48 protein-coding genes (2 of these 48 running past the window's edge) are annotated in these 57,247 nt (G+C 68.4%); 27 read left to right on the top strand and 21 right to left on the bottom strand.

Annotation, left to right across the window (positions count from 1 at the left end; translation table 11 throughout):
- Positions 1 to 164 carry the 5' portion of an Hsp20 family protein gene (locus tag QPK32_RS06655; RefSeq protein WP_290411997.1) on the bottom strand. 310 nt of this gene lie to the left of the window's left edge, so only the first 164 of its 474 coding nucleotides appear in the window; the start codon lies at positions 162 to 164; its stop codon lies beyond the left edge, outside the window.
- A gap of 237 nt (positions 165 to 401) precedes the next feature.
- Between QPK32_RS06655 and QPK32_RS06650 the strand changes: the two genes are divergently transcribed.
- From QPK32_RS06650 to QPK32_RS06640, 3 genes are read left to right on the top strand one after another with little or no spacing between them, the layout of a single operon-like run.
- On the top strand, positions 402 to 2,321 hold the full coding sequence (locus tag QPK32_RS06650; protein WP_290411996.1) for a M61 family metallopeptidase: 1,920 nt from the start codon (positions 402 to 404) through the stop codon (positions 2,319 to 2,321).
- 19 nt (positions 2,322 to 2,340) lie between these two features.
- Complete coding sequence (locus tag QPK32_RS06645) at positions 2,341 to 2,940, top strand: YdcF family protein (protein ID WP_290411995.1); 600 nt, start codon at positions 2,341 to 2,343, stop codon at positions 2,938 to 2,940.
- Between the two features lie 9 nt (positions 2,941 to 2,949).
- Positions 2,950 to 3,813 carry a hypothetical protein gene (locus tag QPK32_RS06640; protein ID WP_290411994.1) on the top strand — a complete coding sequence of 288 codons (864 nt, stop codon included), beginning with the start codon at positions 2,950 to 2,952 and terminating at the stop codon, positions 3,811 to 3,813.
- Here QPK32_RS06640 and QPK32_RS06635 read toward each other — a convergent pair.
- Entirely contained in the window at positions 3,810 to 4,460 is a 651-nt protein-coding gene (locus tag QPK32_RS06635) for a CatA-like O-acetyltransferase (RefSeq protein ID WP_290411993.1), read from the bottom strand. The genes QPK32_RS06640 and QPK32_RS06635 overlap by 4 nt on opposite strands.
- A 99-nt stretch (positions 4,461 to 4,559) precedes the next feature.
- Between QPK32_RS06635 and QPK32_RS06630 the strand changes: the two genes are divergently transcribed.
- Positions 4,560 to 5,039 carry a GNAT family N-acetyltransferase gene (locus tag QPK32_RS06630; protein ID WP_290411992.1) on the top strand — a complete coding sequence of 160 codons (480 nt, stop codon included), beginning with the start codon at positions 4,560 to 4,562 and terminating at the stop codon, positions 5,037 to 5,039.
- On the opposite strand, the gene QPK32_RS06625 is transcribed toward QPK32_RS06630, so the two are convergent.
- From QPK32_RS06625 to imuA, 3 genes are all read right to left on the bottom strand, one after another.
- Complete coding sequence (locus tag QPK32_RS06625) at positions 5,036 to 5,794, bottom strand: S9 family peptidase (protein WP_290411991.1); 759 nt, start codon at positions 5,792 to 5,794, stop codon at positions 5,036 to 5,038. The genes QPK32_RS06630 and QPK32_RS06625 overlap by 4 nt on opposite strands.
- A 120-nt stretch (positions 5,795 to 5,914) precedes the next feature.
- Positions 5,915 to 7,390, bottom strand: coding sequence for a DNA polymerase Y family protein (locus QPK32_RS06620; RefSeq protein WP_290411990.1), 1,476 nt, complete (start codon positions 7,388 to 7,390; stop codon positions 5,915 to 5,917).
- Positions 7,320 to 8,051: a translesion DNA synthesis-associated protein ImuA gene (imuA, locus tag QPK32_RS06615; protein ID WP_290411989.1), complete on the bottom strand. Its 732-nt coding sequence runs from the start codon at positions 8,049 to 8,051 to the stop codon at positions 7,320 to 7,322. The genes QPK32_RS06620 and imuA overlap by 71 nt, the downstream gene beginning before the upstream one ends.
- A gap of 182 nt (positions 8,052 to 8,233) precedes the next feature.
- Between imuA and QPK32_RS06610 the strand changes: the two genes are divergently transcribed.
- Complete coding sequence (locus QPK32_RS06610) at positions 8,234 to 9,193, top strand: GNAT family N-acetyltransferase (RefSeq protein WP_290411988.1); 960 nt, start codon at positions 8,234 to 8,236, stop codon at positions 9,191 to 9,193.
- Here QPK32_RS06610 and QPK32_RS06605 read toward each other — a convergent pair.
- Positions 9,169 to 10,077 carry a LysR family transcriptional regulator gene (locus QPK32_RS06605; RefSeq protein ID WP_290411987.1) on the bottom strand — a complete coding sequence of 303 codons (909 nt, stop codon included), beginning with the start codon at positions 10,075 to 10,077 and terminating at the stop codon, positions 9,169 to 9,171. The two genes, QPK32_RS06610 and QPK32_RS06605, sit on opposite strands and share 25 nt — an antisense overlap.
- An 84-nt stretch (positions 10,078 to 10,161) precedes the next feature.
- Between QPK32_RS06605 and QPK32_RS06600 the strand changes: the two genes are divergently transcribed.
- The 11 genes from QPK32_RS06600 to QPK32_RS06550 all read left to right on the top strand — a co-directional run bounded on the left by QPK32_RS06600 (position 10,162) and on the right by QPK32_RS06550 (position 25,498).
- Positions 10,162 to 10,941, top strand: coding sequence for an NAD(P)H-dependent oxidoreductase (locus QPK32_RS06600; protein ID WP_290411986.1), 780 nt, complete (start codon positions 10,162 to 10,164; stop codon positions 10,939 to 10,941).
- A 110-nt stretch (positions 10,942 to 11,051) separates the two neighbouring features.
- Complete coding sequence (locus QPK32_RS06595; protein WP_290411985.1) at positions 11,052 to 12,305, top strand: putative Na+/H+ antiporter; 1,254 nt, start codon at positions 11,052 to 11,054, stop codon at positions 12,303 to 12,305.
- Between the two features lie 24 nt (positions 12,306 to 12,329).
- Positions 12,330 to 12,779 carry a DUF86 domain-containing protein gene (locus tag QPK32_RS06590; protein WP_290411984.1) on the top strand — a complete coding sequence of 150 codons (450 nt, stop codon included), beginning with the start codon at positions 12,330 to 12,332 and terminating at the stop codon, positions 12,777 to 12,779.
- A gap of 155 nt (positions 12,780 to 12,934) precedes the next feature.
- Positions 12,935 to 15,421 (top strand): TonB-dependent receptor, encoded by a 2,487-nt coding sequence (locus tag QPK32_RS06585; protein ID WP_290411983.1) that lies wholly within the window; start codon positions 12,935 to 12,937, stop codon positions 15,419 to 15,421.
- Position 15,422: 1 nt separating this feature from the next.
- Positions 15,423 to 16,883: a CehA/McbA family metallohydrolase gene (locus QPK32_RS06580; protein ID WP_290411982.1), complete on the top strand. Its 1,461-nt coding sequence runs from the start codon at positions 15,423 to 15,425 to the stop codon at positions 16,881 to 16,883.
- Positions 16,884 to 17,098: 215 nt separating this feature from the next.
- Positions 17,099 to 17,680: a DUF2760 domain-containing protein gene (locus QPK32_RS06575; protein WP_290411981.1), complete on the top strand. Its 582-nt coding sequence runs from the start codon at positions 17,099 to 17,101 to the stop codon at positions 17,678 to 17,680.
- Complete coding sequence (locus QPK32_RS06570) at positions 17,677 to 19,533, top strand: Hsp70 family protein (RefSeq protein ID WP_290411980.1); 1,857 nt, start codon at positions 17,677 to 17,679, stop codon at positions 19,531 to 19,533. The genes QPK32_RS06575 and QPK32_RS06570 overlap by 4 nt, the downstream gene beginning before the upstream one ends.
- Positions 19,530 to 22,340, top strand: a complete 2,811-nt coding sequence (locus tag QPK32_RS06565) for an Hsp70 family protein (protein WP_290411979.1) — start codon at positions 19,530 to 19,532, stop codon at positions 22,338 to 22,340. Before QPK32_RS06570 ends, QPK32_RS06565 begins: the two co-directional genes overlap by 4 nt.
- Positions 22,341 to 22,439: 99 nt before the next feature.
- Positions 22,440 to 23,294, top strand: coding sequence for a glutathione-dependent disulfide-bond oxidoreductase (gene yghU, locus QPK32_RS06560; RefSeq protein WP_290411978.1), 855 nt, complete (start codon positions 22,440 to 22,442; stop codon positions 23,292 to 23,294).
- Between the two features lie 219 nt (positions 23,295 to 23,513).
- The gene (locus tag QPK32_RS06555; protein WP_290411977.1) at positions 23,514 to 24,542 is read left to right on the top strand and encodes an SDR family oxidoreductase; all 1,029 of its coding nucleotides are present in this window, start codon (positions 23,514 to 23,516) and stop codon (positions 24,540 to 24,542) included.
- A 323-nt stretch (positions 24,543 to 24,865) separates the two neighbouring features.
- Positions 24,866 to 25,498, top strand: coding sequence for a PRC-barrel domain-containing protein (locus tag QPK32_RS06550; protein WP_290411976.1), 633 nt, complete (start codon positions 24,866 to 24,868; stop codon positions 25,496 to 25,498).
- A gap of 13 nt (positions 25,499 to 25,511) precedes the next feature.
- Here QPK32_RS06550 and QPK32_RS06545 read toward each other — a convergent pair whose 3' ends face one another.
- Together QPK32_RS06545 and QPK32_RS06540 are read right to left on the bottom strand one after the other, a co-directional pair.
- Entirely contained in the window at positions 25,512 to 26,150 is a 639-nt protein-coding gene (locus tag QPK32_RS06545) for a hypothetical protein (protein WP_290411975.1), read from the bottom strand.
- 105 nt (positions 26,151 to 26,255) lie between these two features.
- Positions 26,256 to 26,693 carry an FKBP-type peptidyl-prolyl cis-trans isomerase gene (locus QPK32_RS06540; RefSeq protein WP_290411974.1) on the bottom strand — a complete coding sequence of 146 codons (438 nt, stop codon included), beginning with the start codon at positions 26,691 to 26,693 and terminating at the stop codon, positions 26,256 to 26,258.
- 168 nt (positions 26,694 to 26,861) lie between these two features.
- On the opposite strand from QPK32_RS06540, the gene QPK32_RS06535 reads away from it, so the two are divergent.
- Positions 26,862 to 27,278 (top strand): secondary thiamine-phosphate synthase enzyme YjbQ, encoded by a 417-nt coding sequence (locus QPK32_RS06535; RefSeq protein ID WP_290411973.1) that lies wholly within the window; start codon positions 26,862 to 26,864, stop codon positions 27,276 to 27,278.
- 113 nt (positions 27,279 to 27,391) lie between these two features.
- Here QPK32_RS06535 and hrpA read toward each other — a convergent pair whose 3' ends face one another.
- A complete protein-coding gene (gene hrpA, locus QPK32_RS06530; protein ID WP_290411972.1) occupies positions 27,392 to 31,576 on the bottom strand; it encodes an ATP-dependent RNA helicase HrpA in 4,185 nt (1,394 codons plus the stop codon).
- 55 nt (positions 31,577 to 31,631) lie between these two features.
- Here hrpA and argA point away from each other — a divergent pair, with 55 nt between their 5' ends.
- Entirely contained in the window at positions 31,632 to 32,945 is a 1,314-nt protein-coding gene (gene argA, locus QPK32_RS06525) for an amino-acid N-acetyltransferase (RefSeq protein WP_290411971.1), read from the top strand.
- Positions 32,946 to 33,141: 196 nt separating this feature from the next.
- Positions 33,142 to 33,414 carry an oxidative damage protection protein gene (locus QPK32_RS06520; protein ID WP_290411970.1) on the top strand — a complete coding sequence of 91 codons (273 nt, stop codon included), beginning with the start codon at positions 33,142 to 33,144 and terminating at the stop codon, positions 33,412 to 33,414.
- A gap of 9 nt (positions 33,415 to 33,423) precedes the next feature.
- Here the strand turns inward: QPK32_RS06520 and QPK32_RS06515 are convergent, their stop codons facing one another.
- Genes QPK32_RS06515 through rpiA form a run of 3 tightly spaced genes read right to left on the bottom strand, consistent with a single transcriptional unit; the run spans position 33,424 to position 36,019 of the window.
- On the bottom strand, positions 33,424 to 35,004 hold the full coding sequence (locus QPK32_RS06515; RefSeq protein ID WP_290411969.1) for a hypothetical protein: 1,581 nt from the start codon (positions 35,002 to 35,004) through the stop codon (positions 33,424 to 33,426).
- Complete coding sequence (locus QPK32_RS06510) at positions 35,004 to 35,330, bottom strand: hypothetical protein (RefSeq protein WP_290411968.1); 327 nt, start codon at positions 35,328 to 35,330, stop codon at positions 35,004 to 35,006. The genes QPK32_RS06515 and QPK32_RS06510 overlap by 1 nt, the downstream gene beginning before the upstream one ends.
- An 11-nt stretch (positions 35,331 to 35,341) precedes the next feature.
- Positions 35,342 to 36,019 (bottom strand): ribose-5-phosphate isomerase RpiA, encoded by a 678-nt coding sequence (gene rpiA / locus QPK32_RS06505; protein ID WP_290411967.1) that lies wholly within the window; start codon positions 36,017 to 36,019, stop codon positions 35,342 to 35,344.
- Positions 36,020 to 36,149: 130 nt separating this feature from the next.
- On the opposite strand from rpiA, the gene QPK32_RS06500 reads away from it, so the two are divergent.
- Both QPK32_RS06500 and QPK32_RS06495 read left to right on the top strand, forming a co-directional pair.
- A complete protein-coding gene (locus QPK32_RS06500; RefSeq protein WP_290411966.1) occupies positions 36,150 to 37,730 on the top strand; it encodes a dienelactone hydrolase family protein in 1,581 nt (526 codons plus the stop codon).
- 181 nt (positions 37,731 to 37,911) lie between these two features.
- Positions 37,912 to 38,874 (top strand): aldo/keto reductase, encoded by a 963-nt coding sequence (locus QPK32_RS06495; protein WP_308632468.1) that lies wholly within the window; start codon positions 37,912 to 37,914, stop codon positions 38,872 to 38,874.
- A 22-nt stretch (positions 38,875 to 38,896) separates the two neighbouring features.
- Here the strand turns inward: QPK32_RS06495 and QPK32_RS06490 are convergent, their stop codons facing one another.
- On the bottom strand, positions 38,897 to 39,691 hold the full coding sequence (locus QPK32_RS06490; RefSeq protein WP_290411964.1) for an SDR family NAD(P)-dependent oxidoreductase: 795 nt from the start codon (positions 39,689 to 39,691) through the stop codon (positions 38,897 to 38,899).
- A 99-nt stretch (positions 39,692 to 39,790) separates the two neighbouring features.
- Here QPK32_RS06490 and QPK32_RS06485 point away from each other — a divergent pair, with 99 nt between their 5' ends.
- Positions 39,791 to 40,696, top strand: a complete 906-nt coding sequence (locus QPK32_RS06485) for a LysR family transcriptional regulator (protein WP_290412185.1) — start codon at positions 39,791 to 39,793, stop codon at positions 40,694 to 40,696.
- 89 nt (positions 40,697 to 40,785) lie between these two features.
- Positions 40,786 to 41,874: a glycoside hydrolase family 43 protein gene (locus QPK32_RS06480; protein WP_290411963.1), complete on the top strand. Its 1,089-nt coding sequence runs from the start codon at positions 40,786 to 40,788 to the stop codon at positions 41,872 to 41,874.
- 15 nt (positions 41,875 to 41,889) lie between these two features.
- Here QPK32_RS06480 and QPK32_RS06475 read toward each other — a convergent pair whose 3' ends face one another.
- The 7 genes from QPK32_RS06475 to edd all read right to left on the bottom strand — a co-directional run bounded on the left by QPK32_RS06475 (position 41,890) and on the right by edd (position 51,205).
- The gene (locus tag QPK32_RS06475; RefSeq protein ID WP_290411962.1) at positions 41,890 to 42,537 is read right to left on the bottom strand and encodes a response regulator transcription factor; all 648 of its coding nucleotides are present in this window, start codon (positions 42,535 to 42,537) and stop codon (positions 41,890 to 41,892) included.
- Between the two features lie 104 nt (positions 42,538 to 42,641).
- Positions 42,642 to 43,913 carry an MFS transporter gene (locus QPK32_RS06470; RefSeq protein WP_290411961.1) on the bottom strand — a complete coding sequence of 424 codons (1,272 nt, stop codon included), beginning with the start codon at positions 43,911 to 43,913 and terminating at the stop codon, positions 42,642 to 42,644.
- Positions 43,910 to 46,741, bottom strand: a complete 2,832-nt coding sequence (locus QPK32_RS06465; protein WP_290411960.1) for a tetratricopeptide repeat protein — start codon at positions 46,739 to 46,741, stop codon at positions 43,910 to 43,912. Before QPK32_RS06465 ends, QPK32_RS06470 begins: the two co-directional genes overlap by 4 nt.
- A gap of 172 nt (positions 46,742 to 46,913) precedes the next feature.
- Positions 46,914 to 47,960, bottom strand: coding sequence for an SDR family oxidoreductase (locus tag QPK32_RS06460; RefSeq protein ID WP_290411959.1), 1,047 nt, complete (start codon positions 47,958 to 47,960; stop codon positions 46,914 to 46,916).
- A 121-nt stretch (positions 47,961 to 48,081) separates the two neighbouring features.
- Complete coding sequence (locus tag QPK32_RS06455) at positions 48,082 to 48,630, bottom strand: Rhs element Vgr protein (RefSeq protein WP_290411958.1); 549 nt, start codon at positions 48,628 to 48,630, stop codon at positions 48,082 to 48,084.
- A gap of 15 nt (positions 48,631 to 48,645) precedes the next feature.
- The gene (eda, locus tag QPK32_RS06450; RefSeq protein ID WP_290411957.1) at positions 48,646 to 49,281 is read right to left on the bottom strand and encodes a bifunctional 4-hydroxy-2-oxoglutarate aldolase/2-dehydro-3-deoxy-phosphogluconate aldolase; all 636 of its coding nucleotides are present in this window, start codon (positions 49,279 to 49,281) and stop codon (positions 48,646 to 48,648) included.
- A gap of 7 nt (positions 49,282 to 49,288) precedes the next feature.
- On the bottom strand, positions 49,289 to 51,205 hold the full coding sequence (gene edd, locus QPK32_RS06445; protein WP_290411956.1) for a phosphogluconate dehydratase: 1,917 nt from the start codon (positions 51,203 to 51,205) through the stop codon (positions 49,289 to 49,291).
- A gap of 287 nt (positions 51,206 to 51,492) precedes the next feature.
- On the opposite strand from edd, the gene pgi reads away from it, so the two are divergent.
- From pgi to QPK32_RS06425, 4 genes are all read left to right on the top strand, one after another.
- Positions 51,493 to 53,139 (top strand): glucose-6-phosphate isomerase, encoded by a 1,647-nt coding sequence (pgi, locus tag QPK32_RS06440; protein ID WP_290411955.1) that lies wholly within the window; start codon positions 51,493 to 51,495, stop codon positions 53,137 to 53,139.
- Between the two features lie 34 nt (positions 53,140 to 53,173).
- Positions 53,174 to 54,070: an SMP-30/gluconolactonase/LRE family protein gene (locus QPK32_RS06435; protein WP_290411954.1), complete on the top strand. Its 897-nt coding sequence runs from the start codon at positions 53,174 to 53,176 to the stop codon at positions 54,068 to 54,070.
- 208 nt (positions 54,071 to 54,278) lie between these two features.
- Positions 54,279 to 55,748 (top strand): glucose-6-phosphate dehydrogenase, encoded by a 1,470-nt coding sequence (gene zwf / locus QPK32_RS06430; RefSeq protein WP_290411953.1) that lies wholly within the window; start codon positions 54,279 to 54,281, stop codon positions 55,746 to 55,748.
- Positions 55,749 to 55,758: 10 nt separating this feature from the next.
- A complete protein-coding gene (locus QPK32_RS06425) occupies positions 55,759 to 56,613 on the top strand; it encodes an SIS domain-containing protein (RefSeq protein WP_290411952.1) in 855 nt (284 codons plus the stop codon).
- A gap of 50 nt (positions 56,614 to 56,663) precedes the next feature.
- Here QPK32_RS06425 and QPK32_RS06420 read toward each other — a convergent pair whose 3' ends face one another.
- Positions 56,664 to 57,247 carry the final stretch of an epoxide hydrolase family protein gene (locus QPK32_RS06420; protein ID WP_290411951.1) on the bottom strand. The gene runs 586 nt beyond the window's last position, so 584 of the gene's 1,170 nt are visible here — the last part of the coding sequence; its start codon lies off the right edge, out of view — the gene reads right to left on this strand; its stop codon occupies positions 56,664 to 56,666.

Below are 57,247 nucleotides of genomic sequence, written 5' to 3'. Positions count from 1 at the left end.
AAACCTGCGAGTGCCATCACGATGCGGTATTTGTCTTCCGAGACCAGCTCGATGTTGTACGGCGGGTAGCTCGGGGCCGATTCGGCGCGCTGCTCGAGCATGTTGACCAGGCGGTCGAAGCCGATGGCGGAACGGTACAGGGGGGTCAGATCGAAAGTACGCATGGTAAGTATCCTTTAAAAAATCAAGCGATAAGTTTCCGGACCTCATCGTGAGCATCCGTTGAGTCCAATCTAATGTCCCGCCAAGGCGTTTTCAAGGCATACGAAATATGGTTTTTATGCCTTAGTAATGAATTTTATTTGCATCGCTGCGTGCCAGAAATTCCATGTCTTTTTGTCCAATACTGCGTGCTACACTGGCCCGTTTCACCGTTTCCCTCGTCCCCCACAGGTACCGCCATGACCGACCGTACTCCACAGCGCCTCAAGACGCTGGCCACGCGTTCCGCCTCCACCGTTGCCCTTGCCATTGCACTGGCCTTCCCTGCCCATGCCGACGTCCCGGCACCCGTCGACCAGCCCTACCCCGGCACCATCGTGCTGAACGTCGATGCGACCAACCTGTCGCAGCAGATCTTCCGCATGCACATGACGATTCCCGTCAAGCCGGGTCCGCTGACGCTGCTGTATCCGCAGTGGCTGCCGGCCAACCACGGTCCGAACGGCCCGATCACCCAGCTGGCCGGCCTGAAGTTCACGGCGAACGGCAAGCCGGTCGAGTGGACGCGCGACCCGGTGCAGGTGTTCGCCTTCCACGTCACCGTGCCGGAAGGCGCGACCACGCTGGAAGCCGAGTACCAGTACCTGTCGCCGCTGGACACGGCCCAGGGCCGCATCACGATGACCGACGACATCCTCGGCGTGCAGTGGCCGTCCGTGACGCTGTACCCGGCCGGCTACGTCGCGCGCCGCATCACCGTACAGCCGAACCTGAAGCTGCCCGCCGGCTGGAAGTACGCCAGCGCGCTGGAGACGCAGGACCGCCAGGGCGACGACGTGCATTTCAAGCCGCACGACCTGGAAACGCTGATCGACTCGCCGCTGTTCGCGGGACGCTATGCGAAAACGTTCGACCTCGACCCGGGCGGCAAGGTGCCGGTGCGCCTGAACGTCTTCGCCGACACCCCGGAAAGCCTGGACGCCAAGCCGGAACAGATCGCCGCCCACCGCGCGCTGGTCCAGCAAGCGTATAAACTGTTTGGCTCGCACCACTACGACCACTACGACTTCCTGTTCGCGCTGTCGGACGAATTCGGCGGCATCGGCCGCGAGCACCACCAGTCGAGCGAGAACGGCGTCAAGCCGGGCTACTTCACCGACTGGGCCAAGAGCGAAGCGGGCCGCGACCTGCTGCCGCACGAGTACACCCACTCGTGGGACGGCAAGTTCCGCCGCCCGGCCGGCCAGAACGTCCCCAACTTCAACACCCCGCTGCAGAACGAGCTGCTGTGGGTCTACGAAGGCCAGACCCAGTACTGGGGCAACGTGCTGGCCGCGCGCTCGGGCCTGGTCTCGATGAGCGGCGCGCGCGACGCGCTGGCCGCCACCGCCGCGCGCTACGACAACGTCGCCGGCCGCGCATGGCGCGCCATGCAGGACACGGTCAACGACCCGATCCTGAACGCACGCCGCCCGCTGGGCTGGTCCAACTGGCAGCGCAGCGAGGACTATTATTCGGAAGGCCAGCTGATCTGGCTGGACGTGGACACCCGTATCCGCGAACTGTCCGGCGACAAGCGCTCGCTGAACGACTTCGCGCGCGCCTTCTACGGCATCAAGGACGGCAGCTTCCTGCCCGAGTTCTACACCTTCGAGGACGTGGTCGCGGCCCTGAACAAGGTCCAGCCCTACGACTGGGCCGCGTTCCTGCGTTCGAAACTGGACGGCCACGGCCCGGGCGCCCCGCTCGACGGCCTGGCGCGCGCCGGCTGGAAGCTCGTCTACACGGACACCCCGACGGACCTGATCAAGGGTGCCGACGAGCGCAACAAGACGACGGACCTGAGCTACTCGCTGGGCTTCACCGTGACCGCCGACGGCGGCATCCGCAACGTGATCTGGGACGGCGTCGGTTTCCGCGCCGGCCTGGCCGCCAACTCGACCATCGTCGCCGTCAACAACCGCGGCTACAAGGCGGACCTGCTGAAGAAGGCGATCAAGGAAGCCAAGGACGGCAAGCCGATCGAACTGCTGGTCAAGAAGGGCAACGTGCTGCGCACCGTGTCGCTCGACTACCGCGGCGGCCTGCGCTATCCGCGCCTGGAACGCATCCCGGGCACCAAGGACCGCCTGGACGGCATCTACTCGGCGCTGAAGTAAGCACACGCAAGCCCGCGCCATGAGCCCCGACGCCCTTCGCCTGGTCGGCGCCTACATGATGCCCGAGGTCCCGCTGCTGCCGTCGGACCTCGGCTTCCTGTTCGGTACCCGCCACGGCGTCGAGGAATTCTGCGGCACCGCGATGGCGTTGTGGGAGCGCGGCATGTTCCGTACCCTGCTCGTCTCGGGCGGCGCGACCGCGGGCGCCCCCGAACCCGAGGCCGACGTCATCGCGCGCCGGCTGCAAGCCTTGGGCATGCCGGGTTCGGCCCTCGTGCTCGAACGGGAGGCGACCAATACGGGCGCCAACGTCATCCTCGGCATGCAGAAGCTGGACGAGACGGTCGGTCGCGCCGCCGTCCGCAGCGTGCTCGTGATCGGCAAGGCGTGTTCGCTGCGGCGTTACCTGATGACGCTGGAGCGCCACTGGCCGGGCCTGACGGTCTCGGCCTGCCCCGTGAATTACTTCGGCGTGGCGGCCGACTGCTGGCACGAGCACGACGAGTTCCGCCGGCGCGTGCTGGCGGAGTACGAGAAGATCCCAGCCTACCTGGAACAAGGGTTCCTGAGCGAGGTGCGGGGGTATGCGCCGTATCCCGATATTCATACGCCTTCTTGATAAATTTCCTTGCTGCAACTGCTCTTCATCACCCGCTACCTCTGCAGCTTCTCTAAGCTGAACGCTGACCGAATCAGCAGCGAAGGAACCGGGATCATGATGAAGTGGCTCGACAAGCGACGCACCGTCAAGCGCATACGAAACTCACCCTACGAGACAGCACTCACGGGACTGCCGGAGGAGCTGGAAACGTGTTGGCGCGCCAGCGCTCCTCAGGAATATCCGAGCATCAGCACGGACAGCTACTTCTTCATCCGTGCGGCCGAAGGCTTGCTCAATTTTTTCGATTCGGTGGGACGTGGCAGCGGACCATACGCGTTGCCGTCGAAAGCGGCGGACTCGGTTTGGCATGCCTGGTTGCGCTGGGATGCCGCCGACCTGGAACGCTTCAGCCTCCAGCATTTCAACCGTACCGTGCCTCATATCGATCGCGTCCGCCTTACCGGCCCGGCGTTGGCAAACACCTTGGTCGCCGGTAGAAGAGCCGAGGGACTGATGCCGCATGCATCGTTCCTGCCTTGCGTGTTTCGTATCGATGCAGAATTGCGCATGCCGCAAGGGCATGGTTACTGGCTACACCGCGACCGCATCGATCATGTGAAGCTCGACCAGAACGGCATGCCCAGTCAGACTGCCTGTCCGCATCCGGAGTTGACGATGGCGGCGCTGGTTGAGGCAGGCCTCGTCGACAAGCGATTCATACCCCTGCCGCTGCGGCGTCGTACCGAGGGCAGCACCGAAACGTTCTCAGACGTCAGCAGCCTGCTGATGGTCGATGTCAGTGGCGATAGCTGCTCGGACGGCGGGGCTGACAACTGCAGCGATGGCGGCAGCAGTTGCGGAAGCAGTTGCGATGGGGGCAGCTGCGACTAGCCGGGCCGCCCCTGCATGATGGCGTCCAGCTCCGCCGCGATCTGCCGAGCGAGCAGGTGGATGTGGTAGCCGTCGACGAAGCCGTGGTGCGCCTGCACCGAGAACGGCAGCTGCAGCCGGCCGTTCGCCGCGTCGCGGAACCGTCCCCACGCCAGCGACGGGATGTCGGGCACGGCCAGCGTCGTCGTCGGATGCTGGATCGACGTGAAGTCCAGCCACGGGATGCAGGTCACGAACACCTGCTCCTTCGCTTCGCGCGGCAGCATGGTGCGGTATTTCAGGTTCAGTTCCGTCATCGCCGAGGCCTCGGCGCCAGCCGCGCGGCCGCGCGCGACGAATTCGCGCACATCGTCGCTCCAGTCGAACTGGGCGAAATTCAGGTCGCCGTGCTGGTTCATGACGGTGAAGGACGGCACCAGGCGATCGATCTCGATCACCTTCCCGTCCAGGATGCGGTAGCGGAAATTCTCGATCTTCAGCACCGCGCGCAGCACGGCGCACAGCATCACGTGGAAGGTCCCCAGTCCCTGCTCCTTGCACCAGGGCCGGAAATCCGGCAGCTCCATCGCGAAGCAGATATTGACCGCCGGGCTGTCCATGCGGTCGAAGAGATCGAAGCGGTCGCGCCGCCGTTCAAAGTGCTGCATCTTCCTCCTCCTTCAATGGGGCGGCATTGTCGCATATTGCCGCGCTGCGGCCGGCATGAGAGGATGGTTCCCCCATCCAAGGAAAAAGAGAATTCTCAGATGCTGATCCGCCCCACCGAAGCCGCCGATTGGGAAGTCCTGAAAGCCATCCGCCTGGCCGCCTTGCGCGATGCCCCCACTGCATTCGGCGTGAGCCACCAGCAGGCGGCAGCCAACGGCGACGCGCACTGGCAGGATCGGGCGGCGGGCCGGGCGCCGTCGCGCTTCTGGCTGGCCGTCGAGGGCGATGAAGCGGTGGGACTGGCGGGCGGCGTGGTCGACGCCCTGGGCCGCTACAACCTGATCGCCATGTGGGTCGCGCTGGGCCAGCGCGGCTCGGATGCGGCGCGGCGCCTGGTCGACGCGGTCAAGGCGCATGCGGTCGCGGGCGGCCACGCGCGCGTGGTGCTGGACGTCGCGCCGGACAACGCGCGCGCCGTCCGGTTCTACCAGCGTCAGGGCTTCGCGTTCCTGGACGAGTGGGAGCCGCTGGAAAGCCACCCCCACATCCAGGTGCAGCGCATGGAGTGGAAAGCCTAGGCCAGGTAGCGCGCGCTCCACGCCGCGATGATGCCGGCCACGTAGGCGCCATCCTCGCGCCCCGTGATCAGGTGGTCGATGCCGTCCAGCGAAATGAAACTCTTCGGGTGCTGCGCCAGTTCGAAGATGCGGGTCGCGTTGTCCATGCTGACCGTATCGTCCTGGGGGGCATGCATCACGAGCAGCGCGCGTCCGAGCTTGGCGATGTGCTCGTGGATCTTGTGCCGGGCCGCATCCTCGACGAAGTGGCGGCGGATGTTGAAGTTGCGGCCGGCCAGGCGCACGCGCGCCTCGCCCAGCTTGGTGATCGTGTCGAGGTGCTCGGACAGCAGGTTGTCGACGACGTAGTGCGGGTCGCTGGGCGCGGCGATCGTGACGACGGCCTTCGCTTCCGGCACGCGGTGGGCCGCGGCCAGCACGGCGGCGCCGCCCAGGCTGTGGCCGATCAGGAGTGCCGGCGCGGCGAACTTCGCGCGCAGGAAGTCGGCCGCCGTGACCAGGTCGTCGACGTTGGACGAGAAATTGGTGTCGGCGAAGTCGCCCGCGCTGGCTCCCAGCCCGGCGAAGTCGAAGCGCAGCACGGCCACGCCCTGGGCGGCCAGGCCCTGCGCGATGCGGGTGGCGGCCAGCACGTCCTTGCTGCAGGTGAAGCAGTGGGCGAAGATGCCGTAGGCGCGCGGGGTGCCGTCCGGCGCGTCCAGCTTGGCGGAGATTTTCCCGTGCGGGCCGGGGAAGTCGATGCGTTCGGTGAGCATAGGTCCTCTGTTGCGATTGCTGTGCGGTGCGATGATGCCGCTATGCTAGCGCGTTTGGCGGACTTTGGCCGCCGGCCGTCCGGAAGGGCCGTTTTCGGGAAGCCCGTTTGTAGGAAAGGCCTAGCCGAACAGCCCATGCAGGAACCAGCGCGGCTCCCCGTCGTCGCTGCCCAGGCGCTCGCGGTACACCCAGTACAGCGTGTGGTCCTGCCCTTCGGCGATGAAGTAGTCGCGCGTCTGCGGGCCGTTCCACCAGCCGGCCTCGATACGTTCCGGCGTCGACGCCATCTTCAAGGGCGAGCCGTAGAACGGGCGGTGGTCGCGCATCAGCAGCGCGATCGGCTTGGCCAGCAGCCAGGTCGGGCGCGGCAGGCTCATCACGTCGGGCGGCATGCGGGCGTTGCGGGCGGCTTCCCTCACCTTCTGCTGCACCGGCACCCAGGCGTTTGCCTGCTCGGGACGGTAATCGGCATTCGGCAGCGGCTGCAGCACATTGTCCGGGCCCAGGCGCGCCACCAACAGCTCCAGCATGCGCATGCGGTCTTCCTCGGTGCCGCCCGGCTCGGGGAACAGCGACGCGTTCGGCGGCGCCATCGGCTGTACCTGCAGCGCTTCCAGGCCGAGGCCGATCACGGGCGCGTCCAATGCCAGCTTGGCCAGGCGCTCCCGGAGCAGGCGGATCAGGTGCTCGTCGCGCCAGGCCGGTTCGGCCAGCGCCACCTCGACGCAGGTGGGCGGACGCGCCACCCTGCCCCGCTCGTGCTCCAGCTTCAGGGTGATGCGTTCCACCGCGAGCTGGCGCGCGCATAGCCAGCCCGTCAGTTGCAGCAGCAGGCGCTTGCTGCCCTCCAGCAGCAGCTCGGCATCGTCGATGCGGTCGAACAATTCCAGCCGCGCGTCGAACGTCTCGGGCGGTACGATCCATTCGTGCAGCTCGGGCGCGAGGCCGTAGGCGGCATCGACGAGGTCGAGCAGTTCGCGGCCGCAGCGGCGCTGCAGGCCGGGGCGCGGCAAGCGCCGCAGTTCTCCCAGCGTGGCGCAGCCGATGCCGTCGAACCAGGAGGCGTAGGGCCGCGCGGGCGGCGCCAGCAGCAAGGCCTGGCGGTCGAGCCGGCGCAGCAGCGATGCCATCTTGAGCACGCGCCCCGCCCTCGCCCTTGCCAGCAGCCAGGCGCCGCGCGCCGTGGGGGCGCAGGCCAGCGAGGCGGAAAAGCCCAGCGCCCTCACGTTGGCGTACACGCGCCGGCACAGCGCGCGCACGCCGCCGAACAGGCGCAGGCTGGCACCGACGTCCATCAGCAGGGTCGACTCCTCGCTTTCCGCCACCTGCGGCGTGTACTGCAGCAGCGCCATGGCCACCGCGTTGCGCGCTTCCGCTTCCAGCAGCGGCGCGCGTTCGTGCAGCCGGGCATCCGGCAGCAGCATCAGCACGCCGCCGCGGCGCATGCCGGTGCGGACGCCGCCCGCCTGGGCGAGGGTCGACGCCACCAGCACGCGCTCCTGCTCGAGCACGACGCTGCCGGCGTCAGTGGACCAGCTCGGAGCGAAGACCTCGAGCGGCAACCGGGGCAGGTGCAGACCGATCCAGAGACGCATGGCGTTGTTGCAGGTAAGTGGTGAGGGGCAAGGGCAAGCCCAGGGGCAGGAACAGCGGCGCATCGCGCTGCGGCCCGCGGCGTTTGACGAAGTCGATCTCGATGCCGCCCGCCTGCGGCCGCAAGGCCAGGCGCAGCGGCGCCGGCGACGCATCCTGGCCGGCGGCCAGCGGGCGCATCATGAAAAACAAGGTTTCCCCCGCCTGCGCAGCCAGGTGCAAGCGGCGCAGGTTCTCGCCGCGCAGGTGCTGGCTCTGCCAGAACAGCAGCGCCCCGCAACTGCCGCTGCGCAGCACCTGCTCGGCCGCCCACAGGGCATCGGCCGTGCGGCTGGTGCGCAGCCAGATCAGTTGCGACGGCGGCACTCCCAGCGCGGCCAGCGCCAGCGCCTGCGGCGGATGCGGCGGCTGCAGCAGCACGATGCGGCGCGCGGCGACCTGCTCCAGCGCGGGACGCAGCAGCCGCATTTCGCCGATGCCGGGCTGCTGCAGCATCAGGTCGATGAGCGTTCCCGTCGGCCAGCCCCCGCCGGGCAACTGGGACGACAACAAGGGATGGCCGGTATCGATGCAGTGCGTACTGGCGCGCGCGAGCTGGGAGGCGAGCCAGAGCGACGGATGCAAGGATTCCGGCGCTGCAGATGTTGAGTCTGAGCAATTCATATGTGATGCAAAGAAATACTGTATAAACATACAGTACTAGTTTCATCAGGTTTTGGCAAGGTTTATCTTTTGGTATGCCGCAAAACGGGATGCAAAGTAGCCGACCGGCAGGCTCTTGACAGCTCGCGCACTTAATTCATATAGTGTTATATACCGTGTTATGTAATTAGCGAGGACAAGCGATGACCGATCTGTTGAGAGAACTGGGCCCCACTTTCCTGGGCAGCAGGCTGAAGCGCCTGGGCGAACGCATGCAGGCCGGCGCCGCCAAGGTCGCCGCGGATGCCGGCCTGCCGGTGCAGCCGGCCCACATGCCCCTGCTCACGGCGCTGGAAGCGCAGCCGCTGACGGTCGGCCAACTGGCACAGGCCATCGGCGTCAGCCAGCCCGGCATCACGCGCGGCGTCGGCCAGTTGATCGAGCTGGGCCTGGTCCAGTCGCAACAGGGCGAGGACCAGCGCCAGCGCACGATCTCGCTGACGCCGCAAGGCACCGCCGTGCTGGCGCGCGCCCGGCTGCACGTCTTTCCGCAGGTGGGCGATGCGGTGCGCGCCCTGCTGGGCGAGCGCAGCGATGCCTTCATGGCGCAGATCGCCGCCATCGAAACGGCACTCGACGCGACACCCATCGACGTGCTGGCCGCCCGTCCGGACCATGCCACGCTCAGGATCCGCGAGTACAGCGACGATCTCGCCGTCCATTTTCACGACATCAATGCCGAGTGGATCACCGAGATGTTCCGCCTCGAAGCCACCGACCGCGAGGTGCTGGAGAATCCGCGCGAAAAAATCATCGATGCCGGCGGCGTCATCCTGTTCGTCGAAGCCCGGGGACTGGGCATCGTCGGCACCTGCGCGCTGCAGAAGACCGGCCCCACCAGCTTCGAGCTGACCAAGATGGGCGTGCGCGCATCGGCGCGGGGCTTGAAAGCCGGCGAGTTCCTGCTGGAAGCCGTCATCGCGCGCGCCATGTCCCTGCGGGCCGACCCGCTCTACCTGCTCAGCAACGCCAAGTGCGCCGCCGCCGTGCACCTGTACGAGAAGCTGGGTTTCCAGCACGATGCCGGCATCATGGCCCGCTACGGTGCGCGCTACGAGCGGTGCAATGTCGCGATGCGCTATCGCCGCGCCGTCTCCGCATAGGCGGCCAGCCGCTCCCGCACCCAGCGCTGCGCCGCATCGCCATGGTCGCGGTCGTGCCACGCCATGCGGATCGAAAAGCCGGGCACCTCGAAAGGCGGCACAAGCACGCGCAAGTGGCCTCCGCGCGCATCCGCCAGCCGGCCCGGCACCAGGGCGACCAGGTCCGAACGCTCGACCAGCTCGAGCACGGACTGGAACGTCGATGCCGACAACACCATGCGCCGCCGCAGGCCCATGGCATCCAGCAGGTCGTCGACCGGCGTCGTGAAGCTGCCGCCGCGCGGCGAGACCATCACGTGGTCGAGTGCGCAGAAGCGCGGCAGGTCGAGCTTGCTGCGCAGCGCCGGGTGGCCGCGGCGCGCGATGAAGACATAGCGTTCCTCGAACAGCGGACGCGAACGCAGCGTGTCGGCGATGCTCTCGGGCGTGAGCACGGCCAGGTCGACCTCGCCCCGCTCCATCTGCCCCGCCAGGCGCGCACCGTCGGCGGCCAGCAGCGCGATCCGCACGCCCGGCGCTTCCGTCCGCAGGGCCAGCGCGAAGTCGAGCAGCAGTGCCGCCTGCACGTAGTCGGAAGCGGCGATGCGCACCGTGAACGCGTCGCGGGCCGGATCGAAGACGCGCGCGGACGTGACGACCTCGCGCAGGCGGGCCAGCGCGGCGCCCAGCGGCCCCTGCAGCTGCAGGGCCAGCGGCGTGGGCGTCATGCCGCGATGGCTGGGAACGAACAGCTGGTCGCCGAACATCGTGCGCAGGCGCGCCAGCTGGGCGCTCAGGGCCGGCTGGCTCAGGCCGAGACGCCCGGCGGCGCGGCGCACGCTGCGCTCGGCCAGCAGCGCCTCCAGGGTCGCCAGCAGGTTGAAGTCGATGCGGCTGATATCCATTTTTTGGATACTACCCCAAAAGCCGGCTGCCATTCCCAGGCTGGCCGGCCGCCCGGACAATCATGGCTTCACAAAGGAGATGCCATGCACACCAAGACCGTCCTGATCGTCCACGCCCATCCCGATCCCGCCTCCCTCACCGCGCAACTGGCCGCTGCCGCGCGCGACGCCCTGCGCGGCGCGGGCCACGAGGTGCTGCAGTCCGACCTGTACGCGCTCGGATGGAAAGCCGCCTACGACGAACGCGACTTCCCGGACCGCCTCGATCCCGCGCGCCTGTCCTTCGTCGACGAATCGGGCCACGCCTTCCGCAACGGCACGCAGCCGGACGACATCCGCGCCGAGCAGGCCAAGCTGCTCGCCGCCGACGCCGTCGTCTTCCAGTTCCCGTTGTGGTGGTTCGGCATGCCCGCCATCATGAAGGGCTGGATCGAGCGCGTGTTCGCCTACGGCCTGGCCTACGGCTACAAGGACGCCGGCAATACCTGGCGCTACGGCGAAGGCGGCCTGGCCGGCAAGCGCGCCATGCTGTCGGTGACCATGGGCGGTCCCGCCAGCGACTACGCGCCGCGCGGCATCAACGGCCAGCTCGACGAGCTGCTGTTCCCGATCACCCACGGCACCCTGTTCTTCCCCGGCATGGAGGTGCTGCCCACGCATGCCGTGTACGACACCGGCCGCATCGACGCCGCCGGCGTGGCAGCCGCCAAGGAGGCGCTGGCCGCGCGCATGCACACGCTGTTCGGCGATGCGCCGATTCCCTACCGCACGCAGAACGGCGGCGACTATCCCGACCGCCACCTGCTGGCCGACGGCGTCGCGCCCGGCGTGACCGGCTTGCGCGCGCACCTGGGCACCGCATGAATACGCACGGAGGAAACCGACCCGCATGCCAAAAAATGAAATAATGGAGCCTGCTCACTTCACAAGCCCCGCATCACGATGACGATCCACACCCCGCACGGAAGCTCCCGATGACGACGACCATGCAAACCATCGGCCTGGTCCTGTTCGTGCTGGCCCTGCTCCACACCTTTTCCACCCATTTCTTCGAAGTGCTGGCGCACCGCAGTCCGCGCCATGCCGGCCTGTTCCACCTGCTGGGCGAGGTGGAAGTGGTGTTCGGCTTCTGGGCCTTCGTGCTGGTGGGGTTCATGGCCTTCGTCGACGGCGGTGCCGCCGCCGTCGACTATGTCGAATCGCGTCATTACACGGAGCCGCTGTTCGTGTTCGTCGTGATGGTGGTCGCGGCCTCGCGTCCCGTGCTGGAGACGGCGCGCGCGCTGGTGCGCCTGCTGGCGCGCCTGGCGCCGGCGCGTGCCGAGGTCGCGCAGACCTGGCTCGGCCTGGCCCTCCTGCCGCTGGCCGGCTCCCTGATCACGGAACCGGCCGCGATGACGCTGGCGGCGCTGATGCTGGCGCCGTCCGTGTTCCGGCCCGGCATGCCGGAGAAGTGGAAGTACGGGGCGCTCGGCGTGCTGTTCGTGAACGTCTCGATCGGCGGCACCCTCACCGCCTATGCCGCGCCGCCCGTGCTGATGGTGGCCGGGCCGTGGGGCTGGGACAGCATGCACATGCTGACCCACATCGGCTGGCGCGCGCTGGTCGCGGTGCTGCTCAACGCCACCGTGATCACGCTGCTGCTGCGGCCGCACCTGCGTCCCCTCGACGTGTCCGTGGAAGGCGAATCGCCCGTGCCGGTGCCGCCGTGGGTCGCGCTGATCCACCTGGGTTTTCTCGCCGCCGTGGTGGTGCTGGCCCACCATCCGGTGCTGTTCCTCGGCCTGTTCCTGCTGTTCCTCGGCTTCACGCAGGCCTACCAGCGCTACCAGGATCCGCTGGTGCTGAAGGAAGCGCTGCTGGTCGCCTTCTTCCTGGCCGGCCTCGTGGTGCTGGGCGGGATGCAGCAGTGGTGGCTGCAGCCCGTGGTCTCGAGCCTCGATGCGACCGCGCTGTTCTTCGGCGCGCTGGGCCTGACGGCCATCACGGACAATGCCGCCCTGACCTACCTGGGGTCCCTGATCACGGGCCTGTCCGAGCACGAGAAATACATGCTGGTGGCCGGCGCGGTCGGCGGCGGCGGCCTGACGGTGATCGCCAATGCGCCGAACCCGGCCGGCGCGGCGCTGCTGCGGCGCGGCTTCGCCGACGAATCGATCGGCGCCGTCGGCCTGCTGCTGGGCGCACTCGGGCCCACCTGTGCGGCAGCTTTGTTGTTCCTGTTGTAACGTAGCGCCCGAAAGGGGACCACCATGGACGACGAACTGCTGATCCACAAGACGGGCACCATCGAGCGCTGCTGCAAGCGTGCCCGCGACGAATACGAAAAAGACCCGACCACCTTCGTGGGCGACGTCACGCGCCAGGACGCGGCCACGCTGAACGTGATCCGCGCCTGGGAGGCGGCGGTCGAGATGGGCGACTATGTGCTGGCGAACAGCGACCTCGGCCCGGCCATGGACGAGCGCGAAGTCATCACCCTGCTGGCCGAGCACGGCTGGATCGCCCCGGCGCTGGCCGAGGACCTCAAGCGCACGGGCGAATTCTGCCGCGCCGAATGGGACTTGCAGGATGCGCCGCTGCCGGCCCTCGTGACCATCATCAAGCGCGGGCTGGATGATTTCGAGGCGTATGCGCGGGCGCTGCTGGCCGGCGCCGAGCGGGACGGCAGCGCAGGAGCCGGCGCGCCCGAACCTTCCTGACCATACCAAAACCCTACCAGTATCCGCTAAACACGCGGGCCATCCCGCCCGCGTAACGCCCTCGTCATATTGCCGCGCTAATCTCCGGCCCCATTCGCGCCTACCCAGGCCGACCATACCACTTACCCTAACTGGTATTACGAATGGAGCCCCCCATGAAGTCCACCATCATCCAGCAAGCCCTGCGCCTCGCCTTCGGCGGCGGCGCCACCGCACTTGCCATCGCCGCCCTGCCCCTGCACGCGCAAGAGGCCCCGGCAACGGGCAACGACGCCATCGCGCCGGCCGACACCGTCGTCGTCACCGGCACCGCGACCAGGCGCAGCAAGGTCAAGGCCAGCTATTCCATCACCACGATCGACGAAGAAAGCCTGCGCATGCAAGCGCCTACGTCGGTGACGGAGGCGATGAAATCGGTGCCGGGCTTCTGGGTCGAATCCTCGGGCGGAGAAGCTTCCGGCAACATTCGCGCACGCGGCATCCCCGTCGACGGCTACGGTTCCGTCACGCTGCTGGAAGACGGCATTCCGGTCCAGCACGATCCTTCGCTCGGCTACCTCAACGCCGACCAGTCCTTCCGCATCGACGAAACGATCGACCGCATCGAGGTGGTGCGCGGCGGCCCCTCCTCCGTCTTCTATACGAATGCCCCGGCCGGGGCCATCAACTTCCTGTCGCGCGAACTGCCGGACACGCCGGGCGGCACGGTCAAGTACACGATCGGCAGTTCGCGCCTGCACCGCGCCGACTTCTGGTACGCCACGCCGCTGGGCGATGGCTGGCGCGCCGGCATCGGCGGCTTCTACCGCATCGACAAGGGCGTGCGCTCGCCGGGATTCCGCGCCAACGACGGCGGCCAGGTGCGCCTGAAGCTGTCGAAGGACATCCAGGGCGGCCGCATGACCTTCGACCTCAAGCACCTGGACGACCGCGTCGCTCTTTACCTCGGGATCCCGATGCGCAGCTACGACGACGGCGAGATCCGCGGCGTGCCCGGCTTCGACGCCCACCACGGCACCATCGCGGGTCCCGACACCCGCAACCTCGACATGAAGATGGGCGACGGCGGCACCTACCACTTTGACAACGGCGAAGGCACCCACGTCAAGCGCACCCAGGCCAGCTTCAACCTGCAGAAGGACCTCGGCACCGACTGGAAGCTGAACGAATCGCTGCGCTGGTCCAGCACCGATACCCAGCGCAACGGGGTATTCGCGAACCAGCTGCAAAGCATCTCCGCATTCCTGGCATCCTCGCAGTCGCTGTTGGCGCGCCTCCCGGGCGCGACCGGCCTGTCGCTGCAGTACGCGAACCGCCCCGGCACCGCCTACCCCGGCGGCAACGGGCTGATGGTCGTGGGCGGCCTGCGCGGCATCACGCTGCCGGTCGACGAATTCATCAACGACACCCGCGTCACGCGCCGCCTCGACCTGGCCGGCCAGCGCCACGACCTCACCGCCGGCTACTACTTCGCCCACTTCAAGCAGGACTTCGACCGCTATTCCTCGAGCGTGCTGCTGGGCGCGCAAAGCCAGGCGCCCCTGCTGGACCTCGTCGCCAGCGACGCCGCCGGCAAGCCGCTCGGCACCCTCACCGACCATGGCATCTACAGCTACGGCTACGAGTGGGAGCATGCCAGCGGCAAGTCGACCACCAATGCCCTGTACCTCGCCGACGAATGGCAGGTCGACCAGCGCCTGCGCCTGGACGGCGGCCTGCGCTGGGAACAGGTGCAAACCAGGGGCTGGACCGAGCGCCCGACCTACGTCGACCTGGGCACCTTCGCCACCTCGAAGATCCGCACCGGCAGCGGCGTGTTCGATCGCTACGACCATACCTTCCACAAGCTGGGCTGGACGCTGGGCGCCAACTACCAGCTGGCCGGCAACGCCGGCCTGTTCGGCCGCTGGACCAGCGCGTTCCGCCTGCCGAACCTGAGCACCTACATCACCAGCCCCACCGCCGTGCCGGTGATACAGACCATGGACCTGGCCGAGGTAGGCTACAAGTACCGGGGCGCCATGCTGGAGCTGTACCCGACATTCTTCTACTCGAAGTACGACAACGTCAGCTACACCAACAACGTGTTCTCGCTGAATAACACGCAGGTCGTCACCCAGACCGGCTACGCATCGACGAAGACCTACGGCCTGGAACTGGAAGGCAAGCTGAAACCATCGCCCTGGGCCGACCTGGGCTTCAACCTGACGCTGCAGCAGCCGCGCTACAAGGACCTGTCGTATACGGACAAGGTCAACAACCTGCCGGTGCTGCGCGACTACACGGACAACCAGCTGATCCGCGTGCCGAAGGTCAGCGCGCGCCTGGTGCCGGGCCTGAACCTGCTGGGCGACACGCTGCGCCTGCAGGCCTCCTGGGAATACGAGGGCAAGCGCTTCGTCGACTCGGCCAACAGCGTCGTGCTGCCGGCCTACCGCGTGGTCAACCTGTCGGCGCGCTACCGCGTGTCGGACCGCTGGACCACCTACCTGTACGTCGACAACGTCAACGATTCGCTGGGCCTTACGGAAGGCAATCCGCGCGCGGGCGAGCTGCAGAGCGCCGACGCGGGCGCCAACAGCTTCATCGCGCGTCCGGTACTGGGCCGCACGGTGCGCTTCGCCGTGAAATACGACTTCTGACATGCGCATCCTGTTCGCGATCCTGATGTGCGCGGCCGGCCTAGTCCATGCGGCCGAGCAGCCCGACCTGGTGCTGCGCGGGCGCCTGACGGGCGCCGACCACCAGACCTACCGCACGGTGCCGTTCGCGGTGCCGGCCGGCGTCCAGCGCCTCACCGTCGACTTCGCGTACGACGGCAAGGAGCAGCGCAGCGTGATCGACCTGGGCCTGCTCGGCCCGGATGGCGCCGTGGTCGGCTGGAGCGGCGGCAACAAGCACGTGTTCACGGTCAGCGCCGTGGACGCGACGCCGTCCTACCTGCCCACGCCCACGCGCGCCGGCACCTGGTCGCTGCTGCTGGGCGTGCCCAACCTGCGCCGCGACGCGCATGCCGACTACACGGCGCGCGTCTGGTTCGCGCGTACGCTCGACGCGGCCGACGAGCCGCCCGTGCTGGCGCCACCGCTGAACACGGCTCCCGGCTGGTACCGCGGCGACCTGCACAGCCACACGGGCCACAGCGACGGCTCCTGCGCCCCGCAGGGCGGCGGCGCGCCCGTTCCCTGCCCGCTGTTCCTGACCGCGCAGGCGGCGGACCGGCGCGGCCTCGACTTCGTCGCCATCACCGAGCACAACACGGTCTCGCACGCCGCGGCCGTGCGCGAGCTGCAGCCTTATTTCCCGCGCATGCTGCTGCTGCCGGGCCGCGAAGTGACGGGCTTCCAGGGCCACGCTAACCTGTTCGGCACGCTCGCGCCGCTCGACTTCCGCGTCGTGCGGGGCAGCCGCGACTGGAGCGCCTTGCTGCGCGACGTGCCGGCACGCGGCCTGGTCGCCGTCAACCATCCGGTGCGCCCGTCCGGCGAGGATTGCATGGGTTGCGGCTGGGAAGACCTGGACGCGCTGGCGCGCGTGCAGGCGATCGAAGCCGTCAACGGCCGCGACGCCGACACCTCGTTCTCCGGCATCCCGTTCTGGCAGGCGGCGCTCGACCGCGGCCTGCGTCCGACCGCGATCGGCGGCAGCGACAACCACCATGCCGACGCAGCCGATCCGGCCCAGGGCATCGCGTCGCCAACGACGGTGGTGTACGCGACCGCGCTGTCGCACACGGCGATCCTGGATGCCATCCGTGCCGGGCACGTGTTCGTCGATGTGCAGGGCACGCGCGAACGGATGCTGGAACTGGAGGCGCAGGCCGGCGGCAAGCGAGCCATCATGGGCGACGCACTGGCAGCGGCGGCAGGGACGACGGTGCGCTTCGGCATACGGGTGCGTCACGCGGCCGGCATGCAGGCGGCCGTGCTGGTCGACGGCATGTCCCGCAAGCTGTTGCCGGATACGCCCCTCGCGGACGACGACCAGGCGCTGGCGTTCGACTGGGTAGCGGACGGACGGCGGCATACGGTGCGGGTCGAGGTGCGCGACCGGGAAGGAAAGTTAATGCTCTTAGGCAATCCCATTTACCTGCTTCCACCCTGATCCGCCGCCCTGGCGACGGCGGGAGCCACCATCCGTGGCAGCCGTCGCACCCGGCTCCCCGCCCGCGCCGGGACGGCGTCCCTGTCCCAACCCGGCCTCGGCGACATGGGGGTGTTCATCCGCCTCCTGTCTAACTGGTATCATTCGCGCTTTCAAGGACGCAGCCCATCGAGCTGCTGCCTGCAAGCAAGCCTCAACACGGATACCACAAGAACATGAGCCACCCGACCAACCTGCCCGGCTTCTGGAGCCGGCTGTCCCTCGCCTTCGGCGCCTTCTTCAAGACCCTGGGCGACGCCGAGTTCGCCGCGCGCGTGCGCGACGACCAAGTCGGCCCCATCGCCGCACCCGTTGCGCCCACCCCGGCGCCCGCACCGGCGCCGGCGCCCACGCCCGCTGCCGCCCCGCTGCGCGTGAACACCCCGGAATCCGCCCTGCAGCTGCTGGGCCTCCTGCAGCGCGAGGCGCGCCTGATCGACTTCGCCAACGAAGACATCGCCGCCTATGCGGATGCCGACATCGGCGCGGCCGCCCGCGTCGTGCACGAAGGCTGCGCGCGCGTGCTGCGCGAGCACTTCACCATCGAGCCGGTCCGCGCCGAGAACGAAGGCGCGCGCGTCACGTTGCAGGAAGGCTTCGACGCCGCCAGCGTGCGCCTGACCGGCAACGTGGTCGGCAAGGCGCCGTTCAGCGGCACCCTGAACCACCGCGGCTGGCGCGCCTCCGACGTGCGCCTGCCGCAGCTGGCCGACAAGCACGACGCCAGCATCGTCGCCCCCGCGGAGGTGGAACTGTGAGCACCAACGAGAACACCGCACGCTATGCCATCGGCATCGACCTGGGCACCACCCACAGCGCCCTCTCCTACGTCGACCTGCAGGCCAGCGACGGAGAAAAGGCCGACCAGGGCGTGCTGCCCGTCCCGCAACTGAGCGCTCCGGGCACCGTCGAGGCACTGCCGCTGCTGCCTTCCTTCATGTACCTGCCGCACCCGGACGAGATGCCGGCCGGCGAACTGGCCCTGCCCTGGACCAACGGCGCGGCCGCGCCCGTCGTGGGTGAAATGGCGAGGAGCCGCGGCGCCGGCACGCCGATCCGCCTCGTGTCCTCGGCCAAGAGCTGGCTGAGCCACCCGAGCGTGGACCGCCGCGCCGCCATCCTGCCGACCGACGCGCCGGAGGAAGTCGAGCGCGTGTCCCCGCTGACGGCCTCCACCCGCTACCTCGAGCACCTGAAGGCCGCGTGGAACGCCGCGCATCCGGAGGCGCCGTTCGAGCAGCAGGCCGTCACCGTGACGATTCCCGCGTCGTTCGACCCGGCCGCGCGCGAACTGACGGCGGAAGCGGCCCGCAACGCGGGCTACGGCAGCCCCACGCTGCTGGAAGAACCGCAGGCCGCGCTGTACAGCTGGATACAGGGCAGCGAAGGCCGCTGGAGGAAGCAGGTCAAGGCCGGCGACATCGTGCTGGTCGTGGACGTGGGCGGCGGCACCAGCGACTTCTCGCTGATCGCCATCCTCGAACGCGACGGCCACCTGGAACCGCACCGCGTGGCCGTCGGCGACCACATCCTGCTGGGCGGCGACAATATGGACCTCGCGCTGGCGCACCTGGTCGCGCGCAAGCTGCAGGCCAACGGCACCCAGCTCGACGCCTGGCAGATGCGCGCCCTCACCTACGCCTGCCGCGGCGCCAAGGAACACCTGCTCGCCGACGCCAATGCGAGCGCCTGGCCGATCGTCGTGCCGAGCCGCGGCTCGAAGCTGATCGGCGGCTCGATCCGCACGGAGCTCACGCGCGACGAAGTCACGTCCTTCATCACCGACGGCTTCTTCCCGCGCGTGGAAGCGTCCGCCCGTCCGGCCGTGCGCACCCGCGCGGGCCTGACGCAGGTCGGCCTGCCGTATGCCCAGGACGCCGCCGTCACGCGCCACCTGGCCGCCTTCCTGGCGCGCCAGGCCGGCGCCACCGCGGAGCTGGAAGGCTTCAGCGGCAACGTGAATCCGGAGCACACCTTCCTGCACCCGAGCGCCGTGCTGTTCAACGGCGGCGTGTTCAAGTCGGAGATCCTGTCGCAGCGCGTGATGGACACCATCAACGACTGGCTGTACATGGAAGGCGCGGAACCGGCGCGCATGCTCGACGGCGCCGACCTCGACCTGGCCGTAGCGCGCGGCGCCGCCTACTACGGCTACGCGCGCCGCGGCGGCGGCGTGCGCATCCGCGGCGGCACGGCCCGCTCCTACTACGTGGGCATGGAATCGTCGATGCCCGCGATCCCCGGCTTCGAACCGCCGCTGGAAGCATTGTGCGTGGCGCCGTTCGGCATGGAGGAAGGCAGCGAGCTGGAATTGCCGGGCCAGGAATTCGGCCTGGTCGTCGGCGAGCCGGTGCACTTCCGCTTCTTCGGCTCCACCATCCGCCGCCAGGACCGGATCGGCGACGTGCTGCCGTCCTGGACCCCGGACGAGCTGCAGGAACTGAACGAGATCCAGGCCACGCTGCCGGCCGAAGGCCGTACGCCGGGCGACGTCGTGCAGGTCAGGCTGCACGCGCTGGCGACGGAAGCCGGTACGCTGGAACTGGTGGCCGTCGCCCGTGACGGCCAGCGCTGGAAGGTCGAGTTCGACGTCCGCAGCGAAGGCCAGTGACCACGCGCGCGACAGCCGGCCCGGCCCCGGTCGGGATCGACCTGGGCACCACCAATACGGTGCTCGCCCACGCGCTGCCCGACGGCGCGATCGAGACCTTCGCCATCGCGCAGCTGGTGGCGCCCGGCGAAGTGGCGGCCGCGCCGCTGCTGCCGTCCGTGCGCTACCACGTGCTGGACGGCGAGCTGGCGCCGGGCGAGCTGCAACTGCCGTGGCCATCGGACGAGCATGCCGCGCTGGGACGGCTGGCGCGCCTGCTCGGCGCCCAGTCGCCGGGGCGCCTGGTGGCTTCCGCCAAGAGCTGGCTGTCGCACCACGGCGTCGACCGCACGGCGCCGATCCTGCCCTGGGGCGCGTCCGACGACGTCCCGAAGATTTCCCCACTGGCCGCCAGCGCCAGCTACCTGGCGCACCTGCGCGCCGCCTGGAACCACCACTATCCCGATCGTCCGCTGGAAGACCAGCAGATCGTCCTCACCATTCCCGCGTCCTTCGACGAAGGCGCGCGCGCCCTCACCGTCGAGGCGGCCCATCTGGCCGGCCTGCCGCGGCTGCGCCTGCTGGAAGAGCCGCAGGCCGCCCTGTACGACTGGCTGCAGCGCCACCGCGCCACGCTGGCCGCCGACTTGCAGGATGCGCGCCTGGTGCTGGTGGCGGACGTGGGTGGCGGCACCACCGACTTCAGCCTCGTGAAGGTCGAACTGGTCGACGGCATGCCGCAACTGACGCGCATCGGCGTGGGCAACCACCTGATCCTGGGCGGCGACAATATGGATCTCGCCTTGGCCCACCTGGCCGAATCACGCTTGGCGACCGACGGCCAGCGTTTGTCCGCGGGCCGCCTGGCCCAGCTGACGGAGCGCTGCCGCGCCGCCAAGGAACAGTTGCTGGCCGCGGATGCCCCGGACCAGGTGAACGTCACGCTGCTGGGCGGCGGCGCGCGCCTGGTCGGCGCCAGCCGCTCGGCCCTGCTCACACGCGAAGAAGTCGAGCGCATCGTCGTCGACGGCTTCTTCCCCCTGAACCCCGGCCAGGAAGGGCCGCAGCGCGCCCGCGCCGGCATCGTCGAATTCGGCCTGCCGTATGCGAGCGACCCGGCCGTCACGCGCCACTTGGCCGGCTTTTTGCGCCAGCATGCGGCGGCCGCGCGCGCAGCCCTCGGCGTCGATGAGGTCAGTGCCGACGACGGCACCCTGCCGGTGCCGGATACGCTGCTGTTGAACGGCGGCGTGTTCAATGCCGGCGTGCTGGCCCAGCGCCTGGCCGACGTGCTGTCCGGCTGGCGCGGCGCGCCCGTGCGCGTGCTGCACAACCGCGATCCGGACGTGGCCGTGGCACGCGGCGCCGTCGCCTATTCGCTGGCGCAGGCGGGCGCCGCCCCGGCCATCGAGAGCGGCTCGGCGCGCAACTACTACCTGCTGCTGGACGACGGCCGCGCCGTCTGCCTGCTGCCGCGCGGCGCGCGCGCCGGCGCGGAGATCCTGCTGGCCGGGCGCACCTTCGCGCTGCGCCTCGGACGGCCCGTGCGCTTCCACCTCGCCTCCAGCGTGGCCGATCCGGGCGGACAAGCGCCGCGCGCGGGCGACCTTGTCGACCTGGAGCCGCAGGACATCGTGCGCCTGCCGCCGCTGGCCACCGTGCTGCGCGCGGGCGGTACCAAGGCGGAGATCCCCGTGCAGCTGGCCGCCTGCCTGTCCGAGCTCGGCACGCTGGACATCCAGTGCGTGGCGCAGGACGGCAGCCATCAACGCTGGCAGCTCGCGTTCCAGCTGCGCGGCCAGGAAGGCGAGGACGGTGCCGACGATGCCCGGGAAAGCGCCCCGCTGCCGCCGCAGATTGGCGACGCGATCAAGCTTGTCGACCGCATCTTCGGATCGCGCAAGGAGCAGGTGGAGGCGCGCGAAGTGCGCCAGCTGCGCGGCAGCCTGGAACACCTGCTGGGCGGACGCGAACGCTGGGACACGCCGCTGCTGCGCCGCCTGTTCGACGCGCTGATGGAACGCGCGAAGGGCCGGCGCAGGTCGGCCGAGCATGAACGCGTGTGGCTGAACCTGGCCGGCTGGTGCCTGCGCCCCGGCTTCGGCGATCCGCTCGACGGCTGGCGCATCGAGCAATTGTGGCCCCTGTTCGAGACGGGCGCGCAATACATCAAGGACAGCCAGGTGCGCGCCGAATGGTGGACGCTGTGGCGGCGCGTGGCCGGCGGCCTGTCGACGGAGATGCAATTGCGCCTGCTCGACGATTTTGCCTTCAACCTGCAGGCCGAACCCGAGGACCGCGCGCGCCGTCCGGCCACGCTGGTCGACGGCAGCGAGGACGACATGCTGCGCCTGGGCGCGTCGCTGGAACGCATCCCCGCCGCCTACAAGGCAGAGATCGGCGACTGGATGACCGGGCGGATCATGGCCATCCCGCCCGCCGCCAGGCCGGACCCGAAGGCGGCGGCCACCTATGCGCGCTACCTATGGGCGCTGGCGCGGGTAGGCACGCGCCGCTCGCTGCACGGCAGCGCGCACGAGGTGGCGCCGGCGGACAGCGCCGCGCGCTGGCTGGGCGAGCTGCTGACGCTGGACTGGCGGCGCATCGAGCCGGCCGGCTTCGCTGCCGCCCACATCGCGCGCAGGACGGGCGACCGCTCGCACGACATCGACGAAGCGCTGCGCGAGGAAGTGCTGCGCCGCCTGGCCGCCGCTGGCGCGCCGCCGTCGTGGAGCGGGATGGTGCGCGAAGTGGTGGAACTCGACCAGGCCGCGGCGACGCGCATGTTCGGCGATGCCTTGCCGCCGGGATTGAAACTGATCTCCTGATCTGTTCCCGATCCGTGAAACGCGATCCGCGGCTGCATGAACGTGGCTTTTCCGGCATCATGGACGTTTCGATACCATTGCACAGAAGGAGTCATCGGAATGTCCAACAGTAACAACCCGTTCGCCCCCTACGTCCCGCCCAAGGTCTGGTCGCCCGCGACCCAGTCCGGCGGCGCGTTCGCCAGCATCAACCGCCCGATCGCGGGCCAGACCCACGAGCTCGAACTCCCGGTCGGCAAGCATCCGCTGCAACTGTATTCGCTGGGCACGCCGAACGGGCAGAAGGTCACGATCATGCTCGAGGAGCTGCTCGCGGCCGGCCACGCGGGCGCCGAATACGACGCCTGGCTCATCAAGATCAACGAAGGCGCGCAGTTCGGCAGCGGCTTCGTCCACATCAACCCGAACTCGAAGATCCCGGCCATGCTCGACCGCAGCGGCGAGGCGCCCGTGCGCGTGTTCGAATCGGGCTCGATCCTCGTCTACCTGGCCGAGAAGTTCGGCGCCTTCCTGCCCAAGGACCTCGTCGCGCGCACCGAGACCTTCAACTGGCTGATGTGGCAGATGGGTTCCGCTCCGTTCGTCGGCGGCGGCTTCGGCCACTTCTACGCCTACGCGCCGGAAAAGCTGGAATACCCGATCAACCGCTATGCGATGGAAACCAAGCGCCAGCTCGACGTGCTGGACCGCCTGCTGGCCGAGCGCCGCTTCGTCGCCGGCGACGAGTACACCATCGCCGACATGGCGATCTGGCCGTGGTACGGCGCCCTCGTGCTGGGCGAGCTGTACGATGCCGGCGAATTCCTGTCCGTCCACCAGTACCAGCAGGTGCGCCGCTGGGCCGACGAAGTGCTGGCCCGCCCGGCCGTCCAGCGCGGCCGCCGCGTCAACCGCGTGCGCGGCAAGCCGGAAGAGCAGGTGCTGGAGCGCCACGACGCGTCGGATCTGGATTAATCGAGAATAGACTTAGCCGTCAAACCGTCGTCCCTGCGCAGGCAGGGACCCAATTTTGCACGCAAACCGGCTGCGCAACGAAATTGGGCCCCCGCCTGCGCGGGGGCGACGTTCTCATATCGCTGCGTTCCTATTTCCAGCCGTCTACCGAACGCGCCCCCATGCCAATCGGGTCTAGTATTTTGTTCAATTACTAACCGATCACCAGGAGCGCACCCGATGGATTCGCAGAACGACAAGCCCGGCAACGACCACGGCAACGACCACCTCCAACCTTCGCGCCGCCGCTTCGTCGGCACCGTCGCCGCCGGCCTGGCCGCGCCGGCGCTGGCCCAATCGCAGGGCGGCGGACAAGCGTCCGCATCGACGGGACGCCCGCTGACGCCGCCCAACTATCCGAAGCCGCCGTTCCAGCGCCAGAAACAGGAATGGCCGGGCCTGGCCAGCAAGATGATTCCCCCGCCCGACCACGGCGAAACCAGCTACAAGGGCAGCGGCAAGCTGACCGGGCGCCGCGCCCTGATCACGGGCGGCGACTCCGGCATGGGCCGCGCCGCCGCCATCGCCTATGCCCGCGAAGGCGCCGACGTGGCCATCAACTACCTGCCGCACGAGGAACCGGATGCGCGCGACGTGGCCGACCTGATCCGCAAGGCCGGCCGCAAGGCGGTGCTGATTCCCGGCGACATCCGCGACGAGGCCTTCTGCAAGCGCCTGGTGGCGGACGCCGTCAAGCAGCTGGGCGGCCTCGACATCCTGGTCAGCAATGCCGCGCGCCAGCAATCGATCGAATCGATCCTCGACCTGAGCACGGCCGAGATGGACCAGCACTTCAAGACCAATCTGTACGCGATGTTCTGGATCGTCAAGGCGGCCGTGCCGCACATGCAGCCGGGCAGCGCGATCATCGTCACCGCCTCGGTGCAGGCCTACGAACCTTCGCCCAACCTGCTGGCCTATGCCTCGACCAAGGCGGCCCAGGTCGCCTTCACGAAGGCGCTGGCCAAGCAGCTGGGCGACAAGGGTATCCGCGTGAATGCGGTGGCGCCGGGCCCCGTGTGGACGCCGCTGCAGGTGACGGGCGGCCAGAGCCAGGAAGGACTGGAGAAATTCGGTTCGGAATCGCTGATGAAGCGCCCCGGCCAGCCGGGCGAGCTGGCGGGCGCCTACGTGATCCTGGCGGCGGCGGAATCGAGCTTTACCACCGGCCAGATCTATGGCGTGACCGGCGGCGCCGGTTGGCCCTGACCGTGCGCGTGCGCTGCGCCGCTTCAGCGGCGCAGCAGTTCCCTTAGGGCGGACACGAGCATCGAGGCCAGTGAGCGGGTCCGGATCGGGCTGCCGAGCGAACCGGCATAGTTGCAACGCGGGGTAATGGGCATATTCGTTCTCCAATTTTTATTAGCAGAATAGCCACACCGCATGGATGATTCTGTGCGGCATTTCGCATAAGCAGCGACGATTGCACAGTTGATCCATCTCAAATGGATGGCTCCTGCGCTATTTACCCTTGGCGGGTCGCCGCACAAGGCGGCCCATCCATTCAAACGGCAAACGACAGGAGACCTTTCATGAGCTATGCGGATCGCGACAAATACGGCATGTACAAACAAAGCGGCAGCGCAGGCCCCGGCCCGGCGCTGATGGGGGCCGACACCCTGCTCGGCGAAGACGTGGTCAATGCCAGCGACGAAGACCTGGGCGACATCAAGGAAATCATGCTGGACATGCAGACCGGCCAGGTCGCCTACGCCGTGCTGGCGTTCGGCGGCTTCCTCGGCATGGGCGAGAAACTGTTCGCCGTGCCCTGGCAGGCGCTGCACCTGGACACCGCCAACAAGCGCTTCGTGCTGAATGTCGCCAAGGAACGCCTGAAGAATGCCCCGGGCTTCGACAAGGATGCCTGGCCCGACATGTCCGACGTGCAGTGGGCCAACCAGATCCATACCTTCTACGGCACCGATCCGAACCGCAACGCCGGCCCCAGCATGGGACCGGGCTCGAACGTGGGGATGGGCGGGATGGTCGGCGGTGCGGGCGTCGGGGCCGGCACCGGGTCGATGGGCGCGGGCCATGCGGGCGGTACGGGCATGGGCGCCGGCGCGGACCTGGGCAGCGGCGCCGGGTCCAGCACCGACCCGCGTGCCGGCAACCTGGGCGACGATACGGACATCAGCCGCCTGCGCGGCAGCAATATCGGCTGAAGCGGGCGCTTGCTTACGTGGCGGGCGTGGCCGGCACGGCCGGCGCATCCGGCTTCGCGGCCACCGATGTCGGCAGCGCGGCAGCCAGCGCGAACAATTGCTGGCGCGCCTCGCCCTGCGCGGCGGCGTCGATCCACAACTGGTAATCGCGCTGCCCTTCCTGCCAGCTGAGGATCGACACGGCACGGCCTGCGCTACCGTGCAGCACGTCCAGACGCGCAGGCCGGTCGTTCACGCGCTCCGGCGCGTCCATTGCGCTGCGCTCTCGCGACGCCGTCGAATCGTGCGGATCGCGCGTGCCGTCGGCCGCCATGTCGTGTTCGACCAGCGTTACCGTACGGCCGTCCGGCAGGCGGAAGCTGCGGTACAGGCGCGCATGCTCGCCCTGGACATCCTCGGCCATGCCGCCCAGGCTCGTCAACGCGGCCAGCGGCGTGCCGGCCAGGTCGACCGGCTCGAAGTCCAGGCCGGCCAGCGCCAGCGGCAAGGGTTTCAGCCTGGAAGCGATGTCGAAGCGGGCCAGTTCGTCCCTTGCCACCGTTGCGGGCGCCTGCCTGCGCGGCACGTCGATGGCCGAGCCGGCGCTCGACAACAGGGTATAGCCTGCCGCGATGGCTGCAATGGCAATCAGGGTCAGGCGTTTGGCGTGCATGCTACTCTCCGGTGTCGATATTACTATTGTACAACTATTGTCGTGGCAACCCGCCACGAAAAAAAACGGAGCCCGGCGGGCTCCGTCTGGCATATCACCCTGGATTTACTTGACGGCGCTCAGTTCGATGTCGAAGACCAGGCCGGCGTTCGGCGGAATTCCATTCTGGCCAGCGGCTCCATACGCCAGGCTCGACGGGATCAGCACGGTGCGCTTGCCGCCCACCTTCATGCCCTGCACGCCTTGGTCGAAGCCCTTGATGACGGCGCCGGCGCCCACGGTAAAGGGGAACGTGCCGCTGTCGAACTTGTTGCCCTTGTGATCGGCGGCCGTGGCGCTGTACAGCCAGCCGGTGTAGGTCACGGTCGCGGTCTTGCCCGTCACGGCCTCGGCACCGGTGCCGACGACGGTATTGGTGATGGTCAGCGCCGCCGGGTTGGCGACGACGACACCGCTCGACGAATCGCCGTCACCACCGCCTCCGCAAGCGCTCAGGCTCAGGATGGCGGCGAATGCGGCGACGAGGGGGAACTTCAGTTTCATGATCATCCTAGGGAAATGTTTAGTGTTTATAAGAAAACGACCAACATTAACCCAGAGCCCTGTGCATATCTGTTCGGCATTTGTATTTCTTTGTAATCACACTCCATAAGGTAGTGACAAAACCGCCGGCGGACGCGCTAACATGGATGACCCGACACAGGAGTTCCCATGCCTCACCAGACCACCCTCGCGTTTTCCATCTTCGGCCGCAGCAGCCGCAACATCACCGACGCGGTGGCGAAGGCCGTTGCCGAGTCCGGCGTGCAGTGCGGCCTGGCCCACGTCTTCGTCCAGCACACCAGCTGCTCGCTCCTGATCACGGAAAACGCGGACCCGGACGTGCGCCACGACCTGGAAACCATCCTGCGCCGCCTGGTCCCCGACGGCGATCCGGCCTACCGCCACGACACCGAGGGCCCGGACGACATGGCGGCCCACGCGCGCAGCATGCTGACTTCGACCGGCATCACGGTGCCCGTCGGCGGCGGCAAGCTGCTGCTCGGCACGTGGCAGGGTATCTTCCTGTGGGAGCACCGCACGGGCGAGCATCATCGCTCGGTGGTGGTGACGGTGATGGGGGATTGATTCACATCCGGTGGGCATGCGATGTCCACCCTACGCGCGCTGCTTGAACGCGTGGACGGGAAACCCGTCCACCCTACGAAAATCCACGCGTCCGCGCGGCCAACAACCGCCGCTCAACGCAGCATCGACTCCCACACCTTCTGCAAGCGCTTGCTCGACACCGGCATCGGCGTGCGCAGCTCCTGCGCGAACAGCGACACGCGCAGCTCTTCCAGCATCCAGCGGAACTCGATCATGCGCGGATCGAGGTTCTTCAGCGGCTGGTTCTTGACCGTGCGCTGGAACTGCGAGGCGGCGGTCTGCCACTCGGCCATCAGCTGGGCGTCGCGCGACGGGTTGCCGCGCAGTTTTTCGAGACGGATGTTCATCGCCTTCAGGTAGCGCGGGAAGTGCGCCAGCTGGCTGTACTCCGTCTCGGCCACGAAGCGCTTGTGCACCAGGCCCTGCAACTGCGACTGCATGTCGCTGGCCACGGCCGGCGGCAAGCCTTGCAGGCGCTTGGGCAGGCCGTGGAACTCGGCCAGGATCTGGCCCACTAGGCGCGCGATCTCGTTGATGAGCAGGCCCAGGCGGCCCTTGCCTTCGTCCTTGCGCTTGTTGAACGAGGCCGCGTCGTGCGGCAGCGGATCCTGCAGGCAGGCGATGTCGATGGCCTTGCTGACGATCTGCTCGCGCAATTCGTCGGGCGAGCCGACCGACATGAACTGCATGCCCATCTGCTGCAGGCCCGGCACGTTCTTCTCGGCGAACTTCAGCTGTTCCTTGAACTGCAGCGCGAACAGGCGGCGCAGGCCGATGCGGTGGGTGCGCGCGGCCACGTTCGGGTCGTCGAACACTTCCAGGTCGCAGTGGTTGCCCTTGTCGACCAGCGCCGGGAAGCCGATCAGCGTCAGCTTGCCCTGCGTGATCTCCAGCAGCTCCGGCAGCTCGCCGAACGTCCACGACGTGATGTTGGTGTGCTGGCTGACGGCCGGCGCCTTCTGCTCCGGCGCGGGTGCGCTGCCCTTGCCGGCGGCAGTACCAGCAGCAGCAGCAGCCCCGGGCGCGCCCGCCTTCGCGGGCTTGGCGCCGCCGCCGAACGCCGCCTGCATCCGTTCTCCCGACGCCGGCGCGCTTTCCGCCATGCGCTGGAAGCTCTGGCGCGCCTGGCCGCCCAGCTCGGCCTGCAGCGTGGCGAGGTTGCGGCCCATGTCGAGCTGGCGCCCATGCTCGTCGACCACCTTGAAATTCATCGACAGGTGGGCCGGCAGCGTCTCCAGCTTGAAGTCGGTCGTGAGCACGCGCGCGCTGGTGTGGGCGTGGATGTCCGCGATCAGCGCGTCGATCAGGTCGCCGCGGCCGAAGCGCACCGGGTCCTGGTTGCGGTCGAAGAAGTTCGCCGCGTACTCCGGCAGCGGCACGCAGTGGCGGCGCAGCTTCTGCGGCAGGGATTTCAACAGCAGCTGTACCTTTTCCTTCAGCATGCCCGGCACCAGCCAGCCCGGACGCTCCTGGGGAATCTGGTTCAGCGCGAACAGCGGCACCGTCAAGGTCACGCCGTCGCGCGGGCTGCCCGGCTCGAAGTGGTACGTGAGGCCCATCTCGATGCCGGTGACGTTCATCGTCTTCGGGAACAGCTCGGTCGTGACGCCGGCCGCCTCGTGGCGCATCAACTCCTCGCGCACGAGGTACAGCAGCTTCGGATTGTCGCGCGACGCGTCCTTGTACCACTTCTCGAAGCCGGCGCCGTTCACCACGTCGGCCGGGATCTGCTGGTCGTAGAAGGCGGCGATCAGCTGGTCGTCGACCAGCACGTCCAGGCGGCGCGACTTGTGTTCGAGGTTCTCGATCTCGCGCACCAGCTTGTGGTTGTGGGCGAAGAACGGCGCGCGCGTGTCGTAGTCGCCCGCCACCAGCGCGTCGCGGATGAAGATCTCGCGCGCCTCGGCCGGGTTGTGCAGCGCGTAGTTGATGCGGCGCTGGCTGTAGACGACGATGCCGTACAGCGTGGCGCGCTCCGCGGCCGTCACCTGCGCCGTGCGCTTTTCCCAGCGCGGCTCGCCCCACGATTTCTTCAGCAGGTGGCCGCCGATCTTCTCGACCCACTCGGGCTGGATCTGGGCGACGCAGCGCGCGTACAGGCGCGTCGTCTCGACCAGTTCGGCCGCCATGATCCACTTGCCGGCCTTCTTGCCCAGCGAGGAGCCAGGCCAGATGTGGAACTTGATGCCGCGCGCGCCCAGGTAGGCGCCGCCGGCGCCCTCTTCTTCCATCTTGTAGCCGATGTTGCCGAGGAGGCCCGTCAACAGCGCCAGGTGCACCTGGTCGTAGGTCGCCGGCAGCTCGTTCAGGCGCCAGCCCTGCTCGCGCACGATGGTGAGCAGCTGCGAATGCACGTCGCGCCACTCGCGCAGGCGCACCTGCGACAGGAAGTTCTCGCGGCAGTTTTCCTGCAGCTGGCGGTTGGTCTTCTTGTTCTCGATGGCCTGCTCGAACCAGCGCCAGATCTTGACGAAGCTGAGGAACTCGCTCTTCTCGTCGGCGAACTTCTTGTGCTTCTCGTCGGCCTGCTGCTGGTACTCCATGGGCCGGTCGCGCGGATCCTGCACCGACAGCGCGGACGCGATGATCAGCATCTCGGTCAGGCAGGTGTTGTCGACGGCGGCCAGGATCATGCGGCCCACGCGCGGGTCGAGCGGCAGCTTGGCCAGCTTACGGCCCATGGCGGTCAGCTGGTTGGCGTCGTCGACGGCGCCCAGCTCCTGCAGCAATTGATAGCCGTCGGCGATGGCGCGGCCCTGCGGCGGCTCGACGAACGGGAAGGTCTCGACGTCCGTCAGGTGCAGGGACTTCATGCGCAGGATGACGGCCGCCAGCGACGAGCGCAGGATCTCCGGGTCCGAGAACTTGGGACGCTGCAGGAAGTCCTCTTCCTCGTACAGGCGGATGCAGACGCCGTCGGCCACGCGGCCGCAGCGGCCGGCGCGCTGGTTGGCGGCCGACTGCGCGATCGGCTCGACCTGCAATTGTTCGACCTTGTTGCGGTAGCTGTAGCGCTTCACGCGCGCCAGGCCCGAGTCCACCACGTAGCGGATGCCGGGCACGGTCAGCGAGGTCTCGGCCACGTTGGTGGCCAGCACGATGCGGCGCGCGTTCGTGGTGCGGAACACGCGGTCCTGCTCCTCGACGGACAGGCGCGCGAACAGCGGCAGGATCTCGACGTGCGGCGGATGGTGCTTGCGCAGCGCCTCGGCGCAGTCGCGGATCTCGCGCTCGCCGGGCAGGAACACGAGCACGTCGCCTTGTCCGAGGCGGCACAATTCGTCGACGCCGTCGACGACGGCATCCATCAGGTCGCGCTTGTCGCGCGCGGCCTGCGCCTTGGAGACGGACTTGCCGTCGGCGGCCGGCGCGAACTCCTGGTCGCGCTCGACGGGGCGGTAGCGCACCTCGACCTTGTACAGGCGGCCGGACACCTCGATCACGGGCACCGGCTTGTCCGGCGTGCCGAAATGGCGCGCGAAGCGCTCGGCGTCGATCGTCGCCGAGGTGATGATCACCTTCAGGTCGGGACGGCGCGGCAGGATCTGCTTCAGGTAGCCGAGCAGGAAGTCGATGTTCAGGCTGCGTTCGTGCGCCTCGTCGATGATGATCGTGTCGTAGGCCTTGAGCAGCGGATCGGTCTGGGTCTCGGCCAGCAGGATACCGTCGGTCATGAGCTTGACCCAGGCGCCGGACGTCAGCGTGTCATTGAAGCGCACCTTGAAGCCCACATGCTCGCCCAGCGGCGAGCCCAGTTCGTGGGCGATGCGCTTGGCGGTGGACGATGCCGCGATGCGGCGCGGCTGCGTGTGGCCGATCAGGCCCTTCTCGCCGCGCCCCAGCTCCAGGCAGATCTTCGGCAGCTGGGTGGTCTTGCCCGAACCGGTCTCGCCGGACACGATGATCACCTGGTGCTCGGTGAGCGCCTTGGCGATTTCCGCGCGCCGGCCCGAGACGGGCAGGTCTTCCGGAAAGGTGATCGGGGGCAGAGGATTACGCGCGGCGGCCTTGCGCTCTGCATCCTTCGATGCACCGCCGCGGCGCGCGTCGTCGCGCGGTCCACGCTCTTCGCGCTGGCCGCGTCCTTCATGCCCCTTGCGCTCCTTGGCGCCCTCGCGCGCGGGCTGCGCCGGCGCGGTGCGCACCTGGGCCTGCGCCAGCGCATCGGCCAGCGCGCCGTTGCGGCCCGGGGCGGCGGCACGGCGCTGGTTCGGATGGCGATCGGGGGAAGCGGCGCGCGCTCCATTCGGCGCAGGCTTGTTACTCTGTTCAGACATTGATTTTTACGAGGTATTTGGTGCGCAAATCGCGCAGCGAATTATAATGCGGCAAATGGAAAACCCTACCCAATTCGTCCAGTGGCTGCGCTCCGTCGCGCCGTACATTCACGCATTCGGCGGCAAGACCTTCGTCGTCGCCTTCCCCGGCGAACTGGCCGCGGCCGGCGCCCTGCCGGTGCTGGCCCAGGACTTGTCCCTGCTGGTCGGCCTGGGCATCCGCATCGTGCTCGTGCACGGTTCGCGCCCCCAGGTCGCCGAACAGCTCGCGCTGCGCAACGTCGAGGGGCGCTTCCATAACGGCGTGCGCATCACCGACATCGCCGCGATGGAATGCGCGAAGGAAGCGGCCGGCGAACTGCGCCTGGACATCGAGGCGGCGTTCAGCCAGGGTTTGCCCAACACGCCGATGTCGAACGCGCACATCAGCGTCGTCTCCGGCAATTTCGTCACGGCCCGCCCGCTGGGCGTGATCGACGGCGTCGACCACGAACTGACGGGCGTCACCCGCAAGGTCGCGGCCGACAAGATCCAGACCATCCTGGACACCGAGGACAACGTCGTCCTGCTGTCCCCGCTGGGCTTCTCGCCCACCGGCGAACTGTTCAACCTGACCATGGAAGACGTGGCGATGTCCGCCGCGATCGCCCTGCACGCCGAAAAACTCATCTTCATCACGGAAACCTCGCTGATGAAGGACGCCGGCGGCGCCGAGATCCGCGAACTGTCCTCGCACCTGGCCGAAGCCGTGCTGCAGGCCGGCTTCCTGCCATCGGATGCCGCGTTCTACCTGCAGCACGCCATCAAGGCCTGCAACAGCGGCGTCGACCGTACCCACATCATCCCGTACCAGCTGGACGGCTCGGCCCTGCTCGAACTGTTCACCCACGACGGCGTGGGCACCATGATCACGCACGAGAACCTGGAGAGCCTGCGCAAGGCCACAATTGAGGACGTCGGCGGAATTATCAAGCTCATCGAACCGCTGGAAGCCGACGGCACCCTCGTCAAGCGCCCGCGCGAGCTCATCGAACGCGAGATCGAGCAATTCTCCGTGATCGACCACGACGGCATCATCTTCGGCTGCGCCGCCCTGTACCCGTTCCCGGAAGACAAGATGGCCGAAATGGCATGCCTGACCGTCAGCCCCGACGCGCAAGCCCAGGGCGACGGCGAACGCATCCTGAAGCACATGGAAAACCGCGCGCGCGCCGCCGGCATGACCAAGCTGTTCGTGCTGACCACGCGCACCTCGCACTGGTTCAAGAAGCGCGGCTTCGTGCCGGCCACCGTCGAGGACCTGCCGAAGGACCGCGCGCACATGTACAACTGGCAGCGGCGCTCGCAGGTGCTGATCAAGACGCTGTAAACACACGAACCTCAGCACGAACCTCAGCACGAACCTCACATAGCGTCGTCCCTGCGAAGGCAGGGACCCAATTCACGATGCGACTTCGGACGCAACATTGGGTCCCTGCCTTCTCAGGGACGACGTACGAGCGCCGGTAGAATTTTTGTGCTCCCCGTATAATCACGTTTTTCGCATACCAACCAGGAGCAAGAACATGGCCCGCACCGTCCACTGCATCAAACTGAACAAGGAAGCCGAAGGCCTGGCCTTCCCGCCGTACCCGGGCGAACTGGGCAAGCGCATCTACGAAAGCGTGTCGAAGGAAGCCTGGGACGGCTGGCTCAAGCACCAGACCATGCTGATCAACGAAAACCGCCTGAACATGGCCGACGCCCGCGCGCGCAAATACCTGGCCACCCAGATGGAACGCCACTTCTTCGGCGAAGGCGCCGACCAGGCCGCCGGTTACGTGCCGCCGAGCGCCTGATACGGCTGCCTACGGCGCCGCCGGCACGCAGGCCGGCGCGCCGTTCAGGTAACGCCATCCATCGCGCCGCTCCACCAGCGGCAAGGCGCCGGACAGGCGCTGGCCCCGCGGGCACAACACCTCGTCGACGCGGCGGCTTTCCACATTGAACAGTACTTTCCGCACCGGCCCCTGCCTGGGCCACACCACGACCCCATGGATGTCCATGCCGTCTTCGGTGCCGCGGCTGCGCTCGAAGAAAATTTCCGGATCGGGGTTGTAGAGCGCCGGCGCATGCGCCAGCACCAGCCGCGCGAGCGGACTGAATTCGGTGTGCCCGTATTTCTTGGCGTGCACCATGGCGGCCGCCTGCAGCGCGAACGCCGCGCACAGCAAGGCCAGCGGCCAGCGCGAGCGCGTGCGCAGCCAGCCGAACGCCAGCAACAGCAGCGGCATGGCGCCCCAGAACACATAGCGCAGGATGCCCACGCCGCCGGGATTCCAGTTCTGCGCCGACAAGGTCGGCACGGCCAGCGCCAGCATGAACAGCAGGGCCAGCACCGCCGCCAGCCGTGGCACGGGCCGGCGCGGAACGATCCCGGCCAGCAGCAGCAGGATGCCGGGCACCGCCAGGATCATGCCCTGGTCCAGGTCGAAGTAATAGGAAAACAGCCGCTGCGGCCCGACCAGGTGGGGATCGGTCCAGTCGCGGCCGATAATGCTGGGCACATGCCATTGCCACAGCCCGAAAGCGAACGGCAGCAATGCCAGCACGCCCAGCAGCAACGCCCCGTGCAGGCGCGCATCGCCCAGCACGGCGCGCCAGCCCGTGAATGGATGCGGCCGGCCTTCGGCGCGGTCGTGCAGCAGGCTGAACAGCGGGGCGAACGCGGCGACGAAGACGAGTGAGGGATTCTGCATCGCCGCCACGCCGGCCAGCAGGCCGCCGGCCAGCGGCCGGCCGAGCACGAACAGCAGGGTGCCGGCCAGGCAGGCGCAGGCGGTGACCATTTCCGGTCCGCCCCAGTTGATGTACAGGATGCCGCCGGTCCCCAGTACGAGCCCGAGCCCCACGAAGGCGCGCCGCGCGGAGCCGAAGAAGCGGTGCAGCACCAGCCCCAATAGCCAGAAAGCCGCGAAGTTGACGACCTGGAAGGCCTTCATGGGATTGGCGCCGACGCCCTGCAGCAGCCGGAACGCCGGCGCCGCCAGGGCCGGGTAGGCAAAGAAGTGGATGGGGAACATGTCGCCGTCCTTGCCGCGATGCAGGCCCGGCAGGGAGTCCTTGCCGCCGCGCGCGATATCGTCGCGGATGCCGTCGAACAGCGCGCGGTAGTTGGCATCGGGCGCCAGCGCCGCGGCCAGCGCCGCATCGTCCGCGCGCACGTCCGGCGTGCCGTGGCGCGCGATGGCGATCGTCGTCAGCCAGTATTCGAAAAAGTCGCCGACCAGGTAGGGCCGGCTCGCCAGCAGGGCAAGCAGGATGAAGGCCAGCTGGACGGCGAACGCCCGCGGCGACGGCCCCCATCCGCGCCGCGCGCCAATGCCGGCGCGGCCGGCAGGCACGGCGTCCGGCGCATTGCGCAGCAAGGCCAGCGAACGCATGCGCATTACATCTGCCGGCACTGGCGCAGCTCGCAGCGCGCCATGAACACCTTGCCGTCGTCGCACACCATGCGATAGACCTCGACCGGTCCCGGCTCGGTGACGAGGCCGGCGCCCTGCCCGCCCGTGCAGGCCTGCTGGCGCGCCAGCTTCTCGACCGTGGCCGAGGAGACGCCGGTGCGGAACGGGATCTTCTGGATGGCGTCGCTTTCGGACCGGGCCGCTGCCGCAGGCGCCGGGGCCGGCGGCGCGACCGGCTCCGGGAACACGCTGCGGTACGCGGCGCAACCGCCGAGCGACAGCAGGAGGACGGCGGCGAGCAGGCGCGTCATGGCGGTCCCGGTCAGAAGGCCATCGTCTTGACGCCGTCGCCGGTGCCCAGCAGGCAGACGTTGGCGCCGCGCTGGGCGAACAGGCCGACGGCGATCACGCCGACGATCTGGTTGATCTCGGTTTCCAGCGCCACCGGGTCCGTGATCGACAGGCCGGCCACGTCGAGGATGTAGCCGCCGTTGTCGGTGACGAAGGCGTCCGTGCCGCCCGCCTTGGTGCGCAGGCGCGGCTGGCCGCCCAGCAGGGCCAGCTTGCGGCTGACGGCATTCGCGGCCATCGGGATCACTTCGACCGGCAGCGGAAACTTGCCGAGCGTGTCGACCAGCTTGGAGCCGTCGGCGATGCAGACGAACTTGCCGGACACGGAGGCCACGATCTTTTCGCGCGTCAGCGCGGCGCCGCCGCCCTTGATCATCGCGCCCGAGGCGTCGATCTCGTCGGCGCCGTCGACGTAGACGGAAATCGACTCGACATCGTTCAGGTCGAGCACCTCGATGCCGTGGCCGCGCAGGCGGGCCGCCGTCGCTTCCGACGACGCCACCGCGCCCTTGATGCGGTCCTTGATCTTGCCGAGTTCGTCGATGAAGAAATTGGCGGTCGAGCCGGTGCCGACGCCGATGATCTCGCCGTCGACCACGTAGTCGATGGCGGCGCGGGCCACTGCCTGCTTGAGTTCGTCCTGGGTCATGATGATGCTTGGTGGGAGTAAAGGAATCCGCCATTCTAGCGGATACGGCGTGTACTTCCGCCAAATCCTTGCACAGGTTTTTGTCGATTCGGCATTATAATGTTGCAACCAAAGAAACACATCGACCGCCATGTCCCGATTCCTGCCTGCCCTCCTGCTCGCTTCCCTGCTGACGCTCGCGCTGGGCGTCGCCAGCGCCGCCGACCTCCAGTCCTTCCTGCCCTCCGGCCCCTACCGCGTGGGCCTGCACGTGAAGCAGCAGTACGACCGGGCGCGCGTCTACCAGCATGCGCGCAATCCGGTCACGGCCCAGGCCAATGGCGGCGACCGTTCGCGGCCGATCCAGACGCTGGTCTGGTATCCGGCGATCGGCCACGGCGCCCCGCTCTCCTACCGCGACTACGTGGCCACCGTGGCCACCGAGGAGGAATTCAGCCGCACCGCGGACCAGGTACGGCTTGCCACCGACCTGCTGGTCCGGCAGCGCTCCGCGGGCGCGCCGCAGGTGCCGGCCGCCATGGCGCAGCGGGTGCGCGCGCTGCGCGACGCGCCCGAGCGGCCCGGCAAGTTCCCCGTCGTGATCTACGCGCCCAGCCACAGCGCCTATGCGATGGAAAACGCCGACCTCTGCGAATACCTGGCCAGCCATGGCTACATCGTGATCGCCAGCGCCTCGCTGGGCGCGCGCTCGCATGCGATGACGGCCGACCTGGAAGGCGCCGAAGCCCAGGCAAACGACATCGGCTTCCTGGTCGGCTACGCGCATACGCTGGAGCAGGCCGACACGACGCGCATCGGCGTGGTCGGCTACAGCTGGGGAGGCCTGTCGAACGTGCTGGCCGCGGCGCGCGACGACCGCATCCGCGCCCTCGTCAGCCTGGACGGCTCGCTGCGCGCCGCCTTCGAATACGTGAACGGCGGCCCGCGCTCGGCGCGCTACGTGACGCCCGAACGCCTGGCCGTGCCGCTGCTGTACGTGACGCGCCTGCAGGGCGGCGGGCAAGGCGGCGATCAAGACAAGGGCGAGATCGACAGCGGCATCGGCGCCGACCTGCTGGCACGCATGCGCTACGCCGACATCTACCTGGCCACCATGGAAGCGGCGAGCCACATGGACTTCTCGTCGTGGTCGCTGCGCATGGCGCCCGACAGCGCCTTCCGCGGCCGCACGCGCGCCCGGGCGGAGGCCGCCTACGGCGCGATGGCGCGCACGGTGCAGCGCTTCCTCGACGCCCGCCTGAAGAACGACGCCGCCGCCCTGCGCCTGCTCGACGCCGACCTCGCGCCGAACGCCACCCCGCCCGGCCTGGTGTCGCTCGCCGTGCGCCGCGCCGCCAGCCCGGCGCCCACCATGGACACCTTCCTCGACCAGCTCGGCCGCCAGGGCTTCGAGCGCATCGGCGCCATCTACGACCAGCTGCATGCGCAGAACCCGGAGCTGTCGCTCGACCCGCTGCAGGTCCACGACTGGGGCATGAAGCTGCTGCGCGAACGGCGCCCGCGCGAAGCGGCGCAGGTGTTCGCCCTGGGCGTGCGCCTGTATCCGGAGCGCTTCGAATTCCTGTACGACGGCCTGGGGCAGGCCCAGGAAGCGGCGGGCGAGCGCGCCGGCGCCATCGCCAGCTACCGCCAGGCGCTGGCGCTGGAACCCACGCACCCGCACGCGCGCGAGCGCCTGGGCGCGCTGGAGGCGGCGCCGGCCATGCAATAGCGCACGCGGGAACACAGCGCGCAGGACCGCATCGAATTCCCATCGTCAACCGTGCGCCCGCGCACCGCTCAGCGGTGTAGCGTGAACGACCGGGCCAGGCTTGCGCGCTGGCCCTTTTGCGCCAACGGACGAGAAAGGAGCGACTGTGAACCAGCGTTATCGACCGATCACGCGCCTCGGCATGGGCGGCACCGGCCTGGGCGACATGTACCACGCGACCACCGAGGAATCGGCCCAGGCGGCCGTGGACGCATCCTGGGATGCGGGCATCCGCTACTTCGACACCGCGCCGCACTACGGCGCCGGCCTGTCCGAACACCGCTTCGGCCAGGCGCTGCGGCGGCGCCCGCGCGACACCTACACGCTGTCGACCAAGGTCGGGCGCCTGCTCGCGCCGCATCCGGCGGGCGACATCGAAAGCCCCTTCGTCGGCACGCTGCCGTTCAAGCGCGTGTTCGACTACACGGCCGACGGCGTACGCCGCTCGATCGAGGACAGCCTGCAGCGCCTGGCGCTGGGCCACATCGACATCGTCTACGTGCACGACCTGTCGCCGGATTATTTCGGGAACGAGTTCGACCGCAACTTCGCCGTCGCGGCGGGTCCCGGCGGCGCCTTCGAAGGCCTCGTCAAGCTGCGCGAGGAAGGCGTCATCAAGGGCTGGGGCCTGGGCGTGAACACGGTCGAACCCTGCCTGCGCGCGCTGCGGCAGTCCGACCCCGACATCTTCCTGCTGGCCGGCCGCTACACGCTGATGGAAACGACGCCGCTGGACGAGCTGTTCCCTCTGTGCGCGCAACGCGGCGCGAGCGTCGTGCTGGGCGGCCCGTTCAATTCGGGCTTCCTGGCCGGCGGCGACCACTACGACTACGCGCCGGCCACGCCGGACAAGATCGCCCAACGCGAACGCCTGCGGCAGGTCGCGGCGCGCCACGGCATCGACCTGGCCGCCGCCGCCCTGCAGTTCGGCCTCGCGCATCCGGTGGTGGCCGCGACCATCCCCGGCGCCAGCAGCCCGGAACACGCGAAACGCAATGCGGCCCTGATGGACGTGGCGATCCCCGCGCAGTTCTGGCAGGAGCTGCGCGCCGAGGGACTGGTGCCCGAGGCGGCGCCGCTGCCGGACGGGAAGCCGGTCCTGTAGTCGGCCGGACGCGCGTGCGGGATTACAGAATCGAGCGGTAGCTGCCGCCCTCCACGCGCACGGCCGCGCCATTCGTCGCCGCACCGAGCGGACTGGCGAGCAGCGCCACCATGGCGGCCACCTCGTCCGCGTCGATCATGCGCGCGATCAGCGAGCTGGGACGGTAGGTCGCGAAGAAATGGGCTTCGATCTCCGCGTCGCTCATGCCGGGCCGCGGGGCGGTCTGGCGCAGGTACTCGACGATGCCGTCCGAGCGCGTGGCGGCCGGCAGCACGCTGTTGACCGTGACGCCGGTGCCGCGCGTCAGCTCGGCCAGGCCGCGCGCCACCGCCAGCTGCGCCGACTTGCTGACGCCGTAGTGGATCATGTCCGGCGGCGTGAAGGCGCCGACTTCGCTGGACACGAAGATCACGCGTCCCCAATCCTTGTCCAGCAGGCGCGGAAAATAATGGCGCGCCAGCCGCACGCCCGACATGACGTTGACGTCGAACATGCGCATCCAGTCCGCATCGCTGATCTCGGCGAACGGCTTGCCCTCGTAGTAGCCGAGGTTGTTGACGAGGATGTCCACGTCGGGCACCGCGCCCGTCACCGCCGCGGCGCCGGCCGCATCGCTCAGGTCCGCCACGACCGGCGTCACGCGCGCACCCGGCGCCGCGGCCACGATCGATTCCACGGCACGATCGAGCTTGTCACGGTCGCGCCCCGTGACGACGACGGCAGCGCCTTCGCTGGCGAGCGTCCGGGCGATGGCCAGGCCGATGCCGGCCGTCGCTCCCGTGACCAGTGCGGTCTTTTCCTTCAGTTGCAAATCCATGATGTAGGCGGCTGTAGTTGAACGACCCCAGACTTTATTGTTTCCGCCTGTGCGGATAAACTGGGCTCCGGGGAAATCATTTGTTCCAGGGAGGACCAAATCAGCCGCCAATTCGACTATCTCGACGACCTGGAAGCCTTCATCGCCGTCGCCGAACACGGTTCGTTCACCGCCGGTGCGGTGATCCTCTCGACGACCCCGTCCGTGCTGAGCCGCGCGGTGACGCGGCTGGAGCAACGGCTCGGGGCCCAGCTCATGCGCCGCACGACCCGCAGCGTGACGTTGACGGAGGCCGGCCGCCACTACCTGGAACAGGCGCGCGCGGCATTCAACCTGCTGGACGAGGCGGAACGCGAACTCCAGGGGCAGGCCGGCCCCGTGCGCGGACGGGTGCGCATGAGCGTGCCGACCACGTACGGCCACTACCGGATTCCCGCCCTGCTGGCACGCTTCGCGCACCGGTATCCGGACGTGAAGGTGGAACTGAACATCACCAACCGCAACGTCGACCTGGTCGCCGAAGGGGTGGACCTGGCGATCCGGATGGGCGACTTTTCCCCCAGCGGACTGGTCGCGCGCAAGCTGGCCGACGAAACCCTGTGCCTCGTCGCGGCGCCGGCCTACCTGGAACGGGCCGGCGTCCCGCAAGCGCTCGCGGACCTGGAGCGGCATCGCTGCATTCCGTTCATCCTGCCGCGCACGGGCCGGGTCGCTCCCTGGGTGTTTCGCGAGGGCGGCGGGGACATCGAATGGCAACCGGCGCCAAGCGTCGAGGTATCGGACGACGTGCTGGGCGTCGTGTCGCTGGCGGTTGCCGGCATGGGCATCGCGCAGAGCTACGACTTCATCGTCCACGAGCGCATCGCCAAGGGCGAGCTGGTCGAGGAGTTGCCGGCGCTGCGCGGCCGCACCCGTCCCTTCTCCGTGATCTATGCGCCGCACCGCCTGCAATCCGCCGCGACGCGGGCGATGATCGACGTGCTGGTCGCCGCGAGGCAGGCGTAGCGTTGCCTAGCCCGAGTATTGTTCGCCGCATCCGGGCGGCCTAGAATGGACGAGCATTGCCTTTTCCCCGCCATGGAGCGCCAGACACAATGAAGAACACACCGGGTTTAGTTAAACGCAGCCTGTTTCTCGCGCACGGCGCGCTGCTCGCCGCCGCGGCCGCCGTCGGCCTGCCCGCGCAGGCATCCAATCCGATCGTGCAGGGCTGGTACGCCGACCCCGAGATCCGCATCTTCGAGGGCCGGTACTGGATCTATCCGACCTACTCGGACGATTTCGGCACGCCGGACCGCTCGACGTCCTTCACGCCCGAGCAGCAGCGCATGCGCGCCCAGTCGAAGCTGATCTGGGCGCCCTACCTGAAGCAGACCTTCCTGAACGCGTTTTCCTCGCCGGACCTGGTGCACTGGACGAAGCACCCGCACGTGCTCGACGTGGAGAACGTGGCCTGGGCCGCCTACGCCGTGTGGGCGCCGTCGGCCATCGAGCACAAAGGCAAGTACTACCTGTTCTTCGGCGCCAACGACATCAAGAGCAACGAGCAGGTCGGCGGCATCGGCGTCGCCGTCAGCGACCGGCCCGAAGGCCCGTTCAAGGATGCCCTCGGCAAGCCGCTGGTCGGCCAGATCCGCAACGGCGCCCAGCCGATCGACCAGATGGTGTTCAAGGACGACGACGGCCAGATCTACATGGTTTACGGCGGCTGGCGGCATGCCAACGTCGTCAAGCTGGCGCCGGACCTGCTGGGCGTCGTCCCCTTCCCCGACGGCCAGACCTACAAGGAGATCACACCCGACCCGGCCTATGTGGAAGGCTCGTTCATGGCCAAGCGCAAGGGCGTGTACTACCTCATGTGGTCGGAGGGCGAGTGGACGGGGCCGGACTACAGCGTCGCCTACGCGATGAGCGCGTCGCCCTACGGTCCGTTCAAGCGCATCGGCAAGATCCTGCAACAGGACGGCAAGATCGCCCGCGGCGCGGGCCACCATTCCGTCGTCAACATCCCGGGCACCGACGACTGGTACATCGCCTACCACCGCCGCCCCTTGAACGACAAGGACGGCCACCACCGCGAGATGGCCATCGAGCGCATGTTCTTCAACGAGGACGGTACGATCCGGCCGGTCGTGATGACGAACGAAGGCGTGGCGCCGCGGCCGCTCGTGCCCGGCGGCTGAATCGCCGCGCCGCGATCACGCCGCGGTCCTGCTCCGGGCCGCCGCGGCGGCGCCCGCGAAACCGGCCGCGTCGAGCAGCCCGCGCGACAGCGCGATGCTGGCGGCCTGCGTGCGCGTGCTGGCGTCGAGCTTCATCATGATCGCGCGCACGTGCCATTTGGCGGTACCGACGGCAATGCCGAGGTCGCGCGCAATGGACTTGTTGCAGGCGCCCTGCACGAGCAGTTGCAGCACCTCCGCCTCGCGCGGCGTGAGCATGTCCTCCGCCGGTCCCGTCGCCATCTCCCAGGTCAGGGTCTGGCACAGGTAATTGCCCCCGCGCGCCAGCGTGCGCACGGCATCCACCAGCTCGTGCAGCGGCACCGTGCTGAGCACGAATCCTTGTACACCCTGGCGCAATGCATTGCGCACCGCGTCGATCGGCGCCGTGCGCGTCACGGCGAGCACGCGGTGCCCGGACGGCGTACGGGCCAGCCCCGCTTCGGCGAGCGCGAAGGCACGCTCGCCATCCACCACCGCAACGTCGACGGGGTGCTCCGACGTCTCTTCCACGACGCGGATGCCGGGCTCCCGTTCGAGCACCGCGCGCACGCCGGCCTGCAGCAGCGGTTCCTGGATCGTTGTGGACACGACGATCGCCGGTCCTGGTCCTTCCTGTTTCATGTCGCTTCCTATCCTGGTATGACAAACACTAGTCTGGTGATCAGTGTCGCCGGAAGGACGCGGCAGGTCGAGTTAGCAGTTGTTGGGCCTTGTGAGGAGCGCGCTCACGCCGTTGGCGCGGGGCGGGTTTCCGGCATGCGCAGGATGGCGGCAATGGAGACCAGGCTGGCGGCGACGACGCACCAGGCGGGCGCCAGCGGATCGCCGGTCGCGCCGATCAGCCAGGTCACGAGGAACTGGGTGGCGCCGCCGAACAGCGAGACGCCCGCCGAATAGACGAACGCCAGTCCGGCGGCGCGCTGCCTGGAAGGGAACAGTTCGCAGATCGCCGTCAACACGCCGCCGCCGTTGAGCGCAGTCAGGAAAGCCAGCGCCGCCGCCACGGCCAGCAGCGTCGCCGGATCGCGCCGCGACGCCAGCACCATGAATACCGGCACGACGGCCAGCGCCATGGCCAGGCGCGGCCAGAACATCGCCGGCCAGCGTCCGAAGCGGTCCGCGAGCCAGCCGCCGCCGATGCCGCCGGCGATGGTCGCGAAACCGACGGCCAGCGCTGCGTGCAGGCCGCTTACCGCCGACAGGTGCAAGACCGTCGTGCCGTAGGTGGCCATGTAGCTGGCGACGTAGGTGGCGACCGTGCCGCCCGCGATGGCGCCGATGCCCAGGATCACGTGGCCCGCGCGCCACCGGACGGGCACGGGCACGGGAGCCGCCGACGACGACGGCGCGAGCGTTTCCGGCATGCCGATGCGCAGGTACAGGGCCACGGGCACGAGCAGCAGGCCGCACGCGAATGGCACGCGCCAGCCCCAGGCATCCATGGCGGCGGCATCCAGCACCTGGAACAGCGCCAGCCCGATCGCCGCGGCCAGCATGCCGGCCAGGCCCTGGCTGACGAACTGCAGCGCGACGTAGGAGGCGCGCCGTCCGGGCGGCGCGATCTCGAGCAGGAAGGCCGTTGACGGCCCGATGTCGCCGCCCAGCGCGAAGCCTTGCAGCAGGCGCAGCGCGGTAAAGACGATGGGCGCCGCCACGCCGATGGCGGCGTAGGCCGGGGTGAGCGCCAGGCCCAGCGTGGCGCACGTCATCAGGACGGCGGTCAGGTAGAGGGCCGGACGGCGGCCGGAGCGGTCGGCGAAGCGGCCGATGACGACGCTGCCGACGGGCCGCGCGACGAAGCCGACGCCGAACACGGCGACCGACAGCAGCAGGCTGGCTCCCTCTTCCCGGGTCGGGAAGAATGCGCGCCCGATCTGCGCGGCGAAGAAGGCGTAGGCGACGAAATCGAAGAATTCCAGCACATTGCAGGCCACGGCGGCGCCGATGGCGCGCCGGCGCCGCGTGGCGGCAGTGTGCGGCGGGTCGCTGCGGCTCATACAAGCAGCGCCTGCAATGCCCGCGCGCACGCGAGGTCGGGCGATTCGTCCAGGCCCGCCTCCAGGCAGCCTTGCAACAGGACCCGCGCCTCGTCCGCGCGGCCGTCGTCGCGAAGATGCCCGGCCAGCGCGACGGCGGCACGCAACCTGCACCACGCGGCGCCCTGTTCGCCGGCGAGCGCCATCGCCTTGCGATAGCCCTGTTCGGCCTCGTCACGGCGTCCCATGGCGGCCAGGCAGCGCCCCTGCACGACCAGCAGTGCCGGCTCGCGCAGGAAATCGCCGCCGGCGCGGATCATCGCTTCCGCCTCGTCGCAGGCCGCCAGGCCGGCCGCATGCAGGCCCATGTCGCACAATCCCCCGGCCATCGCGATCAGCGCCTCGCTGCTGACCATCTCGTAGCCGACCGCATGCAAGGCATCGACGGCGGCGCGGATCTGCTCGACGCCGTCGGCCAGCGCGCCTTGCAGCAGCATGACCTGGCCCCGGATCACATTGGCCGTGTAGCGGTACGGCGCCAGCGAATGCGCATGCCCGACCCGGTCCAGCTCGTCGGCGACCGCCGTCATGCGCGCCGTGTCGCCGGCATACGAATACACGGAGCCGGCCCAGATCATGGCGATGCTGTAGGTGACCGCATGGCCGTGGCGTTTCGCCAGCGCGATCGTTTCCGCCGCGACGGCGAAGGCGCGGGCATGGCGCCCCGTCAGCCAGGCGCCGCGCGCCATGCCGCACAGCGCGCGGATGTGGTACTCGAACGCGAGGCCGGAACCCAGCTCGGACGCGCGCGGCGCCGTATAGGCGAGGCAGCGCTGCCACTGCTGCAGCGCCTCGTCGATCCTGCCGACCAGGTGCAGGCACACGCCCATCAGCGACGCCACCACGGCGCGCGCTTCCGGATCGTCCAGCTCCTGCAGCAGCGACTGGGCCTGGCGCGCCGTGTCGAGCGCGTCGATATAGCGGCCTTCGCGGTGCAGCAGGACCAGGTACTGGCACAGCAGGTGCAGCATGCTGCGCGAGTCGCCCAGCTGCTCGGCGATGGCGAGCGCACGGCGATAGGCTTGTGCGGCATTGCCGCGCGCGCCTATGCCGGAGAACGTCAGCGACTGGCCCAGCGTCCCCTGCAGCGTCAGCTCGAACGGCGAGCCGGCGAATTCCGCGGGCAGGCCGGCCAGAGCGGCCTGGGCCCAGTGCGAGCATTCCGCCACGTGCGAGGACCGCAGCAGCAGCGGGCACAGGGCCGCCGCCAGGCGCATCGCCCCTTCCGCCTGGTCCGCATCGCGCAGGTACCAGTCGAGGGCCATGCGCAGGTTCGGCAGCTCGAGCGCGAATGCCTCGGGGTCGGTGTCGCCCGCCTGCGCCTGGGCGACGACCCAGTCGCGGAAATGATCGGCCAGGCGCCGGGTCACGGCGGTTTCCTCGGCGCCGGCGCGCAGCTTGTCGCGGCAATAGGTCTTGGTCGTGTCCAGCATGCCGTAGCGCAGCGCGGCCCCGCCCGCGTCGACGGTCACGAGCGACTTCGCCACCAGGTTCGCGACGAGCTCCAGGGCCGCGAGCCGGTCGTAGCCCTCGCAGCAGATGCCCAGGGCCGCGTCGAGCGAAAACGTTCCGGCGAAGACCGACAGCCTGCTCAACAGCCGCTTCTCGTCGTCCGACAGCAGGTTGAAGCTCCAGTCGAGCGTCGCGCCCAGCGTCTGGTGGCGCGGCACCGCCGTGCGCCGCCCCTGCCAGATCAAGGTCACGGACGGATCGCCATGCATCGCGATTTCCTTCAGGCCGAGCGCCTCGATGCGGCCGGCGGCCAGTTCGATGGCGAGCGCGATGCCGGACAGTTCGCGGCACAGCCTCGAGACCATGGGTGCGTCGGCGTCGGTGAGCGCGAAGCCGGCGCCGCTGGCGGCGGCGCGCTCGACGAACAGCTGGACCGCCGGATAGGCCATCGCCGCCATGGCGCTCAACCCCTCCCCTTCGGGCGGAAAGCCCAGCGGCTGCAGGCGGTAGACGAATTCGCCGTTCGCGCGCAGCGGTTCGCGGCTCGTCGCCAGCACGTGCACTCCGGGACAATGCAGCACCAGGGCTTCGGCGATGCCCGCGACCTCGTCGATCACGTGCTCGCAGCAATCCAGCACGATGAGGCAGGTGCGCTCGGCGAGCCGGTCCAGCAGGGCCTGCGCGTTGTCCAGCGACTGCTGCATGCCGACCGCTTCCGCCACGGTCGCGTGGACCAGGCCCGGCTTGCCGATCGAGGACAAATCGGCGAAGTGCACGTCGCCGCCGACGTGCCGGTACGCGGCCCGCGCGGCCGCGATCGCGGTGGTCGTCTTGCCGATGCCGCCCGCGCCGACGATCGTCGTCAGGCGGTACTGCAGCAGCGCGGCGACCAGTGCCTCGACTTCCCGGTCGCGCCCGAACACGGCCGTCGACAAGGCCGGCAGGCGCCTGGCGGCGTCCGCCGGCGCAGCGACGGCGCCCGGCATCGCGGCCGGCGCCGTCAGGCGTTCGACGCGGGCCACGAAGGTGTAGCCCTTGTTGGCCGTATTCACGATATAGCGCTCGGCGCCGCCGTCGCCGAGCGCCTTGCGGATGGCGACGATGTGGAAACGCAGGCTGCCTTCGTCGACGACCATGTTCGGCCAGACGCGCTCCAGCAGCTCGCGCTTGCCCACCGTCTCGCCCGCCGATTCGACCAGTGCGATCAGGATGTCGAGCGCACGCCCGCCCAACCTGACCGGCACGCCGTCGCGCTCCAGCAGGCGTTCGGAAGGCACCAGCACGAACGGCCCAAACGCCGCGCGCCATTCGCTACTGATTTTTTGCTCGCTATGCATCTTGTTCGTACGCCGATCCCGCAATGTCGATGCGCGATCACGAACGACCGCACTTGTCTACCACCCATTGGACAGGGTCGCGACCCTCCCACCGGACAGGGCAGACAGTATAGTGCAATGTCGGCATGGTTGCACTGGCCGATGGCCTCGCCAGCAGCCATGCTGGCTCCGCTCAGGGCAGCTGCCCGGCGGCGCGCAAGCGCTCGATCGCGCCCACGATGGTGGCCTCCGTCTCGACCGCCTCGGTGAAGCCGGCGCGGCGGATCTTGCCCATGTCCGAGATCATGTCGAACTCGGTGTTGAAGACGAAGTCGCCGAACCACCAGCCGACCAGCTTCTCGTAGGCCGGCGTCCGCAGGCCGTGGCGCTGGGCCACGCGTGCCCAGGCGTCGGCCAGCAAGGGCATCTGCCTGGCCAGCGCGAACGGCTGCGGCGGGCCGACTTCCATGCCGAAGGCGTCGGCCACGCGGCGCCAGATGCGCTCCCAGCGGAACGGTTCGTTGACCAGGTTGAACGCCTCGCCCGCCGCCGCCGGATCGAGCGCGGCCCACACGCTGGCGCGCGCCATCCAGGCCGCATCCGTGGTCTGGGCGAACACGCGCGAATAGACCTTGTCCGTGCCCGGGAAGCGCAGCGGCACGCCCGCTTCCTTGCTGAGCGCGGCGAACACGCCCACCACCATCACGATGTTCATCGGGTTGCCGACGATGTCGCCGACCACCACGTCCGGGCGCAGGATCGACCAGGCGAAGTCGCCGGCCGCGCCGCGCTCGCGCAGCAGGTCTTCCTGGGCATAGTAGAAGTTCGGCGTGACGTGGCGCGGATCGTCCTCGTAGAACGGCGCGTGAGCGTGGCCCAGGTGCACGCCGTACACCTTCGCGCCCTGGTAGTGGACGACGCGCTGCAGCGGCGCGCCCACGGCCTTCAGGCCGTCGAGCAGGTTGCGCAGCATGCCGCCGTTGATGCGCTCCTCGTCCAGCAGGTCGCTGCCGCCCTTGAGCGCGGCGTAGAACACGTGGGTCGTGTCGCGCGCCGCCTCGAGCGCGCGCGCGGTGGCCGCGGCATCGGTGAGGTCGGCCTTGATGGTCTCGACGCCGTCCACGAAGGTGCGCGGCAGCGCGCGCACCGACCAGTCGGGACGTCCCTTCAGTTCCTGCACGACGGCGTTGCCGATGATGCCGCTGGCGCCGACCACGAGCGCCTTGTAGGGGGTATGCATGCCTGTCCTTTCGAAGCAATGGAGAACGGCATGAGCATACCGGCTCGCGGCGATCGACGCGGGACGCTTCGGCGCCGGCGCGTGGCGACGGATACCGGCGCCCATGCAGGCCGTTACGGCCTCAGGCAGGAATGCGGATGAGTTTGCGCGACATCCCGCGCGGCAGGTTCTCGCGGTCCGACGGGTCGGCCAGGAAGCGCGCCAGCACCTGTTCGTACAGCGGCAGCTGGCTCGCATGGCGGCGCTGGCGCATCACGCGCGGGCGGTGCATGTGCTTCAGGGCGAAGTAGTCCGCCAGCAAGTCGCCCTGGGCTTCCATATTGTAGTCGGACAGCTGCGCGCCAGGCCGCAGCTCGTACGCGTACGACAGGCCGACGCGGATCGCGCCGCGCAATTTGACGGGATAGCCCAGCTGGTGCTGCCACACGTGCACCATCTCGTGCATGAACCAGTGGATGGTGGGCGGGTCGCCCGCCGTGTAGTCGGGCAGGAAGCAGGAATGGTGGAAATAGATGCTGCCGTTGGGCGTCATCGCGCAGTTGCGCGGCTGCACCAGCGGCAGGTAGCGGCGGTTATGGACGCGCACGCGTCCATAGTCGATGGCGTCGCCGAACAGCAGCGACGCCATCCCGATCTCGTTCGCGGTCATCGGCCGCGCGAGGCGCCGCATGGGCTGTCGACTTCCTCAGGCAGCGCGCAGGCCGGCTGCGGACTTGGCCAGGTCGGTGATCAGGTCCCAGTCGCCGGTCTTCATCGCGTCCGCCGGGGTCAGCCAGGAGCCGCCCACGCAGGCCACGTTCTTCAGCGCCAGGAACTGCGGCGCCGTCTCGATCGAGATGCCGCCGGTCGGGCAGAAGGTCACGTCCGGCAGCGGGCCGGCGATCGCCTTGAGCATGCCGACGCCGCCCGCCGGCACGGCCGGGAACAGCTTCAGTTGCTTGAAGCCGGCTTCGCGCGCCACCATCACCTCGGACGGGGTCATGCAGCCCGGCAGCAGCGGCAGGCCGCTCTTCCTGGCGGCATCGATCAGCGCCGGGGTCAGGCCCGGCGAGACGCCGAACACGGCGCCCGCATCGCGCGCCGCGGCGAATTCCTCCGGCTGGGTCAGGGTGCCGACGCCGACGATCGCGCCTTCGACCTCGGCCATGGCGCGGATCGCGTCCAGGCCGTGCTTGGTGCGCAGCGTCACTTCGAGCACGCGGATGCCGCCGGCGACGAGCGCCTTGGCCAGGGGGACGGCGTGGTCCGGATCGTCGATCGCGATCACGGGGATCACGACGGCCGAGCGCATGATGTCGAGCAGGTTGTTATTCGTGGTCATTGGCGTCTCACTTGTTTTTACGGATCAGGAAATCTTCGTCGGAACCCGGCATGATGTCGCCGCTGTCGACGCCTTCATGCAGGGGCACGGTGGTGTCCTTCGGGGACGGCAAAGGGAAGGTCGCCGCGCCCTCCTCGGCCGCGCTGGTCGCGTTGCGGAAGATGGCGAACAGTTCGCGGCCCATGCCGATGTGGCTGGCCGACAGGTCGGCCGTGGCCTGCTTGCGCGCGGCCCAGACGTCGGCCGGCACCAGCGCCTCCAGCACGCCCTGGGTCGCGTCGACGCGGATGATGTCGCCGTCGCGCACCAGGCCCAGCGGACCGCCGGCCAGGATTTCCGGCGACACGTGGATCGCCGCCGGCACCTTGCCCGACGCGCCCGACATGCGGCCGTCCGTGACCAGCGCCACGTGGTAGCCGGCGTCCTGCAGGTTCGCCAGCGCCGGGGTCAGCGCGTGCAGTTCCGGCATGCCGTTGGCGCGCGGGCCCTGGAAGCGGAGTACGGCGACGAAGTCGCGATTCAGCTTGCCGGCCTTGTAGGCATGCATGAAGTCTTCCTGCGAATCGAAGGTCAGCGCCGGCGCCTCGACGATGTGGTGCTCTTCCTTGACGGCCGAGACCTTCATCACGGCGCGGCCCAGGTTGCCCTTCACGAGGATCAGGCCGCCGTCGGCGCGGAACGGGTTCGAGGCCGGCCGCACGACGGCTTCGTCGCCGCTTTGTGCCGGCAGGTCCTTCCAGACCACCTTGTCGCCGTCCAGGAACGGTTCCTTGCAGTGGGCGCGCAGGCCGTGGCCGAGGATGGTGTTGACGTCCTCGTGGGCCAGGCCGGCGTCCAGCAGTTCGCGGATCACGAAGCCCGGGCCGCCGGCGGCCTGGAAGTGGTTCACGTCGGCGTCGCCGTTCGGGTAGATGCGGGTCAGCAGGGGCACGACCTTGGACAGCTCGTCGAAGTCGGTCCAGTCGATCACGATGCCGGCGGCGCGCGCGATGGCGATCAGGTGCAGCGTGTGGTTGGTCGAGCCGCCCGTCGCGTGCAGCGCGGCGATGGCGTTGACGATGCTCTTCTCGTCGACGATGCGGGCGATCGGCATGTACTCGCCGCCCTGCTGGGAAATGGCGACGGCGCGCTGGGCGGCGGCGCGGGTCAGCGCATCGCGCAGCGGCGTGCCCGGGGTGATGAAGGCGGCGCCCGGCATGTGCAGGCCCATCATCTCCATCAGCATCTGGTTGCTGTTGGCGGTGCCGTAGAAGGTGCAGGTGCCGGCGCTGTGGTAGGAGCCCGACTCGCCTTCCAGCAGCTCTTCGCGCGTGGCCTCGCCTTTCGCGTAGCGCTGGCGGATCGCGGCCTTTTCCTTGTTCGAGATACCGGTCGTCATCGGGCCGCCCGGCACGAAGATGCCCGGCACGTGGCCGAAGTGCAGCGCGCCGATGAGCAGGCCCGGCACGATCTTGTCGCAGATGCCCAGGTACAGGCTGGCGTCGAACATATTGTGCGACAGCGCGATGGCGGTGGCCATGGCGATGGCGTCGCGCGAGAACAGCGACAGTTCCATGCCCGGCTGGCCCTGGGTGATGCCGTCGCACATGGCCGGCGTGCCGCCCGCGAACTGGGCCACTGCGCCGACTTCGCGCACGGCTTCCTTGATCACCTTCGGGAAGTATTCGAAGGGCTGGTGCGCCGACAGCATGTCGTTGTACGAGGAAACGATCGCCACCGACGGCTGCTTCTGCTCGCGCAGCTTCAGCTTGTCGTTGGCCGGGAAGGCGGCGAACCCGTGCGCCAGGTTCGTGCACGACAGGGCGCCGCGCTGCACGCCCTTGATGCGGGCGGCTTCCACATGCGCCAGGTAAGCCTGGCGCGAATGCCGGCTGCGTTCGATGATCCGATTAGTCACCTGTTCTACTACGGGATGTACCGCCATGATCGTTCCTTGTAAATTGGATTTCTGAAATTTTACTACAAAATGAAAATGGCCGCATGCGGCCGTCAGGAGTTTTTATATGGCTGAGCCAGATCCGCCGAACGCGTGGACGGCAGAGCCGTCCACCCTACGGATGAGTTGCCGGTACAGGCAGGGTGGACGGGTCTCCCGTCCACGCGTTCACCGTACGGGAGACCATCGGGATAGTGTTTTTCTGTAGTGAATTTACGCGCGCTTCCTGTATGATTCGATAACCTGCATAAAATGACATCATACCGTCCAACATCATGTCCCAACCATCCCTGACCGCCAGCGCCGCCTACCAGGCCCTCCAGACCCACGCCATCGATGCCGAAGACTGGCTCATGCGCGACTTGTTCGCCCAGGATCCGCAGCGCTTCGAACGCCTCTCGGTCGAAGCCGCCGGGCTGTTCCTAGACTATTCAAAAAACCGCCTGGACGGGCGCACGCTTGAACTGCTCGCGGGCCTGGCGCGCGAGCGCGGCGTCGAGCAGCTGCGCGATGCGATGTTCGCCGGCGAGAAGATCAACATCACGGAAAACCGCGCCGTCCTGCACACCGCCCTGCGCGCGCCGCGCGACAAGCAGATCACGGTCGACGGCCAGGACGTGACGAGCGACGTGCACGCCGTGCTGGACCACGTGAAGACCTTCACCGACGCCGTGCGCAGCGGCGAATGGAAGGGCCATACGGGCAAGGAAATCACGGACGTCGTCAATATCGGCATCGGCGGCTCGGACCTGGGCCCGAAGATGGTCTGCCTGGCGCTGCGCCAGTTCGCCCATCCGCGCCTGACGATGCACTTCGTCTCGAACGTCGACGGCCACGACATGGACGCCGCCCTGTCGCGCGTGGATCCGGAAACGACGCTGTTCATCATCGCCTCGAAGACCTTCACGACGGCCGAGACGATGATGAACGCGAACACGGCGCGCGCCTGGTTCCTGCAGAGCGCATCCGAGGAGGCCTTGGCGAAGCACTTCGTCGCCGTGTCGACCAACGTCGAGGCGATCAAGACCTTCGGCATCGACCCGGCCAACATGTTCCCGTTCTGGGACTGGGTCGGCGGCCGCTATTCGGTCTGGTCGGCGATCGGCCTGCCGGTGGCGCTGTGCGTCGGCTACGGCTACTTTGCCGACTTCCTGGCCGGCGCCCATGCGATGGACGAGCACTTCCGCACCGCCCCCGTCGAGCAGAACATGCCCATGATCCTGGGCCTGGTCGGCTTCTGGAACCGCGAGTTCCTGGCCTGCCCGTCGGTGTCGATCGCGCCCTACCACCAGGACCTGAACCGCTTCCCGGCCTACCTGCAGCAGCTCGACATGGAAAGCAACGGCAAGCGCGTCACGCGCGACGGCGACCCCATCGTCGACTACGCGACCGGCCCCGTGATCTGGGGCGACGTGGGCACCAACGGCCAGCACGCCTACTTCCAGCTGCTGCACCAGGGCACCGACGTGACGCCGATCGACTTCATCGCCGCCCTGCGCCCGGCCCACGAGTTCCACAACCACCACGCCGCCCTGCTGGCGAACTGCTTCGCCCAGTCGGAAGCCTTCATGAAGGGCAAGACGACGGACGAGGTGCGCAAGGACCTGCAGGACCAGGGCCTGGCCCTGGCCGAGATCGAGCGCCTGGCGCCGCACAAGACCTTCCCGGGCAACCGCCCGAGCAACACCATCCTGCTCGACTACCTGACCCCGGCCACGCTGGGCGCCCTGATCGCGCTGTACGAGCACAAGGTGTTCGTGCAGGGCGCACTGTGGGACGTCAACAGCTACGACCAGTGGGGCGTCGAGCTGGGCAAGGTGCTGGCCAAGAAGATCGAGGCGGAACTGAACGGCGACGCCCAGCCGGCGCTGCACGACGGCTCGACCAACGGCCTGATCGCGCGCGCCAAGGCCGCGGTATAAACGCTACGCTGTGGGCAAAGGAGGCGATGCAAGCATGAAGAGCGAAAAATTCACGGTCGTCCACGACGAACGCATGCAGGTGGGCGAGTCGCCCGTCTGGCACGCGGTGGAATCGGCGCTGTACTGGGTCGACATCAACGGCTTCACGGTGCACCGCCTGCACCCGGCCAGCGGCAAGCACACGTCGTGGAAGATGGACACGGAACCGTCGGCGCTGGCCGTCGACCAGGACAACAACCTGGTCGTCGCCACCCGCGCCGGCTTCGTCCACCTGAACACGACGTCGGGCGAAGTGCAAGACCTGGCGCCGGCGCCGTACGACACGAAGATCATGCGCTTCAACGACGGCCGCGTGGATCCGGCCGGCCGCTTCTGGGTCGGCACCATGTACGAGCCGCGCGACCAGCAGAAGGCCGAGATGTACGTGTTCGAGGGGGGCAAGCTGCGCCAGGCCTGGGCCGGCGGCATGACCAATTCGAACGGCCTCGCATGGAGCCCGGACGGCAAGACCATGTACCATGCCGACACGACGAGCCACCGCGTCGACGTCTACGACTACGACGTGGCCAGCGGCGCCGCCTCGAACCAGCGCAACCTGGTCGCCTTCCCGGACGACAAGAAGGCGCCGGACTACGGCGGCCGCCCGGACGGCGCGGCCATGGACAGCGAAGGCAACTACTGGGTCGCCATGTTCGAGGGCGGACGCATCGTCAAGCTGTCGCCGACCAGCGAACTGCTGGCCGAGATCCAGCTACCCGTGCGCTGTCCGACGGCCGTCTGCTTTGGCGGCCCGGACCTGCGCACGCTGTACGTCACCACCGCCAGCCATGGCCGCTCGAATGCGGAGCTGGAACAATATCCGCATACGGGCAAGGTGCTGGCCTTTGCCGTCGAGGTGCCGGGGCTGAAGCAGCCGGAATACCGCGCCTGAACCGGCAACCGGTAGGGTGGACGGCTTGCCGTCCACGCGTCCAACAAGCGTTCGGTTCGCCGCATGCACTGTTTGAACGCGTGGACGGCACAGCCGTCCACCCTACCAATCCATCCTGACCGCCTCCCGGTACGTAGTAAATTTTCTTGCGAAATCAAAGATCGCGTAGTAAATTTACATTATTCCCCACCCTTCCGCTTTCGACACCATGGCTCTTTCCGATTTCGACCTCGTTTTCTTTGGCGGCAGCGGCGACCTTGCGATGCGCAAGTTGCTCCCTGCGATGTTTGCCCGCGACGTCGCCAATGACCTGCCGGCCAGCGCGCGCATCATCTGCGTGGGCCTCGAGCCCATGTCGCAGGAAGCCTTCCTGCAGATGGTCGAGACGAACGCGAAGCCCAACGTCAAGGAAACGGTGGACGAGAAAGCGTGGCAGAAATTCCTGGCCCGTATCACCTACGTCGCCGTCAACGCCAGCGACGTGGGCACCTACGACGCCCTGGTGGAGGCGCTGCGCAAGGACGAATCGCTGACCCGCGTCTACTACCTGGCGACGCCGCCTTCGCTGTTCGCCCGCATCTGCGACAACCTGGCGGCCGTGGGCCTGGCCACGCCGAATTCGCGCGTGGTGCTAGAAAAGCCGCTGGGCCGCGACCTGGCGTCGGCCAAGCAGATCAACGCCGACGTCGGCAAGGTGTTCGCCGAATCGCAGATCTACCGCATCGACCACTACCTGGGCAAGGAGACGGTGCAGAACCTGCTGGCGCTGCGCTTCGGGAACATCCTGTTCGAGCCGCTGTGGCGCCGCGAGTGGATCTCGGACGTGCAGATCACCATCGCCGAGAAGATCGGCGTGGGCAACCGCCTGGGCTACTACGACAATTCGGGCGCCCTGCGCGACATGCTGCAGAACCACCTGCTGCAGCTGCTGTGCATCGTGGCGATGGAGCCGCCGGCCTCGATCGCCCCGGACGCCGTGCGCGACGCCAAGCTGCAGGTGCTGCGCTCGCTGAAGCGTTTCACCCCGACCACGCTGTCGCAGAACATCATCCGCGGCCAGTACCGCGCCGGCTACGTCGACGGCCAGCAGGTGCCCGGCTACCGCGACGAGCCGAACGCGCCGAAGCACTCCAAGACGGAGACCTTCGTCGCCATGAAGGCGGAAATCGACACCTGGCGCTGGGCCGGCGTGCCGTTCTACCTGCGCACCGGCAAGCGCATGGCCGACCGCCTGGCGGAAATCGTCGTGCGCTTCAAGACCATCCCGCACTCGATCTTCAACCAGCCGACGTCGAGCTTCCAGCCGAACAGCCTCGTGATCCGCCTGCAGCCGGACGAAGGCCTGTCGATGAACCTGATGGCCAAGACCCCGGGCGACTCGATGCGCCTGAAGCAGGCCGAGCTCGAACTCGACTTCCGCGAACAGTTCAAGGCCCCGCGCATGGAAGCCTACGAGCGCCTGCTGCTCGACGTGCTGCGCGGCCAGCTGACGCTGTTCATGCGCGGCGACGAACTGGAGGCCGCCTGGGAATGGGTCGAACCGATCCTGGCGCACTGGGAACAGGACGACACGACGCCTGCGCCCTACACGTCCGGCACCTGGGGCCCGGCCTCCTCGTCCGCGCTGATCGGCCGCGACGGCCTGCAGTGGCGTGAAGAAGCTTTGCCGGAAGACTAAAGGACCTGCTTTGCTGCTCGATTCGATCCGCACCCAGCTCGACTCGCTGTCGAAGTCCGAACGCAAGGTGGCGCTGGCCGTGCTCGCCGCGCCCGGCGCCACGGTCAGCCAGAACATCACGGCACTGGCGCGCAGCGCGCAGGTGTCCGAGCCGACCGTCGTGCGCTTCTGCCGCACGCTCGGTTACGACGGCTGGCACGAGTTCAAGCTGAAACTGGCGCAAGGCCTCGCACTCGCCCTGCCCGGCGCCAACGAGCAGCCGTCGCAGGACGATCTCGCGTCCGACCTCGTGAACAAGATCTGCAGCCGCTCGATCAACACCCTGCTCGACCTGCGCAACAACCTCAAGCCGGAGCTGATCCAGAAAGCGCTCGACATCCTGTCGCGCGCCAACAAGATCGAGTTCTACGGCCAGGGCACGTCCGGCTTCGTCGCCTCGGACGCGCAACATAAATTCTTCCGCTCGGGCGTGCCGACCGTCGCCTACACGGATCCCGCCATCCACTCGATCGCCGCGGCCCTGCTGCGCGAAGGCGACGCGCTGGTGGCCATTTCCCAGCGCGGCAACAACCCCTCGCTGGTGCGCTCGGCGAAGCTGGCGCGCCGCGGCGGCGCCGAGGTCATCGTACTGGCGCCGTCCGGCACCCAGCTGGCCGACATGGCGAGCCTCCTGATCCCGATCGACCTCGTGTTCGCGACCGACCCGTACACGCCGATCTCGGCGCGCCTGGCCTACCTGGTCGTGATCGACGTGCTGGCCGTAGGGCTGGCGCTGCAGCGCGGTCCGGAATTCCGCAAGAAGATGCAGAACGCGCAGAAGGCGCTGCAGGAATTCGACATGCAGTTCGACTCGTTTATTGGCTAACGTCGTCAACTAACCCGCGCCGGGACAACACGTTGTTGGTAAGGGGCGCTTTAGCCAGCACGCAGCGGCCGGAAGAATTCCCGTATCTCCCGCGCCAGCAACTCCGGCTGCTCCAGCGCCGCGAAGTGGCCGCCGGCCGGCATCGCCGTCCAGCGCTGCACGTCGAAGGCGCGCTCGACGAAGCTGCGCTGCGGAATGGGGATCTCGGCCGGAAACTGCGCGATGCCCAGCGGCGGCCGGACCTTCTCCTGCAGCGCCATGGGTTTCGCCCGGCCTTCGACATACATGCGGAACGACGAGCCGATCGTCTGCGTGAACCAGTACAGGCTGATGTTGGCCAACAGCGTATCGAAGCCGATTGTCCCGTCGAAGTCCTCGGACCAGGCGTGGAACTTCTCGCCGATCCAGGCGGCCAGGCCGGCAGGAGAGTCGTTCAGGCCCACGGCCGGCGTGGCCGGCTTGGTGCCCTGGATGTGCGCGTAGCCCCCCTCCTTGTCGACCCAGGCGGCGATCCGCTTGTGGAACTCCTGCTCCTCGTCCGTCAAGGGCGGCTGCCCTTCGCCCAAGGGCGGCTTCAGGGAACCGGGCACGTAGTTCAGGTGCATGCCGACGACGCGCTCCGGAAAGCGCTGGC

Source organism: Massilia sp. YIM B02763 (assembly GCF_030412015.1).
In the GTDB taxonomy this organism is placed as follows: Bacteria; Pseudomonadota; Gammaproteobacteria; order Burkholderiales; family Burkholderiaceae_D; genus Telluria.
The sequence above is the reverse complement of the archived record's forward strand: the minus strand, read 5'-3'. Positions and strand labels throughout refer to the sequence as shown.

Bases quoted from the DNA above. Each gene is read 5' to 3' on its own strand.
- QPK32_RS06590 (WP_290411984.1), top strand. From the start codon at position 12,330: ATGGACGACGAACTGCTGATCCACAAGACGGGCACCATCGAGCGCTGC.
- QPK32_RS06585 (WP_290411983.1), top strand. From the start codon at position 12,935: ATGAAGTCCACCATCATCCAGCAAGCCCTGCGCCTCGCCTTCGGCGGC.
- edd (WP_290411956.1), bottom strand. From the start codon at position 51,205: ATGGCGGTACATCCCGTAGTAGAACAGGTGACTAATCGGATCATCGAA.
- QPK32_RS06610 (WP_290411988.1), top strand. From the start codon at position 8,234: ATGACCGATCTGTTGAGAGAACTGGGCCCCACTTTCCTGGGCAGCAGG.
- QPK32_RS06555 (WP_290411977.1), top strand. From the start codon at position 23,514: ATGGATTCGCAGAACGACAAGCCCGGCAACGACCACGGCAACGACCAC.
- QPK32_RS06510 (WP_290411968.1), bottom strand. From the start codon at position 35,330: ATGACGCGCCTGCTCGCCGCCGTCCTCCTGCTGTCGCTCGGCGGTTGC.
- QPK32_RS06500 (WP_290411966.1), top strand. From the start codon at position 36,150: ATGTCCCGATTCCTGCCTGCCCTCCTGCTCGCTTCCCTGCTGACGCTC.
- QPK32_RS06480 (WP_290411963.1), top strand. From the start codon at position 40,786: ATGAAGAACACACCGGGTTTAGTTAAACGCAGCCTGTTTCTCGCGCAC.
- imuA (WP_290411989.1), bottom strand. From the start codon at position 8,051: ATGAATTGCTCAGACTCAACATCTGCAGCGCCGGAATCCTTGCATCCG.
- QPK32_RS06520 (WP_290411970.1), top strand. From the start codon at position 33,142: ATGGCCCGCACCGTCCACTGCATCAAACTGAACAAGGAAGCCGAAGGC.
- QPK32_RS06625 (WP_290411991.1), bottom strand. From the start codon at position 5,794: ATGCTCACCGAACGCATCGACTTCCCCGGCCCGCACGGGAAAATCTCC.
- argA (WP_290411971.1), top strand. From the start codon at position 31,632: ATGGAAAACCCTACCCAATTCGTCCAGTGGCTGCGCTCCGTCGCGCCG.
- QPK32_RS06620 (WP_290411990.1), bottom strand. From the start codon at position 7,390: ATGCGTCTCTGGATCGGTCTGCACCTGCCCCGGTTGCCGCTCGAGGTC.
- hrpA (WP_290411972.1), bottom strand. From the start codon at position 31,576: ATGTCTGAACAGAGTAACAAGCCTGCGCCGAATGGAGCGCGCGCCGCT.
- QPK32_RS06490 (WP_290411964.1), bottom strand. From the start codon at position 39,691: ATGGATTTGCAACTGAAGGAAAAGACCGCACTGGTCACGGGAGCGACG.
- QPK32_RS06630 (WP_290411992.1), top strand. From the start codon at position 4,560: ATGCTGATCCGCCCCACCGAAGCCGCCGATTGGGAAGTCCTGAAAGCC.
- QPK32_RS06595 (WP_290411985.1), top strand. From the start codon at position 11,052: ATGACGACGACCATGCAAACCATCGGCCTGGTCCTGTTCGTGCTGGCC.
- QPK32_RS06465 (WP_290411960.1), bottom strand. From the start codon at position 46,741: ATGCATAGCGAGCAAAAAATCAGTAGCGAATGGCGCGCGGCGTTTGGG.
- rpiA (WP_290411967.1), bottom strand. From the start codon at position 36,019: ATGACCCAGGACGAACTCAAGCAGGCAGTGGCCCGCGCCGCCATCGAC.
- QPK32_RS06635 (WP_290411993.1), bottom strand. From the start codon at position 4,460: ATGCAGCACTTTGAACGGCGGCGCGACCGCTTCGATCTCTTCGACCGC.
- QPK32_RS06575 (WP_290411981.1), top strand. From the start codon at position 17,099: ATGAGCCACCCGACCAACCTGCCCGGCTTCTGGAGCCGGCTGTCCCTC.
- QPK32_RS06540 (WP_290411974.1), bottom strand. From the start codon at position 26,693: ATGAAACTGAAGTTCCCCCTCGTCGCCGCATTCGCCGCCATCCTGAGC.
- QPK32_RS06455 (WP_290411958.1), bottom strand. From the start codon at position 48,630: ATGCGGCGCCTCGCGCGGCCGATGACCGCGAACGAGATCGGGATGGCG.
- zwf (WP_290411953.1), top strand. From the start codon at position 54,279: ATGGCTCTTTCCGATTTCGACCTCGTTTTCTTTGGCGGCAGCGGCGAC.
- QPK32_RS06470 (WP_290411961.1), bottom strand. From the start codon at position 43,913: ATGAGCCGCAGCGACCCGCCGCACACTGCCGCCACGCGGCGCCGGCGC.
- yghU (WP_290411978.1), top strand. From the start codon at position 22,440: ATGTCCAACAGTAACAACCCGTTCGCCCCCTACGTCCCGCCCAAGGTC.
- QPK32_RS06515 (WP_290411969.1), bottom strand. From the start codon at position 35,004: ATGCGCATGCGTTCGCTGGCCTTGCTGCGCAATGCGCCGGACGCCGTG.
- QPK32_RS06435 (WP_290411954.1), top strand. From the start codon at position 53,174: ATGAAGAGCGAAAAATTCACGGTCGTCCACGACGAACGCATGCAGGTG.
- QPK32_RS06600 (WP_290411986.1), top strand. From the start codon at position 10,162: ATGCACACCAAGACCGTCCTGATCGTCCACGCCCATCCCGATCCCGCC.
- QPK32_RS06545 (WP_290411975.1), bottom strand. From the start codon at position 26,150: ATGCACGCCAAACGCCTGACCCTGATTGCCATTGCAGCCATCGCGGCA.
- QPK32_RS06495 (WP_308632468.1), top strand. From the start codon at position 37,912: ATGGGCGGCACCGGCCTGGGCGACATGTACCACGCGACCACCGAGGAA.
- QPK32_RS06650 (WP_290411996.1), top strand. From the start codon at position 402: ATGACCGACCGTACTCCACAGCGCCTCAAGACGCTGGCCACGCGTTCC.
- eda (WP_290411957.1), bottom strand. From the start codon at position 49,281: ATGACCACGAATAACAACCTGCTCGACATCATGCGCTCGGCCGTCGTG.
- QPK32_RS06645 (WP_290411995.1), top strand. From the start codon at position 2,341: ATGAGCCCCGACGCCCTTCGCCTGGTCGGCGCCTACATGATGCCCGAG.
- pgi (WP_290411955.1), top strand. From the start codon at position 51,493: ATGTCCCAACCATCCCTGACCGCCAGCGCCGCCTACCAGGCCCTCCAG.
- QPK32_RS06460 (WP_290411959.1), bottom strand. From the start codon at position 47,960: ATGCATACCCCCTACAAGGCGCTCGTGGTCGGCGCCAGCGGCATCATC.
- QPK32_RS06475 (WP_290411962.1), bottom strand. From the start codon at position 42,537: ATGAAACAGGAAGGACCAGGACCGGCGATCGTCGTGTCCACAACGATC.
- QPK32_RS06550 (WP_290411976.1), top strand. From the start codon at position 24,866: ATGAGCTATGCGGATCGCGACAAATACGGCATGTACAAACAAAGCGGC.
- QPK32_RS06535 (WP_290411973.1), top strand. From the start codon at position 26,862: ATGCCTCACCAGACCACCCTCGCGTTTTCCATCTTCGGCCGCAGCAGC.
- QPK32_RS06605 (WP_290411987.1), bottom strand. From the start codon at position 10,077: ATGGATATCAGCCGCATCGACTTCAACCTGCTGGCGACCCTGGAGGCG.
- QPK32_RS06580 (WP_290411982.1), top strand. From the start codon at position 15,423: ATGCGCATCCTGTTCGCGATCCTGATGTGCGCGGCCGGCCTAGTCCAT.